The following is a 56,573-nucleotide window of genomic DNA, read 5'->3' on the forward strand; positions in this document are numbered from 1 at the left end:
GGCGTAAAAAGGACCAAACTGGCGCAAGTCATCAACCGTGGTCGACAACCGCACCCCGGCACCGATCTCAACGCCCAGCTGTTGTAAAGCCAGCAGGTTAAACTGGGTTTGCACCACCGTCCCGAGCACCACCCCTGCCACGAAGGCGATCGCAAAGGCGGCCAAACGGCCTTTGAACCCAACTACGTTTGTCACAGCTCTTTCCTTATGTTGCTGACCAGCGTTTACGAAACTATAGCGACCCTGGGGTGCCGAACACCAACGAAAAAACCCCGGGCTTTCGCACCGGGGTTTTGTTCGGGTTTGAGCTAGTGCTTCAAGCGATTACTGCTCAACGAATGCGCGCTCGATCACGTAGTGACCCATCTCGCCACCGCGTGCTTCCTTGAAGCCCATCTTGTTCAGGATGGCGCAAGTGTCTTTAAGCATGCTCGGGCTGCCGCAGATCATGAACCGGTCATGTTCCGGATCAAAATCCGCCAGGTTCAGATCCTTGGTGATCTTGCCGCTTTCCATGGCGTCGGTCAGACGGCCTTGGTTGCGGAACGCTTCCCGAGTGACGGTTGGATAGTATTCCAGCTTACCCTTCACCATCTCGCCAAAGAACTCGTTCTCCGGCAGCTCCTCAATATCCGCTTGGTAGGCCAGCTCAGATACGTAGCGAACACCGTGGGTCAGGATCACCTTGTCATAAGCCTCGTAGACCTCCGGGTCCTTGATGATGCTCATGAATGGTGCGAGCCCTGTACCGGTACTGATCATCCACAGGTTCTTGCCCGGCAGCAGGTTGTCCATCACCAAGGTGCCTGTCGGCTTCCGGCTCACCAGGATTTCATCGCCCACCTCAATCTTCTGCAGACGTGAGGTCAACGGGCCGTCCTGAACCTTAATCGAGAAGAACTCCAGCTCTTCTTCGTAGTTGGCACTGGCAATGCTGTAGGCACGCATTAGCGGCTTGCCATCGGTTTCCAGACCAATCATCACAAAGTGACCGTTCTTGAAGCGGAACCCTGGGTCGCGGCTGGTCTTGAAGCTGAACAGGGTATCGTTCCAGTGGTGTACGCTGGTCACTGTTTCTTTAATCAGGTTGCTCATTTAAACCTCGTCCTGCTCATTCGCCTGTGTGCGAACTATTCGAAATTGGATTGAAATAAGTTTACCCCAGGACTAACCTATCGGGAAAATGGGATATCTTCATAACCTTATTCGAGTGAATCGATTTAGAGCGCGCCAACATGAAATACAGCTTCCGACAGCTTGAAGTTTTCCTCGCCGCGGCCAACTTCCAGAACATCACCCGGGCCGCCGAATCCCTGGCCATGTCCCAGTCCGCTGCCAGCAGCGCCCTGAAAGAACTCGAAAACCAGTTTGATATCCAGCTCTTCGATCGGGTTGGGAAACGCCTGCAACTGAATGAGCTGGGGCGTTTGTATCGCCCGAAAGTAGAAGCCGTGCTCGCTCAGGCCAAGGAGCTGGAACAGGCCTTCAGTAAACATACGGAAGTGGGCGCACTAAAAGTCGGCGCCACGCTCACCATCGGTAACTATCTGGCCGTAGGCGTGATGGCCCAATACATGAATACCCCTACCCATCCCAGAGTCTCACTGGAAGTCGCCAACACCAGCACCATTGCCCGTCGGGTCAAGGATTTTGAACTGGATATCGGCCTGATCGAAGGTGAACTCCATGCCACCGAACTGGAGGTGCTGCCCTGGCGCGGCGATGAGTTGGTCGTGTTCTGCTCGCCCGACCACCCCCTGGCCAACAAAACGTCGCTAACCGATGACGATCTGCGCGAGGCCACCTGGATCATGCGCGAACAGGGCTCCGGCACCCGGCAAAGCTTCGAACGGGGCATGCACGGCCTGTTGTCAGATCTCAACGTGTTGCTGGAACTTGAGCACACCGAAGCCATCAAGCGGGCGGTGGAAACCAATCTCGGCATTGGCTGTTTATCAGAAGTGGTGCTCGAAGACGCCTTCCGCCGAGGCAGCCTGGCGCCCCTGAAAGTGCCGGAGCACCGGCAGTTTGACCGGCAGTTCTATTTCATCCTGCACAAGCAGAAGTATCGCAGTGCCGGCATCGATGCCTGGATGGAGCTGTGCCGTCAGCTCTAGGTTACTGAACCGGGCCGCTGTGGAAGCGGAATTCGGTGTCCGGCTCGGTGATCAGGCCGTGCTCGATGTCGAGAAACGCCTTCACCCGGTCGTCGACCGGACCACCATTGGCCCGCTCCGCCAGTTTCAGATAATCCTGGTAATGCCGGGCTTCAGATTTCAGCAGACTGTTGTAGAAGTCCGCCAGCTTGTCATCCAGATGCGGCGCCAGGGTGGCAAACCGCTCACAGGAGCGGGCTTCAATGATCGCGCCGACAACCAGCACATCCACCAGACGACCGGGATCTTCCGCCCGCACTTCCTGTCGTAACCCCGCGGCATACCGGGCCGGTGTGAGGTGATCGTAGGTCACGCCGCGCTTTTTCATGATCGCCAGCACCTGCTCGAAATGCCGGAGCTCTTCCCGGGCCAGGCGCGACATCTTATTCAGCAGGTCGGTGTTATCGACGTAGCGATACATCAGGCTCAATGCGGTGGAGGCGGCCTTTTTTTCGCAATGAGCATGATCGATCAGCATCAGGTCCTGATTTGCCAGGGCATTGTCGATCCATTGCTGCGGCGTGCGGCATGGCAGGAAGTCGTGAATCTCTTGCAGGGCTTCGTTCATGTCAGCGTTCAGGGTCGTGGAAAATGGGACGCGGGAGTATAGCGCACTTAACAGACTACTCCGACCTCTGTCCATCTTAACTTTATAAGGGGTTTCCTATAGAATGCCGCCCCAGTTTAAGGCCTTTCCGCCATAAAACTCCCGCCAGGCTGAAAAGCGCTGGGCGCGGGACATTCCAACTGATGAGGGTCCATATCGTGTTAGAAGCATACCGTGAACACGTTGCTGAACGTGAAGCTCTGGGTATTCCTCCCAAGCCCCTGAATGCCGAGCAAACAGTCGCTCTGGTTGAGCTGCTGAAAAATCCGCCGGCCGGTGAAGAAGAAACTCTCGTTTATCTTCTGGAAAACCGCATCCCACCGGGCGTAGACGAAGCCGCCTACGTTAAGGCCGCATTCCTGACCGCCATCGTTAAAGATGAAGCTGCCTCCCCGCTGCTGAGCAAGCAAAAAGCAGTTGAGCTGCTGGGCATGATGCAGGGTGGCTACAACATCGCCACTCTGGTTGATCTGCTGGACGATGCCGAGCTGGCCGAACTGGCGGGCGAAAAGCTCAAGCGCACCCTGCTGATGTTCGATGCCTTCAACGACGTGAAGGAAAAGATGGACGCCGGCAACGCCGTCGCCAAGGCTGTAGTTGAATCCTGGGCCAACGCCGAGTGGTTCACCAACAAGAAGAAGGTTCCTGAAAGCACCAAGATGGTGGTTTTCAAGGTTACCGGCGAAACCAACACCGACGACCTGTCACCGGCTCCCGATGCCTGGTCCCGTCCGGACATCCCGCTACACGCCCGCGCTGCCTACAAAATGGAACGTGACGGCCTGAAGCCGGAAGAGCCCGGCGTTACTGGCCCGATGAGCCAGATTGACGAAATCAAAGCCAAGGGCCTGCCCGTTGCCTTCGTTGGCGACGTCGTTGGTACCGGCTCCTCACGTAAGTCTGCCACCAACTCCGTACTGTGGTTCTTCGGCGACGACGTTCCGGGTGTACCGAACAAGCGCGCCGGCGGCGTGTGCATCGGTAACAAGGTTGCTCCGATCTTCTTCAACACCATGGAAGACGCTGGCGCCCTGGTATTTGAAGCACCGGTTGACGATCTGAACATGGGCGACGTCATCGAGATCCGTCCATACGAAGGCAAGATCCTGAACGAAGCGGGTGAAACCATCTCCGAGTTCGGCTTCAAGTCCGACGTAATCCTGGACGAAGTTCAGGCCGGCGGCCGTATTCCGCTGATCATCGGCCGTGGCCTGACCGCCAAAGCCCGCACAGCACTGGGTCTGGGCGCCACTGACATCTTCCGTTTGCCGAGCGATCCGGAAGCTGGCACCAAGGGCTTCACCCTGGGCCAGAAGATGGTCGGTAAGGCCTGCGGCCTGGAAGAAGGCAAAGGCGTTCGTCCTGGCACTTACTGCGAGCCGCACATGACCACCGTGGGTTCACAGGACACCACCGGTCCGATGACCCGTGACGAGCTGAAAGATCTGGCGTGTCTGGGTTTCCAGGCTGACCTGGTTATGCAGTCGTTCTGCCACACCGCGGCCTACCCGAAGCCGGTCGACGTGGAAATGCAGCACACCATGCCGGACTTCATCCAGACCCGTGGCGGTGTTGCCCTGCGTCCGGGTGACGGCATCATCCACTCCTGGCTGAACCGCATGCTGCTGCCGGACACCGTTGGTACCGGTGGTGACTCCCACACCCGTTTCCCGATGGGCATCTCCTTCCCGGCCGGCTCTGGCCTGGTAGCCTTCGCGGCCGCCACCGGCGTTATGCCGCTGGACATGCCGGAATCCGTACTGGTGCGCTTCAAGGGCGAAATGCAGCCGGGCATCACCCTGCGTGACCTGGTTCATGCCATTCCCCTGTACGGCATCAAGCAAGGCATGCTGACCGTTGAGAAGAAAGGCAAGATCAACGAGTTCTCTGGTCGCATCCTGGAGATCGAAGGCCTTGAGCACCTGACCGTTGAGCAGGCGTTCGAGCTGTCTGACGCTTCCGCAGAGCGTTCCGCCGCCGGTTGTACCATCAACCTGTCGGAAGAGTCCGTTGCCGAATACCTGCGCTCCAACATCACCATGCTGCGCTGGATGATTGCTGAAGGTTACGGCGATCCGCGTACCCTGGAGCGTCGCGCCAAGCAGATGGAAGAGTGGATTGCCGATCCGAAACTGATGCGGGCCGACAAAGACGCCGAGTACTCTCACATCGTCGAAATCGATCTGGCCGACATCAAAGAGCCGATCGTGTGCTGCCCGAACGACCCAGACGACGCCAAGTTCCTGTCCGAAGTGGCTGGCGACAAGGTCGACGAAGTCTTCATCGGTTCCTGCATGACCAACATCGGTCACTTCCGTGCCGCTGGTAAACTGCTTGAGCAGCACAAAGGCGCCCTGACCACCCGTTTGTGGATGTCTCCGCCGACCAAGATGGACCAGGCGCAGCTGATGGAAGAAGGCTACTTCAACACCTACGGCACCGCCGGTGTGCGCACCGAGATGCCGGGTTGCTCCCTGTGCATGGGTAACCAGGCCCGTGTAGCAGCCAAGTCTACCGTGCTGTCTACCTCCACCCGTAACTTCCCGAACCGCCTCGGTGATGGTGCCAATGTGTACCTGACCTCCGCGGAACTGGCAGCGGTTGGTGCGGTTCTGGGCAAACTCCCCTCCCCGCAGGAGTACATGGAGTACGCCAAGGATCTGAACAGCATGTCGAAAGAGATCTACAAGTATCTCAACTTCGACCAGATGGAGAACTACACCAAGAAGGCTGCTGAAGCGAACATCGCCTAAGCATTAAGCCTTTACGGTAAGCTCCACGAAAAACGCCAGCCCTCGGGCTGGCGTTTTTTTATGCCTGAAAGCGCTTATCGCTCGAGCAGGATCTTGCCGACAGCTTCGCCAGATTCAATGCGACGGTGCGCGTCGCTGATCTGGGTAAACTTGAATCGCTGGCTATCCAGCAGCGGCTTGACCTTGCCCTGCTCCAACAAGTCGCACAGTGCTTTCAGCAGCCGTGGCTGGTCATCCATGCCAACGCCGTGCAGCAGCGATATGGAACGGAAGATCACGTGCAGCGTCAGGCTCTTGGCGTGCATCTGGCTCAGGTCGTGGGTCGAGCGGGTGTTGATCGAGCACAGACGACCGTTCACCGCCGTGGCCTCAATGGACCGGTCCACGTTGCCACCACCGACGGTATCAAACACCAGGCTGAACCCTTTGCCACCGGTCAGACGCTGCTTGTAGTCCTCTACCGACTCGTCCTTGTAGAAAATAATGTCATCAGCACCCAAAGCACGGGCCTGCTCGGCTTTCGCCTCGGTAGAGACCGTGGTAGCCACCCTTGCGCCCAGGTACTTGGCAATCTGGATCGCCACATGGCCCACGCCACCGGTACCGGCGTGGATCAGCACGTGCTCACCCGACTGCAGTCCGGCCCGCTCTACCAGGGCGCTCCAGGCGGTCAGGAACACCAGCGGCAAGGCCGCACACTCGGCCAGCGGCAGGCTCATGGCAGGCGTGCGCTTACCCAGCAGGCGGACATCGGCAATCATGTAATCTGCCAATGCACCCTGCCAGCCCTTAACACCACCGGCGCAACCGAACACTTCGTCGCCTTCGACAAACCCCGTCACGCCCGGACCAACCTTGTCGACCACACCGGAGACATCACCATTGAGGATTGCGGGCATTGCCGGGCCGGTTTTCACCAGCCCTGAACGGATCTTGGTTTCCAGCGGGTTCACACTGGAGGCCACCACCTTGATGCGAACCTGACCCTCGGCCGGTTCCGGTGTATCCACCTCGCGCTCGACAAACACCTCGGGGCCGCCGAACTCTTCGATTACCATCGCTTTCATCGTCAAAAACCTCTTTATTCGGTTATCAGTACAAAATCAGTCGAACCAGAATGGCCGCCACCATGGCCAGGGTGATCGCCTTCACCCAGCGCGCGCCCTGCTTGCTCATGTTTACATGGGTCGCTATAAAGGCGCCGGTGACATTGCCAAGCGCCAGGGTCAAGCCTACTCCCCAGCGCACTTGATCGTTGATCGCAAAGACTACCAGCGCCGCGAAGGTAAATGGCAGGACAATGGAAACCTTGAGCACGTTCACCTGCCGCAGATCAATCTTGAGCATGTGGTACAGCACCACAATAAACAACACCCCGACACCGACCTGGATAAACCCGCCATACATCCCAACGAAGAACATTGCCAGATAAATGGCCGGGGTCAGTCGGTCCACGGTCAGCGGGCGGGTATCCAGATTGGGTTGCGGCAACAGCATGAACACCGAGGCACCGATCATGGCCGAGACCAGGACCACCTCGAACACGGCATCGGGCACCCAGGTGGCCACCCAGGCCCCTAGCAGCGAACCCAGAACCGCAGGCACGGCCAGGCGCAGGCTCACCATCAGGTTGCCGTGGCCCATGCGGTGGAAACTGCCCACCGCGGTAATACTCTGTAGGGTGATGGCCACCCGGTTGGTACCATTGGCCACCTGGGGTGGCAAGCCAAGGAACATCAACAACGGCAGGGTCAGCATGGAGCCACCTGCCGACAGCACGTTGATGAATCCGGCAATGCCCCCCAGCGCCAACAGCGCCAGGACTTCCAGCAGTGTCATAGGCCGGCTTCCGTCATGCGGTGGCCGGCATGGACATCCGTCGGCTCTGGCGACTGCTCCACACAAAGGCAATGATGAAGATCACCAGCCCGGTCACGTCCAACGCAATCTGGCCATGGGGCCAGAGCATGAGCACGCCAATGGGAAACATCAGCAACCGCACCAGCGGATTGAGCGGATGCTCCAGGTACCCCTCAAGCCCTGCCACGATGGCGTAAATGCCAAACAAGGCAAAGCAAAACACCTGCAACATCTGGTCGAAGTCGCCGGTGATCAACGGCGAGTAGGCAAACAGCAGCGGTACAATGTACAGCCCCTTGGCCAGCTTCCACGCGGTGAAACCGGTGCGCATCTGGGGCGTGCCGGCAATGGCGGCCGCAGCGAACGCCGTCAGGCACACCGGTGGCGTGACGTTGGAATCCTGGGACAGCCAGAAGATCACCATGTGCGCGGCCACCAATGCCATCGACAGGGTTGCCGGCGACAACGCCTGTTCCAGCAACTGCGAACTGAAGGTATCCGGCACCGACGCCAGCAACTGTTGGGCAGTCGCCTGATCCATCGGCGCGCTCAGCAGGTCCATCTTGTCCGGCGCCACCAGCATGAAGATCGACTTGGCCTGCTCCGGCAGGTTACCGCTCATCACCAGATCCAGCAGCTGACTCTGGGCAATCAAGTTGTAGATCGCCGGAGCCGACAGCGTAGCCAGCACAATATAGGCCGCCGTCACCGGCAGCCCCATGCCCAGGATCAGTGACGCCAGCGCCACCAGAACAATGGTAATCAGCAGGCTGCCGCCGGCCCAGTCGGTAATCATAATCGAGAAGGTATTACCGATGCCGGTGGTCGACACCACCATGACAATCAGCCCGACGGTGATCAGCAGAATCGCGGTAGTGGTAATGTTGCGGGCACCCATCACCAGAGCCTCCAGGATGTCCTTGGGGCCCATCGGGTGTTTCGACAGCCAGGACGCAACGATCACCGACAGAATGGCAATACCGGCCGCGTAGGTGGGTGTAAAGCCATAGACCAGCGCCGCCACCAGAACCACCAATGGCAAAAGGAAATGCCAGCCATCCTTGAGCACATCCGTCAGAGTGGGTGCTTCATCATCCTCCAGTTTGACGGCATGGCTGCGCTTGGCCTCGATCCGGACAAACATCGCCACCGACAGGAAATACAGCAGGGCCGGCAGAGCGGCCACGGAGATGATGGTGAGGTAGGACACCTGGGTGTACGAGGCCATGATGAACGCCCCTGCCCCCATCACCGGTGGCATCAGCTGACCACCAGTGGAGGCTGCAGCCTCGACACCCGCTGCAAATCGAGCCGGGAACCCCGCCTTGCGCATCAGGGGAATGGTGATTACGCCGGTGGATACGGTATTGGCAACACTGGAGCCGGAGACAGACCCCATCAGCCCGGAGGAGAACACCGCCACGAAGCCCGGGCCACCGACAAAGCGCCCAGCGGCGCACCGGGCCAGCTCGATGATGAAGTCACCGGCGCCAGATTTCACCAGGAAGGCCCCGAACAGGATGAACATGAACACATAGGTCCAGGAGATCCGGGCAATGGAGCCGAGCATGCCCTGGCCACCCATGTAGGAACGGAACAGGACGGTCTCCCAGGTCAGGCCCGGGAAGTTGAAGATACCGTCCACGTACTGCCCCCACCAAGCGACGTAGGACAACGCGAGAATGCACAGCACCGGGATAAACCAACCCACGCTGCGGCGCGCAAATTCGAGAATCAGCAAGACTGCGGCAATGGAGGCTATCCAGTCGCCGGTGCTGAAATTGACACCCCGATCATAGAGCGCGTTTTCAAACAGCATCAGGTAGACCGCACAGGCCAGTGCGGCCAGGCCGAGAAACACATCAACGCCCAGCACGGCTCGTTGGCCGGCCACGGAGCGCACCCTCAGCATGGGAGTGGTCAGCGCACAAATCAGCCCGAACAGGCCAAAGTGCAAAGCCGACGTCCACAGCTCGGAGAGCGTGGACACGGTATTGAAGTACAGGTGAATCAGCGACGTGACGATGGCCAAACCAAAAATCACCGGTCCGAGGAGCCGGTGATTAAGGCGTTCGCTGGCGTCGCTGGCGCTTTCGTCGCGAACCTCGATGTGAGGTTCGCTGGTTGGTTGCTCTGCCACGTTTACTCCGCGATCAGCCGCTCAGGGATATCCAGCCCCTGTTCGCGGTAGAAACGTGCCGCGCCCGGGTGCAGTGGCATGGGCAGACCGGCAATGGCCTTCTCCAGCGCCATGGCTTTGGTGGCCGGGTGAATGTTGTTCAGGAACGGCAGGTTGGCGTAGATCGTCTTGGTGATCTGATAGACATCCTCTTCCGGGACATCGGCACGGGCCGCCATGATATTGGGCTGGGCAATGGTGTTGATGTCCTTATCCTGATTCGGATAAGTGCCGGCCGGAATGGTGTACGGGGTCCACAGCTCAAAGTCACTGTTTACCTGGGCCAGCTGCTCGGCCGTGAAGTCCAGGGTGGTAATGTCGTCGCCCAGATTGGCGTAGGCACGGGTCACCGCGGAAGCCGGTACGCCGGCGGGAATGTTCATGCCGTCAATGTTGCCGTTCTGCATGGCATCGGCACTGGGGCCATAGCCCAGGTAAGCGATGTCCACCTGTTCCAGATCAATGCCAACCTTACCCAGGATGAAGCGACCGGAGCCCTCGGTACCGGAGTTACGGGCACCAATGGAGAAGCTCTCGTCGTACAGGTTGGTCATGTCGGAAATAGTGCCGGTGTCGACCACACTGTTGCGCACAACAAAGTGCTCAACGTTTTGCCACAGCATGGAGACTGAGCGCAGGTTCTTGTATGGCTTGGGGACCGGACCTGTGCCATTCCAGGCGTAGGCGCCGTAGAGACCCTGAAGAATACCAAACTGAATCTGCCCTTCGTCCATCAGCTTGAGGTTCTCACCGGAGCCGGCGGAACTGATGGCAGAAACCGAGATATTGGTTTGCGGTTCGAGCTTCACCTTAATCAGCGTGGAGATTGCCACGCCGACTGGGTAATAGGTCCCACCGGTGGTGGCTGTACCCATCACGTAGTTGCCTTCGGCATGTACACTGGTTGACAGCGAAACGGCGGCTGCGGCAACCACACCCAGAGCGGATTTACACAGACTATTCCTGTTCATATGTCTTTATCCTCAGATGCTTATAGTTATTTCGGGGCGCTTCCTAACAAACTATCACGGTAGCTCTTTGACGAAACGACTGCCAGCAACACAGCACCTTCCTTCGACTTATGTCTTAGAGAGACTTAGCGCCTTTGGCCGGAAGCAAAAAAAAGCCCCCGTCATTACTGACGAGGGCTTTTTCGATTACCAAGCCAGCCCTTGCTGTTCAGCAGGGCCGGATCCGCCAGTTACGGCAGGTTGTGGTAACGCGCTTTGATGGCCTTATCGAAGCCGGCCAGGATTTCCGCGTGCGGCTTATCACCGAACTTGGAAACCAGAACAATGGCAATGGTCGCCAGGATGAAGCCCGGGATAATCTCGTACAGGTCCAGCAGGCCGCCGGACATGTTGCCCCAGATCACCACGGTGGCACCGCCAACAACGATACCGGCAATCGCACCGTTGCGGGTCATGTTACGCCAGAATAGCGACAGGATCAGAGCCGGACCAAAGGCCGCACCGAAACCAGCCCAGGCGTAGGAGACCAGCTCCAGAACCTTGCTGTCCGGGTTCAGACCCAGGATACAGGCGATGATGGCAATACCGACCACGGCAAAACGACCAACCCAAACCAGCTCTTCCTGGGAGGCTTCCTTGCGGAACAGCGCCTTGTAGAAATCTTCCGCCAGAGCTGATGAAGACACCAGCAGCTGGGAATCAGCCGTACTCATGATCGCCGCCAGGATGGCCGCAAGCAGAACACCGGCAATAACCGGATGGAACAACGCATCTACCAGCAGCATGAAGGCACGCTCGCCGTCGTCCAGCGGAGTCTCGAAGTAGCCAATGGCGGCGAAACCACACAGCAGTGCACCTAGTAGACCCATACCGCTCCAGATCACCGCAATGCGGCGAGCGGCGGGAACGTCATCTTCACTGCGAATAGCCTTGAAGCGCGCCAAGATGTGTGGCTGACCGAAATAGCCCAGCCCCCAGCCCAGCAGGGACAGGATGGACAGCGCACCCAGTGCAGCACCATCGGTACCGGTAAAGGCATCCAGGAACTCGGGGTTCTTGGCCTCCATGGCTGCAGAAGTCGCAGCCCAGCCACCGTCTGCATTGATCGCCATGATTGGGACCAGCAGCAACGCGACAAACATCAACAGGCCCTGGATAACGTCAGTCCAGGTTACCGCCAGGAAGCCGCCGAAGAAGGTGTAGGAAACCACAGCAATGGTGCCAACAATGACTGCCACGGTGTAATCCAGCCCGAAAACCGTCTCAAACAGCTTGCCACCTGCGACCAGGCCAGAGCTGGTGTAGAACAGGAAGAACAGCAGGATGAAGAAGGCACAAATGACCCGAAGGACACGACTGGTGTCGTTGAAGCGGTTCTCAAAGAACGACGGCAGTGTCAGCGAGTCGCCGGCAGACAACGAGTAGGTGCGCAGGCGGCTGGCCACAAACAGCCAGTTCAGCCAGGTACCAGCCAACAGGCCAACAGCAATCCAGATGGCTTCATAGCCAGCTGCGTAGGCGTAACCGGGCAGGCCCAGCAGCAGCCAACCACTCATGTCGGACGCACCGGCACTGATCGCGGAAGGCAGGGGGCCAAGACTCCGGCCGCCCAGGATGTAATCGGAAAGATTTGAGGTTCGTTTCCAGGCTACATAGCCAATGCCGAGCATTAGCAGAATGTAGGCCAGGAACGTAATGCTAATCCCAACACTGTTTCCTATCATTTCGGTTTTCTCCCCGTGCGCTATCTGGGTTAGTTATTATTGGCTTTGGAACGGCTCTCCTTCCGCACCCTGGACACAGGATGGGAAGGGCAGCCCGACGAACTCAAAACCATGACGGAACGGAACTACGCTCCAAGGCAAATTTCAGACCTGCGTACGTTAGTATTACTACGGATCTCAAACTTGCAAAATCCTACGATCTTTTTGATAAATCGTCCAAAAAGCCGGGATTTTTCAAAATCAGGCTATTTTTTCACCGAAACGTAGCTGTGAAGGCGTAGTGTCCCGATGCTTTCGCAGGGCATTGGTCAAGGCACTCTGCGAGGAAAACCCGGTGCGATAACCGACTTCTGAAATCGGCAAAGTCGTCGACACTAACAGCTGTGACGCCCGTTCAAGACGGGTCTGAAGAAGGAACTGGTGCGGGGTCACGCCAGTGGCGTCCCGAAAAATCTCATGAAACCGGCTCGCACTCAGGCAGGCCACGGCCGCGAGATCCCTGACCCGGATCTTCCGGTGCAAGTTATCCAGAATATAACGCTTGATGTGATCCGTGCGAATGGCATGGCGGCTGTACACCACTTTCGAACGCTGGTTCAGGCGCTCCGCCATGCAGTGAAGAATGCTGGCAGCCAGATGGTGCTTCATCACGTCGTTAGCCGGTGCCCGGTCAAATTCGCTCGCTGCGAACTGAATCATGCCCTGGAGTCGATCATCCAGGTGCAGGGTACGCGGTCTCTCAAACAGGGGCGCCAGACGTTCATAGGCGGCATTGGCGGGGGAGTGAATGGCGGGTAACCGGGGATTCAGATCAATCACAAGAACGTGATTGCGGTTGTCACCACAGTAATCATGGCGGGCCTCAGTGGGCACCAGACAGGCGCGAGAGTCGTCCAGATGAGATCCGTTGCCGTCGACACTCAAATTTGCCTCGCCTCGCACACCCACCACGATCTGATGATGCTCATGGCAGTGCTGATGAGAGGCGACGGGCAACTTCAGTAGTCGAGCATCCAACATAGACGCAAGCGCACCTTAATATTTGATAATATTGGTCAATTAAAGCAGATCTGAGTGAAATTTGCACACAAGGTCACGGATGGAGGCAGTTACCTGCTCAAGGGAGGCGGCGGCGTCCACTACGCTGTAGCGATCGGGGGCAGCCTGGGCACGTTCCAGGTAGGTATCACGGATGCGCTGGAAGAACGACACCGCCTCCTGCTCAAACCGATCCAGATCGCCACGACTACGCGCCCGCTTCATGCCGGTTTCAACCGGCGCATCCAGGAGGATGACATGATCAGGCCGTACGTCGCCCTGCACCAGGTTCTCCAGCATCGCAATTCGTTCGGATGAGACACCGCGGCCACCACCCTGATAGGCAAAAGTGGCATCGGTAAAGCGGTCACACAACACCCACTGCCCTCGATCCAGAGCCGGCAGGATACGGTTATTGAGGTGCTGGGCACGAGCCGCAAACATCAGCAGCAATTCGGTGGTCTCGTTCACTGGCTCATCCCGAGGCGCCAGCAAGAGTTCGCGGATGGATTCCGCCATGGGCGTACCGCCCGGCTCCCGGGTAACCACGACATCGACACCGAGCCCCTTCAGGGCGTCTGCCGCGTTGGCCAACTGAGTGGATTTACCCACGCCCTCAGTGCCTTCGAAGGTAATGAACTGACCGCGTCGGGTCATCATGAATCTCCGCTATCGCTGCTCGCATCGTTTTGGGCCGCCGGCGATGACCGGTAATCTTTACGACGATTGAGTTGGAACTCGCGAACGGCCTTCTGGTGCTCCGCGAGTGTTCGGGAAAACTTGTGAGTGCCATCCCCACGGGCAACGAAATACAGTGCATCACCGTCGTCCGGGTGTAGCGCAGCATGAATCGCCTCCCGACCAGGCAGCGCTATTGGGGTCGGCGGCAGGCCGTCAATACGATAGGTGTTGTACGGGGTATGGGTACGCAGGTCACGCTTGCCGATGCGCCCCTTGTAACGGTCACCCATGCCGTAGATAACGGTCGGATCGGTTTGCAAGCGCATACCTTTTTGCAGGCGGCGCACAAACACACCGGCGACCCGGTCGCGCTCATGGGTCGCGCCAGTTTCGCGCTCAACAATAGACGCCATGATCAGCGCTTCGTAAGGCGAACTGTACGGCAGGTCCGGTTCACGCGCGGCCCACTCTTCCGCCAGGACGGTTTCCATGGTGTCGAACGCCCGCTGGAGTAGGTCCAGGTCGGATTCCGTGCTGGTAAACAGATAGGTGTCCGGGAAGAAACGCCCTTCCGGATGCTCGCCCTCGGCGCCGACGGCCTTCATGATTTCGGCATCGCTCCAATCCCTGGTCACTTGCTCCAGGCGTTCAGTGCGCGCCAGCGCCGCCCGCATGTCACTGAAGGTCCAGCCCTCAATGAACTGCACAGACCAGTGTTTGGTGTCACCGGCGACCATGGCAGTGACCATATCAAGCGGGGTCATGCCGTTGGTGAACTCATATTCCCCGGCTTTGATTCTTGCCTGATCCGGGTACAGTCGCCCATGCACCCGCAACCACAGACTCTGTTTAATCAGCCCCTCTCGCTCAAGCATCCGCGCCACCTGACCGAAAGCCGTACCATTGGGCAGGCTGAACAACACCGGCTCGTCCAGAGCCACAGGTTGTTTGAGGGTTTGCAGGCCCTGCCAGGCCCAGAGCCCGGTACCTGCCGCTATCAATACCATCGCGCAAAGCGAGGCAGTCAGTAACTTCTTGAGCAAGGGAATTATTCCAGTAGATCGAGAGGATGCACGATTGTCGCAAGTCCGCTATCGACAGGCAAATCCTGATCGGCAAGACGCCGCACCGGAACCAGTCCGAACAAGCTGTTGAGCAGGAAAAGCCCCTGGCAGTCGGGGCCAGTCACATCGGCAATGGTCAGCGGCTGCTCCAGCACCGGTTCTCCGCGTTCACGCAGACGTTCCAATATCCACTCGCGCATGACACCGGCCACGGCCAGTGTTGAAACCGGCGGTGTGACGCAGCCATACCGGGTTTTGAGTAGCAGATTGGTTCGCGTGCCTTCAATCAGGTAACCGTCGTGATTTGACATAATCACTTCGAAGAGCCCGTCGTGCAGTTCACGGGCCGCCATCACCTGGTCGAGTCGGTTAAGGGATTTGATGCCAGCAAACATCGGATGAACCGACAGCGGTACTCGCGAGAAATCCGCCACCACCCCCCTGGCATCGGGCTCAGGCGGAAGCGAGGCCGCAGATAACAGGAGGTTCGGGCGCATGTTGTCATCCGGGCGATAACCACGCCCACCTGCGCCGCGGGTCAGAATCAGCTTCAATACCCAGCCACTGTCAAAGCTGTCGGCCCAGCGTTGTGCAGCCTGGGCGCACACGCCGTTAAGCTCCTCCCGAGACACCACGATTCCCAGCCGGGCGGCGTCACGGACAAGGCGCACGACATGCCTGGAAAGCAGAACGCCCTGTTGCCCCTGCATCCGGACAGTCTCGAACAGACCATCGCCGTAGGCCAACCCACGATCACTAGCCGGCAACCCGCCTTCATCCGCCCAGAACAGATTGAGCATGAGCTGGTTTAGTCCTCGTAGCGGCGGAAAATCAGTGTGCCGTTGGTACCGCCAAAGCCAAAGGAATTGGAGAGCGCGACGCGAACATCTGATTTGCGGCTCTTGTTAGCGACAAAATCCAGATCACAGCCCTCATCGGGGTTGTCCAGATTGATGGTCGGCGGCAACAGGCCATCGCGGATTGCCAGAACGGAGAAAATGCCTTCAACGGCACCGGCGGCGCCCAGCAAATGCCCGGTCATCGATTTGGTGCTGCTCATGGCCAGCTTTTCAGCGTGATCGCCAAAGACGGATTTCACCGCCGCCACTTCAGCAACATCGCCAACCTGGGTGGAGGTGCCGTGGGCGTTGATATAATCAACCTCATCCGGGCTCATTCCGGCATCGCGCAGGGCATTGTTCATGGAGCGGGCAGCGCCCTCCCCGCTCGCAGGCGGAGCGGTAATGTGGTGGGCATCATCGCTCATGCCAAAGCCGACCACTTCACCGTAGATGGTGGCACCGCGTTTCCTGGCATGTTCAAGGTCTTCCAGAACCACCACACCAGCGCCGTCGCTCAGAACAAAACCATCCCGTTCACGATCCCAGGGCCGGCTTGCCTTCTCCGGCTCGTCGTTGCGCGTGGACAGCGCCCGGGCGGCAGAAAATGCAGCAATCCCGGTTCGGGTCGTTGCCATTTCCGAACCGCCGGCGAGCATCACGTCGGCATCGCCGTAAGCGATGGTTCGGGCCGCATAGCCAATGTTGTGAGTGCCCGTGGTGCAGGCGGTTACGATGGCAATGTTGGGACCGCGATAGCCAAAACGGATCCCGGCATTGCCGGAAATCATGTTGATCACGGAGGCAGGAACGAAGAATGGCGACACCTTTCGGGGCCCGGACTTATCCATGGTCAGCACATTTTTTTCAATGTACTCCAGACCACCAATGCCTGAGCCAATGGCGATACCTACACGGTCTTTGTCCAGCGCGTCGTAATCATCCAGGCCGCTGTCGTCCACGGCCTGTTGGGCGGCAATCAAACCGTAATGGATGAAGGCGTCAAGCTTTCGGGCTTCCTTGGTGGACAGCCAGGGCTCAAGGTCAAGATCCTTTATGGCGCCGCCAATACGGGTGTTGTACCCGGACGCGTCAAAGCGCTCGATATTACCGATGCCACTGCGGCCCGCCCGTACGCCTTCCCAGGAACTTTTTACGTCGTTGCCCAAAGGAGACAACATCCCCATACCTGTGATGACAACCCGTCGTTTACTCATAAACTCTTTCACCCGATCCTTTTACAAGTGCGTCCGATCACCAATTGAACCTGAATTCCAACCAATAAAAAAGCCGCCCTTAGTTTAGAAACAAGGACGGCTTCTTGCCTGGCTTTTACTACTGCAGAGTATCAGGTGTGCGCGACAATGTAGTCAATCGCGTCCTGAACACTGGCCAGCTTCTCGGCTTCTTCGTCGGGAATTTCAGTTTCAAATTCCTCTTCCAGTGCCATTACCAGCTCAACGGTGTCCAGTGAGTCAGCGCCAAGATCCTCTACAAAAGAAGATGAGTTCTGAACTTCGGACTCTTTAACGCCCAACTGTTCACAAACGATCTTCTTCACGCGCTCTTCAACTGTACTCATAATGTCCTCACTTTATGTGTTAACCAAGCAACTTTGTGCTGCAAGTTTAATTTAAACCCCACCCGCAAACAAGCAGGGATTCGGTCAAACATGTTGTGTGACAAGGGCTTGCGTACAAGCAGCCGCCCCAGTCTATCCCATGTACATTCCGCCGTTCACGTGGATGGTCTCGCCACTCACGTATCCGGCTGCATCTGATGCCAGGAAGGCAACCACGGCTGCCACTTCTTCCGGCTCACCCAGACGACCCGCGGGTATGATTTCCAGCATAGTCTCACGCTGCTTGTCGTCCAGTTTTTTTGTCATATCGGTGTCGATAAACCCGGGAGCCACGCAGTTGGCGGTAATACCCCGATTCGACATTTCCTTGGCCAGACTGCGGGTAAAGCCCTCTACGCCTGCCTTGGCGGCGCAGTAGTTACCCTGCCCCGGATTTCCCATACCGGCCACCACGGAGCTGATATTGATAATCCGCCCCCACTTGGCCTTGGCCATGCCACGCAACACCGCCTTGCTGGTGCGGTACACGCTGGACAAGTTGGTTTCCAGAACCGCCGCCCAATCGTCTTCCTTCAGGCGCATCAGCAGGTTATCGCGGGTGATACCGGCGTTGTTGACCAGAATCTGAGGCGCGCCAGAGGTGCTGGCAATTTCCTTCAACCCGGCATCGATGCTTTCGGCCTCGGCAACGTTCATCACGATACCGTAGCCTTTCAGGCCCGCAGATTTGAGATCATTGGAAATGGTTTCGGCGCCTTCGGCACTGGTGGCCGTGCCAATCACTTCAGCACCCTGCTCTGCCAGCGCCCGGGCAATGGCCTTGCCAATGCCGCGAGTTGCACCGGTTACCAGTGCGGTTTTGCCTTCCAAAGACATGAATAACTCCCTTTTTTAGGACTGACTGAATGCGTCCAGCGCTTTCGCCAGTGAATCCGGCTCTTCGATACTGTGAACAGCCAGACCACGATCAATTCGCTTGATCAAACCGGCCAGCACCTTACCAGTGCCACACTCAACTGCAACCGACACACCGCTATCCACCAGGGTGCGCACCGAATCAGTCCACAGCACCGGGGAATATAGTTGCTTTAGCAGATTGGCCTTGAGTGTATCGGAATCCGTCTCAGCGACAGCGTTAACATTTTGTATAACGGGTATGACAGCGTCGTTAAAGCGCACATCTTCCAGTTCACCCGCAAGCTCGTCGGCAGCGCCTTTCATCAGCGCACAATGCGACGGCACACTGACCGGCAGCGGCATAGCCTTGCGGGCACCCTTTTCCTTACAGGCCTCAATAGCGCGCTCAACGGCAGCGGCCGACCCGGCAATAACAACCTGCCCCGGGGCGTTGAAGTTAACCGCTGCGACCACGTCGCCGTTGGCGGCACTGGCACACGCGGCCACCACGTCGTCGTCCTCAAGGCCTAGAATTGCGGCCATCTTGCCTTCACCGGCAGGTACCGCGTCCTGCATCAGCTCGCCACGCAGGCGAACCAGTTTAACCGCGTCGACAAAATCGAGACTCTCTGCCGCAACCAGCGCGCTGTATTCACCCAGGCTGTGGCCCGCCACAAAGTTGGGCCGGCCGCCACCCGCCACTTGCCAGTGACGCCACAGGGCAACACTGGCCGTCAGAAGCGCCGGCTGGGTAACCATGGTCTGGTTCAGTTCTTCGGCCGGGCCTTTCTGGCACAGCTGCCACAGGTCGTAGCCAAGGGCATTGGATGCTTCGGCAAAGGTTTTATTGACGATGGGCCACGCCTCGGCTGCCGCTGACAGCATACCGACTGACTGGGACCCCTGACCGGGGAAAATAAAGGCTGATTTCATAGTGAGGATCTTAACGTCATTGAAGTGTTACGGGTGATTAGCCAATAGTACAAGTTAAGCCAATTATCCGCGAATACACATCAAAAACGGGACCGACTTTAGTCTCAGAGATGTAGAGCCCTTCAGTCGTAAAGGCTTAGAGCATGAGGTCATCGAGGCGATCATTGATTCGTCGAGGGACTTCCAGCTCCACTTCACGAACTGCCTGGCGAATGGCCGCCAACATCGCGCGTTCATTAGCATTGCCATGACTTTTGATGACAACTCCCTGGAGCCCAAGCAGGCTTGCACCATTGTGACGTGACGGATCCATCAGCCGCAGCAGGCGACCGATAATGGGGCGCGCCATCATGCCGACAAAACGGCCGTAGAGCGTCCGGGTGAAAGCCTGTTCCATGAGCTCAATCAACAGACCAGCGACACCCTCCCCGGTTTTCAGCGCGATATTACCGACAAAGCCATCACAAACAACCACATCGGCAACATCCCGGAACAGGTCGCTGCCCTCGACGTAACCGATGTAATTCAATGTATCGCACTGGGCCAGCATGTGAGAGGCAAGACGCACTTGTTCATTGCCCTTGATTTCCTCTTCGCCGACATTCAGCAACGCCACGCGTGGCTCGGACTGACCCGACATGGCAGACGCCATCAGAGAACCCATCAGGGCGTACTGATAGAGATTTTCAGCCGTGGAATCGACGTTAGCGCCGAGATCAAGAACGTGGCAACGACCACGAAGAGAGGGGATAAGCTTGGAAATCGCCGGCCGTTCAATACCCGGGTACATACGGATCAGAGAACGACCGAACGCCATCAGCGCCCCGGTATTACCGGCGCTGACACAACCCTGAGCTTCGCCATCCCGGACCAGGCCGAGGGCGATCGCCATGGAGGAACTTTTTTTGTGGCGAAGGGCATGGGAGGGGCGCTCATTCATGCGCACCACATCCGCAGCCTCAACAATGCGAATTCTCGCATGCTCTTCACGCAACAAAGCCTCAAGCTCGCTCCGTATTCCTACCAGAACGATACTCAAGGCTTCGTTTTCACGCACCGCATCAAGCGCCGCGGAGACCACCACTGCGGCTCCGCGATCACCGCTCATGGCATCAATGGCGATGGTTACCGGCTTCACCGTTGCTCCATCAGTCATCGGGCGGTGCCTGATCGCAACTGAATTACTCGTCAGAAGCTTCGATTACCTGCTTGCCGCGGTAAAAACCGTCCGGAGAGACGTGGTGACGACGATGAACTTCACCGGTTGTTGAATCGGTGGACAGAGCGGCAGTGCTCAGGGCGTCGTGTGAACGACGCATGCCGCGCTTGGAACGAGTCTTGCGGTTTTTCTGTACAGCCATGATTATGCTCCTGACCTGTTTACGTAAATAAAACGTGTGTTCAGTGTAAAGCGCAGACTCTCAATCAGAGTCAGCACCTGCTTAGTGTTTCGTTTTCTTGAGATCCGCCAACACGCTGAAGGGATTCTCTTTTTTCGGCTCATCCGGCTGCGCCGGAGATCCGTCTGGCTCGTAGGCTTCCAGGTCTTCGCGGGCTGGACATTCACTGCGCTCATGGAGCGGAAATGCCGGCAGCACCAACAATAGCTCGTCCTCAACCATTGACCACAGTTCAGCACTGAAGTCATCCGTCAGGAACGGCTCAAGATCTTTCGGCAGCTGTTGCGCCTGCTCATCGCTGGTTACCAGCCCCAGCGTAAACTGGGAGTTCAGCGTTGTGCGCATGTCACCCATGCACCGCTGGCACTCAAGGCTAACCAGAGCCTCCAGCTCACCGGAGACAATACGACGGCGCTGCGCATCCATATAGAAGGACAGCTTAACGTTGCACACAGACCCTTCATCAACGCCCAGAACCGATTCCCGGAAACGAGTCAACGCACTGAGGGGAATGCTTCCCTCCAGCGTGGTGTTATGCTCCGCCAACCGATAAGGATCGACAGATTTAGGTAACTCGGCGTGTGACGCATTTGACATAGGCGCGCAATTTTAGGGGCGCAGCCCTCTGGTGTCAAAGACTTCGTTGTCTTTTGCCCGGAGGTTCCGGTGCAGATAGGTGTATCTTACGATAACCAACTTCGGGCAACTGCCCCGCTCGGCACAACCCTTAGTCATAACTCAGCCATAACTAAGCCATAACCAATCCATAAAAGGAAACGCCCGATGTCATCGCGCCCCTTACTTCTTGCCTCATCATCCCCATACCGCCGGGAACTGCTGGAGCGATTCGGCCTGCCATTCGAGACCGCAAGCCCCGACATCGACGAAAGCCCCAGGCCCGGCGACAGCCCGGAACAACTGGCCACCCGCCTGGCAGAATCCAAGGCTCGCGCCCTGGCAAACCAATACCCACAACACTGGATCATTGGCTCCGACCAGGTGGCCTGCCTGCCCGATGGCACCCTGTTATCAAAACCGGGCAGCCATGAGCAAGCCGTCAGCCAATTGCAACGCAGCAGCGGCCAGACCGTGCAATTCCTGACCGGCCTCACCCTACTCGACCCAAGCGCAGACCGGGCACAAGCCCACTGCGAGCGCTTTTCCGTGCAATTCCGGGAACTGTCCGAGGAAGAAATCGAAGGCTACCTAAACAAGGAGCAGCCCTATGACTGCGCTGGCAGCTTCCGCATGGAAGGCCTGGGAATCACGCTATTCAAAGCCATGGAGGGGCGCGACCCGAACAGTCTGATTGGCCTGCCCCTGATCGCGCTGAATGACATGCTGAGAAACTGGGGACTCAATCCACTGCTGACCCGCTAAGCAGCGAATCAGCAGAGAGTGTTAGCGCAGCTCCAGCCGGGACTCCAGCATCTGGCCGGCAAACCCTTCCCCGAAAGCGACGCCAAGCTGATCAACAATATCCTGCAGCGGTGACTTACGCCGACTGTAATCCACCAGATCCTCCTGGCCTACGAGCTGTCGCGCCACCCAGGAGGAACTGCCAAGCCCGTCAATGAGCCCCAACTCTTTGGCCTGCTCGCCACTCCAGATCAGACCACTGAACAGACGCTCGTCATCGGCCAGCCGATCACCCCGACCCGCTTTCACCGCCTCAATGAACTGCTCATGGGTGTTCTCCAGCACGCCCTGCCAGAACACCACCTCTTCCTCCTGTTCTGGCGAGAACGGATCCAAGAAGGCCTTGTTGTCACCAGCAGTGTACAACCGACGCTCAACTCCCAGCTTCTCCATCACTCCAGTGAAACCAAAACCACCGGCAACAACCCCGATGGACCCCACCAGGCTGGCTCGGTTGGCATAGATTTCATCGGCAGCGGAGGCAATGTAGTAGGCGCCCGAGGCACCAACATCGGAAATGACTGAGTACACCTTCTTGTCCGGATACTCCTCGCGCAGGCGCTTGATCTCATCGTACACGTAGCCAGACTGCACCGGGCTTCCGCCAGGACTGTTGATGCGCAACACCACGGCCACGGCATTCTTTTCCTCGAACGCCGTGCGCAGCGCGCCAACGATGTTGTCGGCGCTGGCCAGCTCATCGGCAGCAATCGGCCCATTGATCTCAACCAGCGCGGTGTGCTTACCGGTCGCCGAGTCGATGGTATCGCCGAGTGGAAATTTGAACATGAAAAGCAGAGCGAACAGATAGCCGAACGTCAGGAACTTGAAGAATATCCCCCAGCGACGACTGCGACGCTGCTCCGATTGCAGCGACATCACCAGCTTTTCGATCAGCTTCCAGTCTCGCCCGGATTCGGGAGGCAGGTTTGGCGTCTTTCGGCCCGCCTTGGGCTTGGCACCACCCTCTTGCTCCACCGGCTTATCGCCCCAATCGGGGTTATTATCGGAATCCCAGTCAGTCATGCATACATCCTGTCAGCAACGTTCAAATAGAACTGGCGTTAAAGCCCCAACACCTTACGAAGATCCGGCACCGTGTCGACAATGGCGTGCGGCGAGTAGTCGCCGAGCACATCGCGCTTGTGCACACCCCACTCCACACCGATGGACGGCATGCCAATCCGCTGGGCCATATCAAGGTCATAGCGGGTATCGCCGATCATCACTGCATCCGCCGGCTCAATACCGTAGAACCGGACAATCTCCTCGAGCATGGCAGGGTCTGGCTTCGACCGGGTTTCATCGGCGCAACGAGTAATATTGAAATGCGGACCAAGACCACTGGAATCCAGCGCCATGTCCAGGCCACGCCTGCTCTTGCCAGTCGCCACCGAACATCCGAGGCCCGCGCCACGAATATCAGTCACCACATCGGCCATGCCGGCAAAGACATTCTGGGGCGTAGTTACCTTGCTGAAGAAGTAGCGGCCATAGCCTTCGCGAATAGCTGTCATCTCCTCCCGACTAATGCCCGGGTAGAGTTTCTCAAGCGCCTCAATCATGCCGAGACCAATAATGTCGCGATACGCCTCCCGCTCCAGTTGCGGGTAACCCAGTTCGGTCGCAGCCTGATGCAGACTTTCGGCAATGTGCTCCACGGAATCCACCAGGGTCCCGTCCCAATCAAATATGACAACCTTGACCTTCATCTATTGGTTCCTGTTGCGCGCTTCCAGAATTTTGAGCACATCCGCAAATGCATCGTCGTAGGGTGCCTCCAACCGCATCGGCTCACCGGTAACCGGTAAACTGAATTCGAGCGCCCGGGCGTGAAGCATAAGCCGCTGACCACCAACAGCACGGAAGGCCTTGAGGCTTACATCATCCATATACTTGTCGTCACCGGCAATCGGATGACCCTCGCAGGTGCAGTGCACGCGTATCTGATGGGTCCGACCGGTAACCGGAGACGCCTCGACCAGACTGTACCCTTCATAGCGCTGTAGGCAGCGAAACAGAGTCAGAGACTCCTTGCCGGCGTCATCAACCTTCACCCGACGCTCGCCATTGGGCATCTCGTAGCGCAGCAAAGGCGCCTCTACCCGCTTTACCGCCTCCGACCAGTGACCACTCACCAGGGCATGGTAGTGCTTGCGGATACGCTTATGGCGCAATTCATCCTGCAGGAAACGCAGGGCCGAACGCTTCTTGGCCACCATTACCAGGCCGGAAGTATCCCGGTCGAGCCGATGCACCAGCTCCAGGAAGCGGGATTCTGGGCGCGCCGAACGCAGCACTTCAATCAAACCGAAGCTGAGCCCGCTACCACCGTGAACGGCAATGCCAGAGGGCTTGTTAACCACCAGCATCTGCTCGTTCTCGAACACCACCGCGGCTTCCATGACACCCTGAACCCGGGCACCCGGCTCCACCTGGGTCGGCTTCTCCTTAATGGTCACCGGCGGGATACGAACCTGGTCGCCGGCTTTCAATCGGGTATCAGGCTTGACCCGGCCCTTGTTGACGCGCACCTCGCCTTTTCGAACCACCCTATAGATAATGCTCTTGGGCACACCGCGAAGCTGAGCCAGCAGAAAATTATCGACCCTTTGCCCCTCGTTATCTTCATCGACAACGACCACCTGAACCCCCTGGCGCACCTCTTTCCGCTCAGTTTGACGCTCAGTGCTCGGGCGACGATCAGTTCCGATGCGCTCGGTGCTCGGCGACTTGCGCGCGGCATCCCGGGCCCGAGGGGCGGCGGCTTTTGCCGGTCGCTTTGCGGCGGATTTTCTGCGCGCGGGCTTGCGGGACATAGAATTCCTTAGGAGCAGGTGATTGCAGCATTGAATGGCCACCCGAATGCTGTTATATTCCGGCGTGCTCTGTCGTTTGTCTACGGCCTGACAGACTCTAGTCAGAAGCCGGAGCGGCAGAAGTATACCGACACTATTCGAGAGTTTGAACGCCGCATGCCCAATCACTATCGGGCAACGGCGGAGAAAATGCTCCCGGGGCCCCAGGACAGACCGATGACGGCTGCACCCTGCTTCCGGGAGAGTATTAAAACCGTACGGAAAACCGACGGGCGACATCGCGAAGAATCATTGCCACCCAGGGCCGGGCCGTCCAGCTTACGAATACGACGTGAGACCCAGGCACCTGAGTGAACCTGAAAACGGATTATATGCGTCAACAGACATCAACTTTATACGACCTCTCGCTGCCCACAGGTGGCCAGACTGTCGGTGGTCTAAGACCAATAGGATCGCACCCCATAAGGGTCTGATTCGTCTGGCCGCCGGTATGCTCTTGATGTAGAAGAGCCCCGCGGCACGCACATCCTGCTTCGCTGATACGACCCCTCATGGTTTTCTGTCAAAATTAAACGACAGGAACTTCTTCTTTCCATGAAAAGAATGCTCATCAATGCAACTCATCCCGAAGAGTTGCGCGTCGCACTGGTCGACGGCCAGCGTCTGTTCGACCTTGATATCGAATCCAGTTCCCGCGAGCAGAAAAAAGCCAACATCTACAAGGGCCGCATTACCCGCGTTGAGCCCAGTCTTGAGGCCGCCTTTGTCGACTTCGGCGCCGAGCGCCACGGCTTTCTGCCCCTGAAGGAAATCTCCAAAGAGTACTTCAAGAAATCACCCGGCCAGATCGAAGGCAAGGTCAACATCAAGGACGTGGTCGCCGAAGGCCAGGAAGTCATCGTCCAGGTTGATAAGGAAGAGCGCGGCAACAAAGGCGCTGCCCTGACCACCTTCATCTCCCTTGCCGGACGCTACCTGGTTTTGATGCCCAACAACGCCCGCGCCGGAGGTATTTCCCGTCGCATCGAAGGCGAAGAGCGGGCTCAGCTCAAGGAAGCCATGAACGACGTTCAGGTGCCCAAGTCCATGGGCATCATCGTGCGTACCGCCGGCATTGGCCGCAACTCCGAAGAACTTCAGTGGGATCTCGACTACCTGGTGCAGTTCTGGGAAGCCATCACCCAAGCCGCCGGCGAACGTAAAGCCCCCTTCCTGATTCACCAGGAAAGCAACGTGATCATCCGCGCCGTGCGCGACTACCTCCGTCAGGACATCGGCGAAGTGCTGATCGACTCCAACAGTGTTTACGAGGACGTTCTGAACTTCGTCCGCGCTGTGATGCCCACGTTCGAGAACAAGATCAAGCTGTACAAGGATGAAATCCCACTGTTCAGCCGCTACCAGATCGAAGGCCAGATCGAGACTGCTTTCCAGCGTGAAGTGAAGCTGCCATCCGGCGGCTCCATCGTCATCGATCCGACCGAAGCCCTGGTGTCCATCGACATCAACTCCTCCCGCGCTACCAAGGGTCACGACATTGAGGAGACCGCACTGCAGACCAACCTGGAAGCGGCGGAAGAAATCGCCCGTCAGTTGCGCCTGCGTGATATGGGAGGCCTGATCGTTATCGACTTCATCGACATGACACCGGCCAAGCACCAGCGTGAAGTTGAACAAAAGATCCGCGAAGCTCTGGAAATTGACCGCGCCCGAGTTCAGGTCGGCAAGATCTCCCGCTTTGGCCTGCTCGAGATGTCCCGCCAGCGCCTGCGCCCCTCTCTGGGCGAGACCCGCAGCGAAGTCTGCCCTCGCTGTGAAGGCCAGGGCACGATTCGTGGCATCGAGTCGCTGGCACTGAGCATCATGCGCCTGATTTACGAAGAGTCCTCCAAGGAGAAGACCGGCGAAGTTCGTGCCGTGGTTCCCGTTTCCGTGGCGACCTTCCTGCTGAACGAAAAGCGCAAGCAGCTGGCCGATATCGAAGCGGACCAGGAAGTGAGCGTGGTTGTGGTACCCGTTCCGCACATGGAAACACCGCATTTTGAAATTCTGAGAATGCGCCAGGACGAGACCACACCTGAGCACGTTTCCAGCCACCAGGTGGCCCAGGAATACAGCGTGCGTGAGGAAGAGGTATTCGAGGCACCGGCTCCTGAGCGCCCGGCTCGCGAACAGGCCGCCGTTAAGGCCATTCGCCCGAGTGCACCGGCCCCCACCTCGGCCGCGAAAGCAGTCGAGGCGCCAGAACAGGAAGAAGGCCTGTTCCGCCGTCTGGGTCGCAAGATCGCCGGCTTCTTCAGCGATGAAGAAGCTCAGACCGAAGAGAGCCGCGACAAGAACAAGGCTGCCCGTGAAGACCGCCGCAACCAGGGTCGCCAGGACCGTCGCAAATCCCGCGTAGCCCGCGATGATCAACGCGCTGGTGGCAACCGCAGCGGCAGTGATCGTCGCCAGGGCGGCCAGCAAGGCCGCGGTGACGACAACCGTGGACGCGGGCGCAACCGCGGCGACGACCAGAACCGCAACGCCCAGAAACGCCCGGCAGCCGACAAGAGCGTCGAGAGCAAAGGTGCTGATAACCGTGGCGGCGACAACAAAGGTGGTGATGGCCGCAGGGACAATCAAAACCGTGGTCGTGGCCAGGGTCGCAACAAGCCCCAGCGCGAGCAGAAGGAAGCGCAGGAGCAGAAGGACCAGACGGACCAGAAGGTCCAACAGGATACTGGCAAGAAACCAGCCAGCGCTGACAAAGGCGGTTCGGCCGACAAAGGTGGTTCAGCCGAAAAAGGCCGTAAGCCCCGTCGTCAACGTGGTCGCGATGGCTCGCCGTCCGACACTCCAACCTCTACTCCGGCCGATCGCAAGACTTCACGCAGCGAAAAGCACCAGAAGGACACCCAGCCTGAGCAAACGGCCGATACTGGCAAGCAGGATGTAAGGGCTGCCGAAGGTCGCCAAAAGCCGCGCGAGAAAGTAGCACCGGAGAAGGCGGCCGACAACAAGCCGGCCCAGGATACCGGCGCACCGACGCAGGCCAAAGCTGAGCCCAAAACAGAAGCCAAGACCGAAGCCAAGCCAGAGACCAAGGGCGAGACAGCGAAGCCCTCAGCGAAAGCGGAGAGCACTCAGCCGGCCAAGGCAAAAAGCACTCCGGAGCCGAAGGCTGCGGATAAGCCCGAGACCAAGGCGGAAGCCAAGGCCGAGTCAGCCCAAGAAGCTCCGGTGAAGCGGGCCAAGCCAGCCAAGGCTGACGAGCAAGCCAACACCGCCGCAGCCGCAGACAGCAAAGAAGCCGACAAGCCGGCGGCGAAGGCCGACACAGCCAAGCCGTCGCCAAGCCCGGAAGCCAAACCTGCCGCAGAAGAAAAGCCGGCAGCAGAGGCCGAGACCATTGAGCAGAAGCCGGCCCCGCAGAAGGCCGCCCAGGAAACTGGCGCGGACCAGAAAGCAACTGAGCAGACAACTCCTGAGCAGAAGACTCCTGAGCAGAAGACTCCGGAGCAGAAGGCTCCGGAGCAGAAAGCGCCCCGGCAAGAAGCGGCTGAAGAGAAGAAGCCTGAGCAGTCAGGGCCAGAGCAAAAGCCAGCCAAGGCAAAAGCGCCTGAGCAAGAGGCCGCTAAGGCAGCCCCGGCAGAGCCGAAGGCGCCCGCTCAGAAGGAAACGGCTGCCAAGGCACCCGAGCAGAAGGTTGCTGAAGCCAAACCCGCAGAGAAGGCTCCGGAGCCGAAGCCTGCGGCAGCAGAATCCAAGCCAGAAACCGCCAAGCCTGCCTCTTCAGTAGCAGCGGCAGATCAGGAAAAGGCCGCAGCCGAGTCCAAGCCGGCCGTTGAAGTTCCGGTGACACCGGGCCGCGCCTACAATGATCCGAGAGAAGTCCGTAAGCGCCAACGCGCTGCGGAAGAGGCCAAGAAAGCCGGGAGTAATTAAAGAATGCTATCCAATTCCGACATTGATGCGCTGGAAGACATCCTGTTTGCCGAGCCCTGGGGCGAAGACGCCCTGGACTTCTTCGGCTTCCATGGCGTTGTCTGCGCCAGCGTGGTCGGCCCGGCAGAACTGAGCGCGGAAGAAATTTTCCGCCTCGCCACTGGCGTCCAGACGGTGCCAGATAGCGGAGTTCCGGAAGTCTTCCGTCGCTGCGTTCAGCAATTGGCTTCGGCCATGGCCCACGCCCTGGATATGGGCCAGGCCCTGGAACTGCCAGAACCGGAAGACGGCGACCCGATGAACGCACTGGAAAACTGGTGCGCCGGGTTTGTCGACACCTTCCTGGAGCGTGAAGAGGAATGGCTGGAAGCAGCCAGCGAGGACGAAACCGCAGATCTGCTGGTGCCGATGCTGACGCTGTCCGGGTTGTTCGAAGACGAGGATTTCCAGAACGTTCGTAACAGCGAGAAGCTGTCACGGCAAATGGCGGATGCTATTCCGGATTCTCTGACCGACCTGTATCTGCTGTTCCACGCACCGGATTAAACCGGTGCGGGCACGCCCACAGGAGTTTTGAAATAATGCCAGACCGGCTCAAGCCCGTCTGGCATTTTCATTATGCGGCCCAGCTCACACCAGGCAGGTCCCGGGAAATGGAAGTCACTACCTTGGGATGCCAGCAATTGCTCACGGCGGCACAACTCCACCAGAAAGCCCAGATCGCCACTGGACTGGCCTGAGGTTGAAACCTCGATAGCTCGTCCACCCGCACGCCGAAAATCGGCGGTAAGGTCCCGCAACTTGGTGGCGGTAAGCTGGTACTTACGCGGGTGCGCTAGCACCGCAATCCCACCGGCATCATTAATCCACTGGACTACTTCGGATAACTCCGGCCAGTAGGCCTTGACGTCACCGGGTTTCCCGCTACCCAAATGGCGCTTGAACGCCTGGGCGGTATTGCTGACCACGCCATCCTGCACCAGAATCTGAGCAAAATGGGGCCGGCCAGGCACATCACCACCTGATGCGGCAGTCGCCCGCTCCAACAGATCGGGTACCTTCAGCTTGCCCAGGCGATCGGCAATCATCCGCGCCCTCGCCCACCGGTTTTCATTCTGTTGCTCGAGCGCTTGCTGGAACGCCGGGTTTTCAGGATCAAAATCCAGACCAACCACATGAATAGTGCGACTCTTCCACAGGCAGGACAGCTCGATACCGGGAATGATCACCAAACCCTGCTCGGCGGCAGCGCTGCGAGCCTCATCCAAGCCTGCAATGGTATCGTGGTCAGTCAGCGCCAGATGGGTCACGCCCCGTTCAGCTGCCCGGCTCACCAAGTCAGTCGGTGTCAGGGCGCCGTCAGAGGCGGTGCTGTGGCAGTGCAGATCGATGCACAAATCAAGGTCTTGCGGTATAGTCACTAAAAATCCTGAATCAGGTGGTTGGCAAAGGCGCCAGTTTGACGACCAGTGTACCAGCCATGCCCTGATCGTGTGACAGATCTTGTTGCCAGACGAACTGGCAACCAACCGGAGAGCGGTATGTATTACGCCATTATCAGCGAAGACGTCGAAAACAGCCTACCCATGCGCCAATCCGCGCGGCCTGCGCACCTTGAGCGCCTGCACGCACTGAAAGCCGAAGGTCGCCTGCTGGTGGCTGGCCCCCATCCGGCCATCGATACCCCGGATCCCGGTGAAGCCGGCTTCACCGGCAGCCTGGTGGTCGCAGAATTTGATTCGCTCGAGGCCGCTCAGGCCTGGGCCGACGCCGACCCCTACATCGAAGCTGGGGTCTATCAGAAGGTCGTGGTCAAACCGTTCAAAGCCGTGCTGCCTTAGGCGCCGGACCCCATTGCATGAGTTTATTGTAATGCGGGCCCGCTTGAACGACCGACTATCTATGACAGAATTGCGGCTTTGAACAATGACAGCAATTTAATCGTCTAACTCAGGGATCGTATCCAGTGACGCCTTTCCGTCTCCTTATCAGTCTACTTTTCGTTGTGTCCTCTGTGGCTGTGGCTCAGGCCAAAACCGTCTGGGTTGACGACCAGCTTTACCTGCCGGTTCGGGCCGGCGCCGGTACCCAGTTTCGAATTATCGAAAATGCGGTTCCCAGCGGCACCCCTTTGGAGGTGCTGGAAACCACCGATTCCGGTTATACCCGGGTTCGCACTCCGAAAGGCACGGAAGGCTGGGTTTCCAGCCAGTACTTGAGCGACTCCCCTATTGCCGCTGATCGCCTGAAGCGAGCCAACCGCGAACTGGAGCAAGCCCGCAGTGAGCTGTCCCAGGTGAAGCAACAGCTGTCCGAGACCACTCAGCAGCGTAATGCTCTGGAAAATGCTGAAGCATCCCTGTCAGAGCGCTCAGAAACACTTCAGGAAGAACTCCAGCGAATCAAGAGCATTGCCGCGGACTCCATCAACCTGGAGCGCCGCAACCGTGAGCTAAGGGAAGAGAACCAGAAAATCCGCAACGATCTCGAAGTACTGACCGCTGAAAACGAGCGACTGGAAGCCAGCAAGGAATCCGATTTCATGCTATTGGGCGCCGGACTGGTGCTTGGTGGCGTGCTGTTGGCGCTGATCATTCCGATGCTGAAACCAACAAGAAAAACCGACAACTGGGCCTGATACCATGAAGGATTATTCGGAAAAGCGCGATTTTCACCGCATGCAGGTGAACTCGGAAATCGAGATTACCGACAGTCAGGGCAACCGCTTTAAAGGCGTCTGCCGTGACCTCAGTGCGGCCGGTATGCAAATCTACGTTGAACAGGAAGTAGCGACCGGCGAAGAGCTGCAGACCGTGCTGCACCCCAGTAGCGACCAGTTTCCGCCACTGGAAACGGTGTGCGAGGTGATTCGATGCGAGCCGAACGGTAACGGGTTCCTGCTGGGAACGAATATCAGCGAAGTCACACGTTAAACGATCACTCGCTGACCAAGTGTCATCTGCAGAACGAAAAACGGCGGCCAGTGGCCGCCGTTTTTGTGTCTCTGGCCCACGAATGGGATGAGGACTAAGGGGTAACGCCTCAGACCAGAGGCTTCTTGGAGACGATAATGCCGTTGTTGTCGGCGTAGACATAGTCGCCCGGACGGAAAGTCACGCCGCCGAAGGTCACCGGCACATTCAGGTCACCCAGACCGCGCTTCTCACTCTTGCGCGGATGCGTGCCCAGCGCCTGAACACCCAGCGCAGTGTTACCAATCTCATCAACATCACGCACACAGCCGTAGATAATCAGACCGGCCCAGCCATTGCTGGCGGCCTTCTCCGCCAGCATGTCACCCAGCAGCGCGTGGCGCTTTGAAGCACCACCGTCCACCACCATAACGCGGCCATTGCCCGGCAGGCCCACCTGTTCCTTGACCACGGAGTTGTCCTCGAAGCACTTCACGGTGACGATTTCGCCACCGAATGCCCTGTTGCCACCGTAGTTGTTGAAACCCGGCTCGACGACTTCAACTTCCGGGAACTCGTCACAGAGGTCCGGGGTAATGATATCTGCCACTGTTTGCTCTCCTTTTCCTGAAATAGATCTCAGTCGATTTTTTCGTCGGCCAGGAAGAACCAGGTATCCAGAACCGAATCCGGGTTCAGGGACACCGTGTCGATGCCCTGGTCCATCAGCCACTTGGCCAGATCCGGATGATCCGACGGTCCCTGGCCACAGATACCGATGTATTTGTCGGCTTTCTTACAGGCCTGGATCGCATTCGAGAGCAGCGCCTTCACCGCATCGTTACGCTCATCAAACAGGTGCGCAATGATGCCGGAATCCCGGTCGAGGCCCAGGGTGAGCTGAGTCAGGTCGTTGGAGCCAATAGAGAAGCCATCAAAGTGCTCAAGGAACTGATCCGCCAGCAGCGCGTTGGCCGGCAGCTCGCACATCATGATGACGCGCAGGCCGTTCTCGCCACGCTTGAGGCCGTTTTCAGCCAGCAGGTTAACCACCTGCTCGGCTTCGCCCACGGTGCGCACGAACGGCACCATGACTTCCACGTTGGTGAGGCCCATTTCGTTACGCACCTTCTTCAGCGCGCGACACTCCAGCTCGAAACAGTCCCGGAAGGTTTCTGAAATGTAGCGGGACGCGCCACGGAAGCCGAGCATCGGGTTTTCTTCATCCGGCTCATAAAGCGTGCCGCCAATCAGGTTGGCGTACTCATTGGATTTGAAGTCCGACAGGCGCACGATCACTTTCTTGGGCGCAAAAGCGGCTGCCAGGGTGGAGATACCCTCAACCAGCTTATCGACGTAAAAATCGACCGGCGAGCTGTAACCGGAAATACGCTTCTCAACGGTCTGCTTGATGTCGCGAGGCAAGCCGTCAAAGTTCAGCAACGCCTTGGGATGCACGCCAATCATGCGGTTGATGATGAACTCAAGCCGGGCCAAGCCCACGCCTTCGTTCGGCAGCGACTGGAAGTCAAAGGCGCGGTCCGGGTTGCCCACGTTCATCATGATCTTGAACGGAATGTTAGGCATGGAGTCTACGGTGTTCTCGCGCAGCTCGAAGTCCAACGCGCCCTCGTAGATCATGCCGGTATCGCCCTCGGCGCAGGAGACGGTCACTTCCTGACCGTCCTTCAGCAGCTCGGTGGCATCGCCACAGCCAACCACGGCCGGAATACCCAGCTCCCGGGCGATAATCGCCGCGTGGCAGGTACGGCCACCGCGATCGGTGACAATCGCTGCCGCGCGCTTCATGACCGGCTCCCAATCCGGGTCGGTCATGTCGGTAACCAGCACGTCACCGGCCTGCACACGATCCATCTCTTTGATGCTGGTAATGATCTTCACCGGGCCGCTGCCGATCTTGTGGCCGATACTGCGGCCTTCCACCAGCACCTTGCCGGTTTCGTTCAGCAAATAGCGCTCCATGACGTTGGCGGAGGCGCGGCTCTTCACCGTTTCCGGGCGGGCCTGCACGATGTAAATCCGGCCGTCGTCGCCGTCTTTGGCCCACTCAATGTCCATCGGGCGCTGATAGTGCTTCTCGATGATCATGGCCTGCTTGGCCAGCTCTTCAACTTCCGCGTCGGTGATGCAGAAGCGGTTGCGGTCTTCCTGCTCTACCTTGACGGTTTCGACGAACTCGCCCGTGTCCGCAGCGGTGTTGTAGACCATCTTGATGGCCTTGCTGCCGAGGTTGCGGCGCAGTACTGCCGGCCGGCCGCCTTCCAGAGTCGGCTTGTGAACGTAGAATTCGTCCGGGTTAACGGCGCCCTGCACCACGGTCTCGCCCAGGCCGTAGGAGGCCGTCACAAAGACCACATCGCGGAAGCCGGATTCGGTGTCCAGGGTAAACATAACGCCACTGGCGGCGGTTTCACTGCGCACCATTTTCTGGATACCGGCGGACAGTGCCACCAGCTTATGATCAAAGCCGTGGTGGACGCGGTAGGAAATGGCGCGGTCGTTAAACAGGGAGGCAAACACTTCCTTCACGGAGGTGCGTACCTGCTGCAGGCCAACCACGTTCAGGAAAGTTTCCTGTTGGCCGGCAAAGGAGGCATCGGGCAGGTCTTCGGCGGTGGCAGAAGAACGCACCGCAACCGCCATGTTGTCATTGCCGGCCTGGAGGCTGGCAAAGGCGTCCGCCAGGGATTTTTCCAGCACATCCGGGAAATCGGTATCGATAATCCACTGACGAATCTGGGCACCCACGCGGGCCAGTTCGTTCACATCGTTCACGTCCAACGCATCCAGGGCGTTGTCGATCTTGTCCTTCAGGCCGTCAGTGGCCAGGAATTCACGGTAGGCGTGTGCGGTTGTGGCGAAACCACCGGGCACGGTCACGCCTGCGTTGGCTAGATTACTGATCATTTCACCGAGAGAGGCGTTTTTGCCACCCACCCGGTCAACATCCGACATTCCCAGGTGATCAAACCAGATAATGTAATCTTCCAAAGCACGTCTCCCTTGAGTCTGTAAAGCAAAGAGCATAACCGGGCCAGCGGTATCTAGCGGTAAAAGCAGGCAATATCCACTGCGGAGTCTCGAACTTGGCGTGTATGATACTGTAACCTGCGGCAATTACCTAGGGAACCCGCCAAATACGGAACCGGACGAGACACCATGAAACGTACTGCTTTCTTTATTTCCGATGGCACCGGCCTCACCGCCGAGGCGCTCGGCCACAGCCTTTTGGCCCAGTTTGAGAAAATCGATTTCGAGCGCGTGACTGTGCCTTACATCGACGATGAGGAAAAGGCCACCGAGATGGTCACCCGCATTAACAGGGCGGCGGAAATCGACGGTGCCCGGCCGCTGGTGTTCGATACCATCGTGAATCGCGACATCCGGGAAATCATCGCCACCGCGGAAGGATTCATGATCGACATCTTCGGCACCTTCCTCAATCCACTGGAGCAGGAACTGCAGTCCTCGTCGTCCTACACCGTGGGCAAGTCGCACTCCATCAACAACGAAGGCAGTTACGAGCGCCGCATCAACGCGGTGAACTTTGCCCTCGACAACGACGATGGCGCGCGCATCCGGCACTACGACGAAGCGGACCTGATCCTGGTGGGTGCCTCCCGAAGCGGCAAAACCCCAACCTGTCTCTATCTGGCACTGCAATACGGGGTCAAGGCGGCGAACTACCCGATCACCGAAGAGGACCTGTCAGACCAGTTGTTGCCTTCGGCCCTGCGACCCCACAAGGAAAAAATCTTCGGCCTGACCATTGAGCCGGAGCGGCTGGCGACGATTCGAAACGAGCGTCGTCCGAACTCCCGGTACTCCTCCATGAAACAGTGCATGCACGAAATCGAGGAAATCGAACTGATGTACCGGCGCGAGCGAATCCCCTACCTCAACACCACCGCCTACTCGGTTGAGGAGATCTCGACCCGGATCATGGTGACCACGGGGCTGAAGCGCAACCGCTGAGGATCGCGCACACAAACCTGCACCATAAAAACTGCACCATAAAAAAAGAGGACCCGAAGGCCCTCTTTTTTCGTTGTGCAAGCTTAACCCACCAGCGGCGATTTACATTTCCTCAATCGCCAGTCCCAGTTGTTCTGCCACGTCGCGGTTGTCCGGGCTGGTCACCACGGCCGTGCTGGCATTCGCCGGCACCAGCCAGGTGGCAGCCACACGCTTGATGTCGTCCAGCGTGACCGCCAGCACCCGCTCACGGAACCGGGCGCGCTGCTCCGGGCTACGACCAAACAGCTTGTTATGGAAGGCATGACGCGCCGCACCCGCCGGAGAGCGTGGGCGATCCAACTGGCCAATAACACCGAGGATGGACTCTTCCAGTTCCTGCGCGTCGTGATCTGCTTCCTGCAGCCACTCGAGGGACTTGTCAAAATCGTCCAGAGTCTCCGCCAGGCGCGGATCCCGGTACGAGAAGAATCGGAAGGTGCCGTTTACGCTGTCCTGACCGGCACCACCGCCATATGCACCGCCTTTCTCACGAACAGCGCGATGCAGGTAGCCATTGCGCAGGAAGCCACCCAGTACCGTCAACGCGGCAGCATCGGGATGGTCCACCGGCACAGTACGATAGGCCTTGGCGCAGAAGTTGACCTGGGTGGAGGTCAGCCACGCCTCACGGGTGGTGTAGTCGACCGGCTCCATCGTCCATTTGGATGACTCGGTGCCCGCCTCGCCCTGCCAGCAGGACTTCAAATCGTCGACCATGGCCGGCAATTGGGCTTCTTCGCCAATCACCAGGAATTCACGGCCCTGATTGCGAATCTTGTCGTGCAGCGCCGCCAGCTTGTCGCAGAACGCGGACAGCTCTTTCGGATCTTTTAAGGCCTGATCCAGCTGTTTGGTACCGCGAATACCGGCAAGACCACCAAGCCGGAACGACAGCCAGGCTCCTGGCCCCATGCCCTGGGATGCCGCGCCCATAGCAAGGGCGTGACCGCTACCAGTCACCGCCTGTTCACGGCGGGCCCGAATCTGGGCGACTATCTCACGAACCCGCTCGGTTTCATCAAAACGGGCACTGGTGTACACATCGCGCAACAGACGAGTGAGTTCGCTACGGTTTCGAGCCAGGGCCTTGCCATTGAACACCAGGTAACCAGACAGGTCCTGAACGTTGTCGATACCGCCCTTGGCATTGAACGAGGCGCCAATACCGCCGGATTCGGCAGAAATACGATCCTGCATCTGCAGATAATCCAGATCACCACACCCTACTTCCGAAATCAGTGACGTGTAATACGGCACCAACAACAGCTCTTCTTCGGTCAGTTCCGGTACCGGCACCACTACCTGCTCATACACCAGGCCATTGGTGCCCCGGGCAAAAATTGTGGCAGCGATCTCGCCGTCGTACTGGGATTCTGGCTCCGGCATCTGCAACGGCACGTCAGTGAGATCCACCTTCGGCAGAATGGAGTCGTCGTCCTTGCGCATCTGGCGCTCTTCCAGCGCCTGGGCACGATCGACAATCTGCTTCACTTCGTCGTCGGTCAGCTCGGCCTTGCGACGGGCCAGGGCCTCACTGATGGCCTGCTGGCGATGCCCTTCGAGCTTCTCGTCCGGGCGCAGGGTCAAGGTGACCCGGTGCGGATTTTCCAGCAGCATCTTGCGGATAAGACTGGGCACATACTGCGGATCGCGAATCTTCTCACGCAGGGTTGCCAACACCGGCTCCAGATCCAGCAGTTCCACCGGATCGCCGCCGTGCACCATCGGTGAGATGGCGGTCATGATCAATTGCAGCCCGTACGGGAACTGGTCGCCGGCAATCTCGCGCTGGTGCAATTCCAACTGATGCAGGATTGCTTCCAGACGCTCTTCGCTAACGCCCTCTTCCACCACTTGCAGCAGCGTGCTTTCAATCAGCGCCTCAAGGTCCTTGTGCTTCTCTGGCTCACTGCCCTCAATGCCACAGACAAAGGTCATTTCGCGGTTGGAATCTTCCAAGCCGCACATGGGCGACGGCGCATGGCCCAGGTCGGTGGTTTCCAGCGCACGCATCAACGGCGAGGCACTGTTCTCCAGCAACACAGCCGACAGCAGTTGGCCTTCCAGGTTTTCCTGCAGATCAAAGCTGTGGCCCAGCAACCAGCCCATCACAATGTGAGTCTTGTGGTCGGTGCCCTCACCTTCATTGACGGCGTAACCCTGCTCCACCCGAACCGGTGAAAACATACGCTTCTCATCCCGCACCGGCAGTTCAATGTCCAACCGGTCGAACCGCTTCAGCGCTAGCTCTTCAAAGCGCTCATGATGCTCATGAGCCGGAATATTGCCGTAGGTGGCAAAGATGGCGTTGCTCGGGTGGTAATGGTGACGGTAGAACTTCACCAGATCGTCATAGCTCAGATCCACAATATGGTCTGGCTCGCCGCCACTGTTGTAGTGGTAGGTGGTGGTCTGAAACAGATGGCTGCTCAGGTTCTGCCACAACTGCGAGGTGGGCGAACTCATGGCGCCTTTCATTTCGTTGTAGACCACGCCGCGGTAGACCAGGTCTGTGCTGGGATCGTTCGGGGTATCAAATTCCAGGCGATGACCTTCCTGGGCAAAGTCCAGCGGATCCAGTGTGGAGAAAAACACGGAATCCAGGTACACCGACAACAGGTTGTCGAAGTCCTTCCGGTTCATGCTGGCAAACGGATAGGCGGTCCAGTCGCTGCTGGTGAACGCGTTCATAAAGGTGTTCAGGGAGCGGCGGATCATCATGAAAAACGGGTCGCGAACAGGATAACGCTCGCTGCCACACAGGGCGGTGTGTTCCAGAACGTGGGCGACACCGGTGGAATCCATCGGAAAAGTTCGCAGCGCGACGAAAAACACGTTTTCGTCATTATCAGCCGCCAGATGCAGATGACGGGCGCCGGTTTTCTTGTGGCGATACTCTTCAATGTCGAGATTGAGGGTGGCAATCCGGTGACTGCGAAGCTTTTCAAAGGCCGGATGGGTTGCGTTGTCGATCACTGCAGCCATTCAAACTATCCTGTCTTTAACGATTAGAGACTTGTAGGGTAACACGTAGTATCGATTATCATGCACAGTCCAGCAGCGACAAGGTAGCCGGCGTTCCATGACAACCTACTCCCCACACACCCGCGCGGTGGACGCGCCTGAAGTCGCCGCCTATTGGGCCGAGCGCCGCAGATACCTCGACCGCGTGCGCAAGGTACCCGAGATCAGACAGCGCTTTTGGCGGGAAGTTGCCATTTACCTGCTGCGCCGGTTGCTGTGGTCGTTCGGATTCTTCCCGATTTTCATCGCCTTCTGGATTCCGTTTGTGCTGTCGAGCTTCAATCCGGTGGTGATGGCAACCGACCTGATCCCGCTGCTGCAGGATTTCGTCGATTCCAACCCCGAAGTCCAGGCCACCACCACCAGCACCCTCGCCATTGCCTGGGGCTCCATTGGCTTCATCTTCCTGGTCTTCGATTTCGTACTCACCCCGTTCCGCTCACCCTATGAATACGAAGCCGATGTCTACATGAGGTCATGGGAACAACTCAATGTTGACCAGCTTCCGGACAAAATGTGATTTGTCCTGCATTCTCAAAAACTCCAAACACTTTGTGTTACATAAGTTTGCACGCACTGGGTAAGATGCAGAGAGGTAATAAGAATTCTAAAACTGCTGGTTCAAGAGGTACCCCATGGTCGATTTCAGACCGCTCCTGTTCATCAATGCCCTGGCCCTGATGCTCCTGGTTACTGCCGGCTTCGCATCCGTACATGATGAGATAAACAGCGGCACCACCCTGACACCGCCGACCGTCTCCCAGACCCTCGCTGCCAACGCACCACCAGCCAAAACCAAGACCGAATCCAGAACTCTGGACAAGACTACCCAAACGGCAAAGACGGCGACAGCACTAACATCAAAGCCAAAGGCCGACCCGGCACCTGTCGAAGCAGAAACCTTCCACGTACCACCCATGCCGGAAGACCCAACCCTGCTTGCCCTAGCCGAATCCCCGGCCGCGCTGGCCACCCGACCTGACTTCAGCCCGGATCAACCAGAGCCAGCCCCGGCAACCGGTTCGCTGGTGTTGCGCTCAAACGTGGTTGGTGACCAGGTCACGATCAATGGCAAGGGCTATGGCGCCACCCGGCTGGACCTCGATCTCGAGCCCGGCACTTACGACGTCACCATCACCAAGCCCGGTTACCAGGCTTGGAGCCAGAAAGTGGCACTGGCGGCCGGCAGTGAAATGACCCTGGTGGGCGAACTGATTGCCAACACCACCGTCAATTTCAACAACGCGACCTGGATTGGCGGCGTTAAAACCGGCGATGGCACCTACCAGAATAAAGACGGCCTGCGCTACGAAGGCCACTTCGTAAATGGCAAGTTTCATGGCCAGGGTACCGCCTGGCACCCGGACGGCAGCCGCTACGACGGCGACTGGAAGAACGGCCAGCACCATGGCCAGGGCACCTGGCGCAGCGCTGAGGGCGCACGCTATGCCGGTGAGTTCCGCGCCAACCAGTTCAGTGGCAAGGGCACCCTCACCATGGCCAACGGCGATATCCTGACCGGGCACTGGACAGATGGCCAGCTGAATGGCCACGGCTCACTGACCACAGCAGACGGCATGCTCTATGTCGGCGCATTCCGGGACGACGAATTTCATGGCCGCGGCTCCCTCACCTACCCCGACGGCCGCCATTACGAAGGCGAATTTTCCAACGGCGCGTTCCACGGTTCCGGCGCCGAAGTGTTTTCGGATGGAAAAAAATACGAAGGCGAATATATTGAAGGTAAGTTTCATGGCCAGGGCCTGCTGCTGAACCCGAACGGCAGCTCTATCGAGGCCACGTTCCGGCACGGCAAGCCCTACGGACAGGTTCGACTGACAACCGCTGCCGGTGAGATTTTCACCGCCCGCACCACAGAGCCCGGCGTCTGTTATCGGGACAAGAGTTACCGGGCCACGCAATGCCCGACACTGGACGGCTGGTAACAAGCCCAAGCCCGACAACACACGCGTTTGCAGTAAATGATTGAGGTAGTGAGATGGCGATCAAAAACGCTCTGCTGGTGGACGACTCCAAGGTAGCCCGATTTGCCTTGAGCAAACTGCTGGAAAGTCGCGACATGGAAGTGAACATGGCAGGCTCGGCCGAAGAAGCACTGGATTTCCTGAACAACGACAATCGGCCTGACGTCATCTTCATGGATCACCTGATGCCGGGCATGAACGGTGTCGAGGCGATCAAGGCCATCAAGGGCAACCCCGACACCGCCGCTATCCCGATCATCATGTGCACCTCGAAAAAGTCTTCCAACTTTATGGAAGAGGCGAAGAACTTCGGGGTCTACAACATCCTGACCAAACCGCCCCACACCGACGGCCTGCACCTGATTCTGGACCAGCTCGACCGCGACGTTGCCGAAGGCACCTTACCCGAGCCGCCGGAACCCGGCAGTGCCGACCTGCTCGACATTAAGGACGACGAACTCCTGAACATTCCAGGCGACGCCTCGGTGGAGATGACGATGAAGGCCGACGATGATGCACCGGCCCCGGCCAGTGGCGCCTCAAGCGTGGTACCGCTGACCAGCGACCTGATTGAGCAGATTGCCCGCTCAGCGGTTAAGACCCACATCAACAACCGCCTGCACGAACTGCTCAGCTCCCTGTTCGATGAGCAGTTTGACCATCTGAAACGTGCGCTGGATGAATCCCGCAGCAAGCAGGAAAAAACCCTGGAAGAACGGCTGGACAGGATGACCAGCCTGATCGAGGACCGCACCAAGCACCTTCGCGACGAAGTGGCAGCGGAAGTGAATCTCAACCTGGCCCGGGAACTGGCGGACCTCAAGAAATCGCTGCAGCGCAATTCCGGGTTCACGTCTGAGCACATGGCAGAGCTGAAGGATCACATCACCAGCGTGCAGACCATCGACACTGAGTTCTGGCAAACCCTGCAGTCCGAGGCCATTCAGCAGGCCCACGAAATCTCCCGGGAAACCGCCGAGGATATCGCCCAGCGCACCATCGATCTGTTCGTGGCCCAACAGCGCTCAGCGTCGTCTCGGGTCTACACCATTGGTCTGGCGGTCAGCCTGAGCATTTTCAGCGTTGGGATTGCCTGGTTGTCCGGCCTGTTTGGCTGAGCCGCTGCCTTACCCGCTGCCAGTCCTCCGGGGTGTCCACATCGTCGTCGACCCCCGGAATATCCACCCGGGTTGCCCGCACGCTGGCCAATAGCTGGCCCGCACCTTTATCACCTTCCAGCGCCATGACCTCCGGCCATAACCACCTCGGTAAATAGGCGGGCACTCCAGGGTGACCTTGATAATCAGCGGCCACCGGCTGGTGCGGCACAAACCGCGCCGCCTTGCCAAAGGCCTGCAGCGACGCCTCATCCAGCAGTGGCTGATCCGCCACCAGCACAAACACTCCTTTCACCTTCGGCGCCATACTGGCCAGCCCGGTAGCCAAAGACGCCGACAGCCCTTCCTGCCAATCAGGCACCTGTAACCACGCCGATGGCTGGGTGGTAGCGCGAAAGCGAATCAGTGGGTACCAGGCGCCGCACAGCACCCGCACATCCCTGCTCAGCACCCGCCCATTGTGAATGGCCTGGTCCAGCAAGGTGTTGCCAGTGCCAGGCATGCGTAGCAGCGCCTTGGCGCGGCCAAGGCGGGACGATGCACCCGCAGCCAAAATAAGTGCCGGAAATTCCTGATCGTTCGGGGAAGCGGAGAAGTTTATGATAAAGACTCCAATAGCAGGACGCATGAAGCCTGGTCCAACGCCAGACTGCCGAATTCGGTGATTTTTGCTAGAATTCGGCCATCAATCAACCATACCCACCCGGACGCTTAATGAACCACCTCTTTGTAGACAACTTGACCGTCATCGATTTCGCTTATCTGGACCCTACAAGGGGCCTGGTGGGTGAGAGCTGGATTGCGGATGTCGTCTTGGGAGGCGAACTCGACGACCAGGGCATGGTGTTCGATTTCAGCAACGTGAAACGGACGATCAAACGCGTTATCGACGAGCGGGTGGACCACCGACTGGTGATTCCACGTGGCTACGAAGGTCTGAGCTGGGATGAGAACCAGCCAGACACCTTTCAGTGGGCACTCACCGACGGCAGTGAAATCATTCACCGCTCACCGGATGAAGCCGTTGTCTGGCTGTCCTCTGAGCGAGTAGTGCCGTCTGCGGTTGCCCGCCTACTGGAGCACGAACTGCTGGCAGTGCTGCCCGCTAACGTGACCTCTATCGAGATCAACCTGCGTGAAGAGGTGATCGAGGGCGCCTACTACCATTACGTCCACGGTCTGAAGAAGCACCTGGGTAACTGCCAGCGCATTGCCCATGGCCACCGCTCGCCCATCCGCATTGATCGCAATGGCTACCGGGATTACGAGCTGGAGCGTAAATGGGCGTCGCGCTGGCGCGACATCTATGTCGGCTCTGAGGAAGACGTGGTGCGTCGTCACGTTGGCGAAGACGGCGTTCGCTACGTCACCTTCGAATACGAGGCCAACCAGGGCGAGTTTGCACTGGTCATGCCGGAAGAGAGGGTCTACATGCTGGATACCGACACCACGGTGGAGCTGATTGCCGCTCACATCGCCGACAAGCTCAAAGTGGAGTTCCCCACGGACACCATTAGAGTGAAGGCGTTTGAAGGGGTTGGCAAGGGCGCCATCGCCTCCCGTTAAGGCAGGGGCAGCACTTTCTTACGGACACAAAAAAACCGCCCGAAGGCGGTTTTTTTGTGGCTTTCCGGTGGACTAAACCGTCAAGCCGTATTGGCGTCCCCTAGGGGGTTCGAACCCCTGTTGCCGCCGTGAAAGGGCGGAGTCCTAGGCCACTAGACGAAGGGGACTAGAAATTGGTGGAGCCAGGCGGGATCGAACCGCCGACCTCAACACTGCCAGTGTTGCGCTCTCCCAGCTGAGCTATGGCCCCTCAACGGATGCGTATATTAAGGATCCGCCCCTGGGCCGTCAACCGCAAAAACCCACTTTTTTTTCAGTTTTCTGAACATCCCTGTTCAGGTCGTTTATTTATTCACCAAAGCGATTATTAAGCACCCAATGCGGCGTACTCTTTCTCCACTTTCTTGGTTTCTTTCTTGGAAAACCCACCCAACACTTCCAGGGCGTGGCGCAAACGCGACCGGGTCATGTCCGGACCAAGCAATGCCATGGAGTCCATTACCGACCAGGAATTAGGTGTACCGGCTACCGCCACGAAGATCGAGAACATGAAATCGCCCATCTTGAGGTCCATGGCCTTGGCCACGGCTTTCACGTCGGCAAAGATATTTTCCTTGCTCCAGTGGCGCTGAGCCTCAAGCTTCCACAAGGTGAACTGCAGTACCCGTTTGATCTGTGCCTCGTCCAGCTTGTTGTGGGCGAAGTCTTCCGGCTTCAGGTTCAACATGCCTGAGAACATAAACTGTGCCATGGGCGCCACATCAGAGAACACCTCTGCCCTGCCCTTGATGTGCGGCACCAGATCGGTCAGCGCATCCTCGTTAAACCACCACTGGCGCATACGCGCCATGAACTGCTCGTCGGTCAGCTCGTCACGCAGCCACTGGCCATTGAGCCAGCGCAGCTTCTCCACATCGAATACCGGGCCACCGAGGGATACACGCTGGATGTCGAAGTTCTCAATCATTTCGTCCAGGGTGAACTTTTCCCGCTCGTCAGGCATCGACCAGCCCATGCGGCCCAGGTAGTTGGTCACCGCTTCCGGCAGGAAACCCATGCGCTCATAGAAGTTGATGCTGGTGGGGTTCTTGCGCTTAGAAAGCTTGCTCTTGTCCGGGTTACGCAGCAGCGGCAGGTGGCACAGCTCCGGCATGTCCCAGCCAAAGTACTGGTACAGCAGCTTGTGCTTCGGTGCCGAGTTAATCCACTCCTCACCGCGCAACACATGGGTGATGCCCATCTTGTAGTCATCGACCACGTTGGCCAGGTGGTAAGTGGGCATACCGTCCGATTTCAGCAGGATCTGGCAATCCACCTGGGCCCAATCGATCTCGATGGTGCCACGGAGCATGTCCTGGATTTCGCAGACGCCTTCATCGGGCACTTTCATACGGATTACATAGGACTCACCCGCATCCAGACGACGCTTCACTTCTTCGTCAGACAGCTCCAGATTGCCCTTGATACCCGGGTTCTCCCCCCTGGCCTTGCGCTCTTCACGGATGGCTTCCAGTTCTTCAGGAGTGCGGAAGCAATAGAAGGCGTGGCCAGCCGTGACCAGATCCTCGGCGTACTGCTTGTACGAATCCTTGCGCTCCGACTGACGGTAAGGGCCATGGGGTCCACCAACATCGGGGCCCTCATCCCAGTTCAGACCAAGCCAGCGCAGCGCCTGCAGAATGTCGCGCTCAGATTCCGCGGTGCTGCGGGCCTGATCGGTATCTTCGATACGCAGAATGAACTGACCGCCGTGCTGGCGGGCAAAGCACAGGTTGAACAGGGCCACGTAGGCGGTACCAACGTGCGGGTCTCCGGTTGGGGATGGAGCAATTCGGGTACGTACTGTCATAAACCTTCCTGAAAAGTCGGTGGCCGTTGAATAAACCCGGCATTATACCGGCCCTCTATCGGTTTCGCATGGGCGTGAAAGCTGATCCGCAGGCGCGGTAGGTACAAAACACCAAGAATTTTTGCGCTGGCCACACTGTTTTCGTTATATTATAACGTTTCATAACTAGCAAATCAGGAACCCACCTTCCATGCCCCTATTCAAACCGGCACGCATTCTGGCCGCTGCCCTCTGCGTTATCGCCGCCCCTGCCCTGGCGGAAATCCGCGTTGTTACCTCGCTCAAGCCCCTGACACTGTTGGCCCAGGGTATCGCGACCACCGACACCACTATCACCACCCTGGTTCCGCCGGGCTCCAGCCCGCACAACTACAACATGAAGCCGTCCCAGCGCCGCGCCCTGGACGATGCCGATGTGATTTTCTGGGTAGGCCCGGACATGGAAACCTTCCTGAGCCGTCTGTTGGCCGGCGCCGATTTCCGGCAGCGCACCATCAGCCTGGCACTGGACGAGCCGGCCATGGCGGAATCAGACCATGCGGACGAACATGACGAATATGGCCATGAAGATGAAGACCACCATGATGAAGGCCACGGTCACCATGATCACGGCGAAGGCGAAGACCCGCATATCTGGCTGGACCCGGCACTGGCCGAGCAAATGGTCGAAAAGATGCATAAGGCGATGGCTCGGCAGCCGGACGCAGACACCGACGCCCTGGGCCGAAACCTGAAGCAATTCAAAACCCGAATGGCGGCAACCGAGGCCGAGATTCGGGCCAAGCTGGAGCCGGCCCGCGACATCAGCCTGTTCGCCTACCACGATGCCTTTGTCCGCTTCGCCGAACATTACGGCCTGAAGCTTGAGGGTGTTCTAACCCTCAACCCGGAACTGACACCCGGTGCCCGCCACATCGCGAGAATTCAGGACCAGCTGGGACAGGGCCATCACCCCTGCCTGCTGACCGAGCCGCAGTTCAATCCGGGTATCTGGGAGGTGATTACGGAAGATCTTGATGTCACCTTCAGCGTCTGGGACCCGCTCGGTACCGATGTGGAAGAAGGCCCGGAAGGCTATTTCGAATTCCAGCACAGCATTGCCGATGCGGTATTGAATTGCCTACCAGAGCAGGCTGAGCATTAACGGAATAGAGGCAATGGCCAGCAACGTCTGGCCACTGATGATGCCCGCCATTAACGGCGCGTCGCCACCGAGCTGACGCGCCAGAATGTACGCAGACGTGGCAGTGGGCAACGCCGCCAGCAATACCACCACCTGCACCAGCAAGCCATCCACACCCAGCAGCAGGGCCAGCCCTGCCGCCATCAGCGGAAATGCCAACAACTTCAGCACCGTCGATACCAGGAACGGCATGGAAGCGCCCCGTAGCGCCTTCAGTTGCAAACCAGCGCCCACACACATCAGACCCATGGGCAACGCCAGCTCACTCAAGGGCTTGAGGATAGCCGCGAACAGCGGGTGAAAGCCGATTTCGAAGAAACTCCAGACCACCCCGATCACCGAACCGACAATCAGTGGATTGGTGGCAATGGCCTTCATCACCGGCTTCAGCCGCACCGACTCCTGACTGGCCACCAAAGAAAACATCAGGATACACAGCAGGTTCAGCAGCGGCACCATGATGGCCACGGCTATGGCCGTGAGCGAAAGCCCCTCATCGCCCAGCAACATGCCCCCGGCCGCCAGCCCGACGTAGGAGTTGAACCGGATCGCCCCCTGAAACACCGACGAAAACACCGGCCCGGACCAGCGCCAGATCCGCTGCGCCAACACCAGCACCAGTGTCATGGCCACCAGCATGGCAACGATCAGCAATGCGATGTCGCCATAGGCCGATGCCGGCAGGCGGGCCTGCCCAAGCTTGAACACCAGCATGGCCGGGAACAGCACGTAATAGGTGAAGCGCTCCGCCTGGGGCCAGAAATCGCCGCCGGGAAAATTCCAGCGCCGGAACACATGCCCCAGCATAATCAACACAAACACCGGAACCAGCGCCTGAACCATCACCGGCATAGACCACACTCCAGTTGCAACGTGAATAGCCAGGCAACGCCCGGCCAAACTAAATAGGAAGCTAGGGAGGATAGCAGACGGGATGAGATTCGTCCTGCCCTGAAACCCTCACGCGGAACCACTACTGAATAGCAAAAACAACAAGGCAGAGACGAACAACACGCGCCCCTTTTCCTTATTCAGTCAGCCAACGATGACCATAGAAAACCCGCAAACACAATACATGAAATCGTATTTGCGGTACGCTTAGAAAAGGAAGTAAAAGGGATACAATGGATTGTTAATTGGCTCTTGAGTTGTGCGTTATGAACAAATCAGAGTTAAGGCTTTGTCGGCTTATTTATTACAGCAGCCCTTCCCCGCATCTCATGGACAGCGATGTGGACGCCATCCTAGAAGAAGCGATAAGGCGGAATGGGAGATGCGGCATCACCGGCTTGCTGGCCTATGATGCGTTCCATTTCATGCAGATCCTGGAAGGCGAAGACGAGGCCGTAAACACCCTCTACCTCAGCATTGCCGCAGACCCCCGCCATTACGACATTCGGCTAATCCTTTACCAGCAGATCGAAGAACGCCGGTTTAGCGAGTGGTCGATGGCCCTGGCCAAGCTACCTGACGTGCCTGGCCGGTATATCGACAAGCTCTACGGGGGATTCAAACCGCAACTTTTCTCGCCTGAAGACGCCCTGAAATACTTCGACATGCTCCGGCACTACCTACAGCGGGCAGCCTGATGCCGCGCAGCTATTGTTTCTGGGAGTTCTGTTGCTGGGACTTCTCGTATTCCCGCTGGTACTCGCTGTACTCCCGCCGGTACTGATCTCTACTGGCAGCATTCTGGCAATGATTGATGCCCTTGGTGCTTCGCGCTGTCTCGTGCTCGCATCGGTGCTCAATGTAGTGCGCCCGCGGAAATCAGCCTCAAAGGCATAACAACAGACATAGCGTTAACTCTTTGGTGCATAAACTTCAAAAAACCTTTTGGCTGGCATTATATGGAAGTCAGCAAACTTTACACTTCCCTTCCCGCCAAATTTACACGACTGGTCTAATCCATTCATTCAGTTGTTGGTTTAATTTTCTGGCCAATTTCTTGCAGTTCCGAAGAACGTCACGCCTACGTGACATCGCTAAAACCACCAATCCAGGTCGAAAGACAAGGAAGAACTGCTTGAAGCTCCAACTAATAAGGGCATCAAGCATCACTCAACACAGGGGTACATTTGTGATGTTTCGATCGTTAAAAGGGGTAATTGCAGCCGCTGCACTGATTTTCAGTGCTGGCAGTTCAGCCGGATTAATGTTTGATCCAACGAATACCGGCTCTTCAGCCACTGCGACAAAAGGTTTGGAAATCTGCTTTGGATGTTCTATTTCAACCACCTTGAAAGACCTGGATTCCCAAACCGCTATGCTTGAGGTGGGACAGACCGCAGTCTTCGATTTTTTTGATATTACTGTCGGAGGTCTTGGAGCGGCATTTTTCGACATCACTGCCACGCTAGCTTTTGCATCCCCCGGCGGCTCCGCATCTGACACAGGTGGAGGCGGCTTCGGAACCGTTATCGGATTTTTAAGTGGTGGATTCCTGCAATGGGACGGCCCGGTCTCCGTAGATCTTGGTGACGGCACCGTTTACACCGTTGCGTTCGAGAACATCCTGACGGGCGGTCTCGGCGACACCACCACGGTTCAGGCCGAAGTCACTCTGGACCGCATCAGCCAAGTACCGGAACCTGGCACCTTGGCCTTACTCGGAATAAGTCTGGTCGGTTTTGGGTTATCTCGTCGCAAAAAAGCGGTCTAGCTCACTATAGCGCACCGGAACGCCCAGCGATCTACTCCGCTTTTTCTCGGCTGGATTACACAATAAATCAAGGGAATTACTTCATTCCAGGGGCCGGCAACCGTTACTCCACCGAAGGCAGGTTGCCGCCCAGCATATTCTCCACCACGGCCGCGTTGTAGAAAGTCTCTACCTTCTGGATCTTGTCGCCCTGAACTACAAACCAGACCGCAAGTCGAACGTCCCCAATGGGCTCGAAGTTGGTCCTGAAATCCAGAATCGCGAACACATGCTCACCGTCGGCACTGAGCTGACGCACGATCAGGTCTTTCTGAATGGCGGCCATACCAAACTGGTAATACAGCATGTCATCGGGGCTGAGGAAGCGCATGTTCGGCCCCACATACTCAAACCCGTCAGAAACCAGCAAGGCCCTGGCCTCGTCAAATCGCTGGGCTCGGGTATCGTCGATAAACTGCTCCACAACATCCCTAGGCTGCATATATCGGCTCCATTTTCACCTGGAGTGGGCCTGGCCGCCCTGGTCCTCTCCATTGCAAAATCAGCTCTACTCCCATTACACCTGTATACCATAAAAGAGCAGCCAACCCTCACCCCACCGGAGCCTGTCCTGACGGGTTAGCTGCACTCCCCTACTTAGCGCTCACCTGAACATCAACCCTTGCACCCTGGGCGAGTGTGTTGAGGACTGGTGAGTAGTTACACAACTGTTTCAGCTTTTCCACATCGTCGACATCGGACTTAACCCTGAAGCCCACGCGGATGTGGGTAAAACCCTTCGGTACATCGTCAGAGAGGCCCAGAAATCCACGCAGGTCAATGTCACCTTCAAGCGATGATTCCAGTTCCTCAATATTAATCCCCCGAACTGCAGCGTGAGCCACCATGCTCGTGGTTACGCACCCCGCAAGGGCGTTCAGGAGATGCTCTACCGGATTGGCGTATTCATCACTGCCCGCCAGAATTGGTGGTTCGTCGGCACGCAGTTCGAACGACTGTTTATGGGCGATTTCCTGCCCGGCGCCGTAGAATCCGGTCACCGTCGTGCAATTTTGACTTCCCCCCACCCAAGTATTGCGCGCGCGGAACTTACATTGCCCAAGGTCAGGCTCCTCTCTGATGGCATTCACCGTTCCAAGCAGTGTTTCCATATGAATGCCATTAATCATCCCATCGCTTGCGCCCATCTCTTTGCCGGCCATTTGATTAGTCATGATCGTTCTCCCATCAGTGTGCTCTGTGAAATTAGTTGCCTGGACTGTATGGCAGCCGTGAAGCAACTTAAGGTATACGATAGGCCCATAGGGCCCACCTAATAAGATGGAGGTTTGCCAGTAACAGGGCATTTGTGCCACTAGTTTGGGTGATCGTCATGACCAACTCAGTGAAAGGCGCTACGGACGTCTTGATCGTCGCTGTGGCGGAAACCGCAGGTTCCTCGCTCTACGGTATGCTGGACGTGCTCCTGGCGGCCGGCAACGTCTGGCAAACGCTGGTTCGTGAGTTATCGGTGCAAACGTTGTTTCGGGTCCGCATCGTTGCGCCGGAAAGGGATGCGTTTACCTGTGGCAACGGAATTCCGGTTATTCCCGATTGCTCGGTGGCAGATGATCCAATAGCCCCCATCATAATATTGCCTGAGATTTGGCTGGCTCCGGATGAGGACATCCATGGCCGCTACCCCGAACTTACGGAATGGATACGCCGCAAGTACCGAGAAGGCTCCTCGCTTTACTCCGCCTGTTCCGGCGCCGTAATGTTGGCCGAAACCGGATTGCTGGACGGTTGCGAAGCCACTTCTCACTGGGGCTATCAGGATTTGTTCCGGAAACAATATCCGAACGTTCGCTTCCACCCTGAACCAAACCTCATCTTTGCAGATGCAGAGGGTCGAATCGTGACCGCAGGTGGAACCACGTCCTGGCATGATCTCGCGATCCACATCATCTCTCGTTACGCCAGCCCTGGAGAGGCATTGCGGATTGCCAAGGTATATCTTCTTAAATGGCACAGTGAAGGTCAGTTACCCTACGCGATGCTGGTGCGCAGAAACCCCCATACAGATGCAGCAGTACGGGCTTGCGAGAAAAGGCTGGGGGAACAATTGCGGGAGCCCGATGCACTCAAACGAGTCGTGGAGTTATCAGGCGTTCCAGAGCGCACCCTGAAGCGACGATTTAAGGCGGCAACCGGCGTCACGCTAATAGAATACGTGCAGAACTTGCGAATTGAGGAAGCCAAAAGACTGCTTGAAACCGGGCAGATGCCCGTCGAGGAAATCAGTGTGGCGGTCAGCTATGACGATACTTCGTTCTTTCGTAGGTTATTCAAGCGCTCAACGGGACTTTCACCCAGCCAATATCGTCGCATGTTCCAGCCGACCAACATTTAGGGTCACTTGGTTCTAGACGCACAGCCTCTGGATGATCGGATACAAGCACGCACCTACAACAGCCCAGCCTGGCGCCGAACCTCATCCATGATGTACTGGGTGGACAACGTCCGCTCATGGGTCATGAGATCGCTTTCCAGCCTGCCCTGCGCCACGCATTGCACAACATGGCGGATCTGGTATTCAAAGCCGTTCACCTCGAACGGACACTCGAACTCTTGCACTTTGTCGTCGTTGCCGATCAGGCTGAGCTTTTCCGATCCCCAGAACATGCTGTGAAACACAACGCGGCCCTTGCTCCCGTATAGGGTTAATTCGTTCTCGTACTTGTTCTCAAAACTGCACAGCAACTGGCTGGCCCGGCCATTCGGGTAATGCAGCTGCAGGGCGCAGGTTTCATCCACCCCGGTCGGCCCTAAATGCACCTGGGCGACGATGTCGTCCGGCTCGGCCTGCATAAACCACTGGGACGTGGCGATGGTGTAAATGCCCATATCCAGTACCACCCCACCGGCCAGCTCAGGGTTCAGCAGGCGGTCCGAATTATCCCTCGGCACCACGAAGCCAAACGACGACCGCACGCTGCCAATCTCACCAATCATGCCCTGCTCCAGCCAGGCATTGGCCTGTTGATACGCTGGCAGGAACAGCGACCACAGGGCCTCCATCACAAACACGCCCTTGGCCTTGGCGGCCTCGAACAGCTGCTCGGATTCGGCAGCAGTGACGGTTAACGGCTTCTCCACCAGCAAGTGCTTACCGCAATCTATAGCGGCCAGCGCCTGCTCAAGATGGAAGTTGTGGGGCGTGGCGATATAGACGGCATCCAGGCTTTCGTCCTGAAAGAGTTCTTCGTAAGTCTGATGCACCGTTTCAATCTGGTATTTGTCGGCAAAGGCGTAGCCACGCTCGGGATTGCGGCTGGCAACGGCCATCAGCCTACCCACACCCTCGGCCTGCATGGCCTCGGCAAACTTCTCCGCAATCCGCCCTGGCCCGATCAGGCCCCAGTTCAGAGTAAAGCTAGCCATACCGTTGTCTGCCCCTTTTGCAAACCATGCCCTGAGCCTATTTATTCAACTGTAATGGTGATCTTTTCCGACATCACCGGATCGCGGTGGGGCACATGGGCATAATTGCCCAGCAACAGCTGCAGGGTGTGCTCGCCCGGTGACAGCATAATCTCGGTTTCAGTCTGACCACCGCCGAAGTGCTTGATCTGATCGGTGGCCGGCAGGGGCTTGCTCAAATCCGACGGCACATCGGTATCGATCAACAGATGGTGATGACCGGTACCTTCTTTATCCGTACCGGCCGGTGCCACGCCCATATTGCGCAGGCCAAACACCACCGTCACGGGGCTTTGAACGGTGTCGCCATCGCCTGGCTGCACGAAGTAGACTTCGGCATTGGCGGGGGCCTCTGACACCATGCTTTCAGCGAGCGTGCTCACAGGTGCGAGCATTACGGCTGATAATAGAGTGGCTGCAATCCTGATCATTTTATGTCCTCCCTTTCATTGGTCTGGTGTCAGTCTAGTAGATGTTCGCAACCTCAACATTCTGTGATACTGACCGCAAGCCCGCCCAGGGAGGTTTCCTTGTACTTGTGGGACATTTCCAGCCCGGTTTGGCGCATCGCCTCGATACAGTTATCCAGCGGCATAAAGTGTTTACCATCACCCCGCAGCGCCAGCGAGGCGGCCGAATAGGCCTTGATGGCGCCAAAGCCGTTACGCTCGATACAGGGCACCTGCACCAGCCCCTTAACCGGATCGCAAGTCATGCCCAGGTGATGCTCCAGCGCGATCTCGGCGGCATTCTCCACCTGCCAAGCGGTGCCGCCCCGCACTTCACACAAACCGGCAGCAGCCATGGCGGCCGCCGAGCCGACTTCGCCCTGGCACCCCACCTCGGCACCGGATATGGAACTGCGTTGTTTGATCAGGCCACCAATGGCACTGGCGGTTAGCAGGAAATCCCTCACCTGCTCCTGCGTGCCGTGTTCATGGGTAATAAAGTAATACAGCACCGCCGGTATCACCCCAGCCGCCCCGTTGGTGGGCGCCGTCACCACCATATTGCCGGCGGCGTTTTCCTCGTTGACCGCCATGGCATAGGCACACAGCCAGTCATTAATATTCGCCGCCTCCGGCTTGTTCTTTATACCCTGGTAAAGGCCTTTAGCCCGCCGGGGAATCTCCAGGCCACCCGGCAATACGCCCTCTGCCGCCAAACCGCTCTCTATGCAGGTCCGCATAGCGCGCCAGATGCTGTCCAGGCCCTCAACGAGCGTATGTTCATCCAGATGCTCAAGCTCGTTAATCCACTTCATGCGAGCGATGGAAAGCTGGTGCTTGTCAGCAAGCGCCAGCATGGCGTTGGCCGAATCAAAGGGATAGGTTGAGGAATCGACTGCGGCGAACTTCAGAGGGGCCTGCAACTGGTCAATTTCAGCCAAGGTATTGATGAAACCGCCACCGATGGAGAAATAGGTTTCGGTGCACAGGAGCTTGCCCTCACCGCCCGTCAGTTCAAACACCATGCCGTTGGTGTGCTGCGGCAGGGGCTTCCCGGTATCAAAAACAATATCGCGGGACGGGCTGAATAAAAGGGAACGATTCTGCTCTAGCTCGACACTCTCGCTTTGCCAGAGCTCAGTAACCAGCGCTTGTACGTCGGTATCGACCAGCCTGGCAGGAAGGTAGCCGTGGAGTCCCAGGGCAACCGCCCGATCGGTCGAATGACCTTTGCCGGTATAAGCCAATGATCCTTTGAGGGTGCAGCGGATAGTGGCACCCTGCACGCTTGCCGCATCGAACGCCTGTTCTTTTATCCGTTCGATAAAATCATGGGCGGCAACCATTGGCCCGACCGTATGGGAACTTGACGGCCCGACACCTATTTTGAACAGGTCCAACACACTGATGAACATGGTGGCCTTGCAGTCGCGGAGTGTTATGAAAAGTCTAGCACGGCCGTGAACGCTCGGCTTGCGACGTACCGAAGCGAAGCGCGGGTGGGTCCATAGCAGCCGCGGGTCGGCTGCATATCTGTCAACTACTGAATTGGTTGTTCACTGTTGTTGACAGTGGCGTGCGCTAACGCCGAGGGCGTCTGGCAGCCTACAATCGCTGGGGCCTGATGGATCAGCTCGTCGTTCTCAAGCGCCTCCACCATGAAAAGAGCAAAGTCCACGCGGCGCGTGAGATTGCTCTCAAGGATTGGGTCACCAACGTGTCGAGCCCACACCGGCAGACCCTGACTTTCCCCTTCTTCGAGGTCGCTCCCACGTACGACTGTCCATTTCGTATCGCTGGCAAAAATTCGCCTACAGGCCTCCACCTGATCGTCCAACTCAACCAGCCGGAAGAGCCTTGCTAACCCGCCAAAGACTGCAATGAGTGCTTTCAGTTTCCAGGAATAGACATCTTTGCCATCAAGGCTTATGTGCCAACCGCACGAAAAGATCAGGCGTGCCCCGGGATCCGCAAAGTCCATCACGGCCTGTGCGGTACCCGAGGAGTATTGCTGAACTCCCCAGGGCACCAGAACGGTCAGCACACCGTCACATCCCGAGACGGCCTTTTTGATGACCTCCCGGTCATTCGTGGCGCCCGGAATAATAGTGATGCGCTCTTTGAAATCATCAAGTTTGCTTACGCTTTTCTCGCGGCAAACGCCGACCACCTCATAGCCACGATTCAGAGCGTGCTGAATCATGTACCGCCCGAGCTTCCCTGATGCGCCCACAATGCAAACCTTATTCATATCACTCCTTGAAAATGACGAGACGGAAAAGATCCTGGCTACACATCTTGCTTGTTGGTCGGTTACGCGTGTCGCAACGCTGCGCGAAACCGACAAACAAAAAGCGGGGTCTCAGGCCCGCTCTTTGTTGGTCGGTGTTGATGCTGTTTGTTAGGCGGAGGCCAACCAAGGGCTTCCGTCACACGCGCGTCGACTCGACTTCGGAGACCCACTCGCACTTGATACCGGCCTTCTCATGATGCTTGTGGATTGCTTCTGCGTTCGGAGCGTCTAACACACAATAGATCTTATCGTCCTTCTCGCTGAACAATATATCGTGGTGTGTAACCCCGAATTCGTCCGGTGGCGCATTCTGTAACTTCTTCAACTCATCAGCCGTGAACGGCTTCATGGAATGCACATCGATAAACTTTGGCATGGCTTTGTCACCTCCTCCCGTCTGAACAGAGGATCCAAGTGTTTATCGAGCGCCTCGCGGCGGGAAAATGAAAGGCGTTCGATACAGCCCCCTTGTAGCGTAAGTCCCTCGCTACAATTTTATTATAGAGCAGATCAGTAGCATACGAGAGCTTTTGTGCTCCTGTGCAGCAGGCCATCGAATTCAATGGGCCTGCGGATGAGAGGCTAATGAAAACGGATCCTGGCCAATCAGGGTGACCGCCGGGTGAGTCCATGTAGCAAAGCTTTGGGGCCATCGTGTAGCTGCAAAGCGACGAAACCAAGGTTCCCGCCGCAACGCGTCAACAACAGCTTTTGTTATAAGCTGTCCTGATGGCAATGCCCAGCTTTATCCACAAGAAGTGGGAGCCCGAAGAAGTGGCTCCACCGTTTTGCATGTTCATTCATATCGCTGGTCCAGTCCGTATGGTCTACAGTCGCAGGTTTGAACCCATAATCGCTGGGTCTATCTACGGACTTGGCAAACAGTGACACGGTCAGCGCGGGATCGTCATGCACAAGCTCCACATCCCAGTACGTGGTACCAGACGTAACTTCATAGTCTTCAACGTATTTATGCTCGGCACGGATACCCCGGTAATAGCGTATCTTGGCTACACGTGTATCCGTTCCCAGAAGTCCACGACGCTGAATCCGTATACTTTCCGACCCAAGCTCAACAGAGTCGATACGGTTCCATGCAGATATACCCGCTACCATCAATGTGCCTGACAGGATCGCAAGGAAAACATCCAGATGGCGCAAATCATCATCAGTAGGCGCGAAG

54 protein-coding genes and 2 tRNA genes (2 of these 56 running past the window's edge) are annotated in these 56,573 nt (G+C 57.7%); 17 read left to right on the forward strand and 39 right to left on the reverse strand.

The genetic code is table 11. The features are described from left to right. Positions 1–195 carry the 5' portion of a PQQ-dependent sugar dehydrogenase gene (locus FCS96_RS18000; RefSeq protein WP_228264159.1) on the reverse strand. 1,386 nt of this gene lie to the left of the window's left edge, so only the first 195 of its 1,581 coding nucleotides appear in the window; it begins with the start codon at positions 193–195; its stop codon lies beyond the left edge, outside the window. Positions 196–324: 129 nt separating this feature from the next. Then, on the reverse strand, positions 325–1,095 hold the full coding sequence (locus FCS96_RS18005; RefSeq protein WP_138441744.1) for a ferredoxin--NADP reductase: 771 nt from the start codon (positions 1,093–1,095) through the stop codon (positions 325–327). Positions 1,096–1,235: 140 nt separating this feature from the next. On the opposite strand from FCS96_RS18005, the gene FCS96_RS18010 reads away from it, so the two are divergent. Next, positions 1,236–2,117 (forward strand): LysR family transcriptional regulator, encoded by an 882-nt coding sequence (locus FCS96_RS18010; protein WP_138441745.1) that lies wholly within the window; start codon positions 1,236–1,238, stop codon positions 2,115–2,117. Between the two features lies 1 nt (position 2,118). On the opposite strand, the gene miaE is transcribed toward FCS96_RS18010, so the two are convergent. Beyond that, positions 2,119–2,724: a tRNA-(ms[2]io[6]A)-hydroxylase gene (gene miaE / locus FCS96_RS18015; RefSeq protein WP_138441746.1), complete on the reverse strand. Its 606-nt coding sequence runs from the start codon at positions 2,722–2,724 to the stop codon at positions 2,119–2,121. Between the two features lie 197 nt (positions 2,725–2,921). Between miaE and acnB the strand changes: the two genes are divergently transcribed. Further along, complete coding sequence (gene acnB, locus FCS96_RS18020) at positions 2,922–5,516, forward strand: bifunctional aconitate hydratase 2/2-methylisocitrate dehydratase (protein WP_138441747.1); 2,595 nt, start codon at positions 2,922–2,924, stop codon at positions 5,514–5,516. Positions 5,517–5,590: 74 nt separating this feature from the next. Here acnB and FCS96_RS18025 read toward each other — a convergent pair whose 3' ends face one another. The 16 genes from FCS96_RS18025 to FCS96_RS18100 form a co-directional block, all read right to left on the reverse strand. Next, on the reverse strand, positions 5,591–6,583 hold the full coding sequence (locus tag FCS96_RS18025) for a zinc-dependent alcohol dehydrogenase family protein (RefSeq protein WP_138441748.1): 993 nt from the start codon (positions 6,581–6,583) through the stop codon (positions 5,591–5,593). A gap of 25 nt (positions 6,584–6,608) precedes the next feature. Next, on the reverse strand, positions 6,609–7,355 hold the full coding sequence (locus FCS96_RS18030; RefSeq protein ID WP_138441749.1) for a sulfite exporter TauE/SafE family protein: 747 nt from the start codon (positions 7,353–7,355) through the stop codon (positions 6,609–6,611). 13 nt (positions 7,356–7,368) lie between these two features. Further along, positions 7,369–9,516: a TRAP transporter permease gene (locus FCS96_RS18035; protein ID WP_138441750.1), complete on the reverse strand. Its 2,148-nt coding sequence runs from the start codon at positions 9,514–9,516 to the stop codon at positions 7,369–7,371. 2 nt (positions 9,517–9,518) lie between these two features. After that, positions 9,519–10,526 (reverse strand): TAXI family TRAP transporter solute-binding subunit, encoded by a 1,008-nt coding sequence (locus FCS96_RS18040; protein WP_138441751.1) that lies wholly within the window; start codon positions 10,524–10,526, stop codon positions 9,519–9,521. 230 nt (positions 10,527–10,756) lie between these two features. Continuing rightward, positions 10,757–12,247: a sodium/proline symporter PutP gene (putP, locus tag FCS96_RS18045; protein ID WP_407658126.1), complete on the reverse strand. Its 1,491-nt coding sequence runs from the start codon at positions 12,245–12,247 to the stop codon at positions 10,757–10,759. A 243-nt stretch (positions 12,248–12,490) separates the two neighbouring features. Continuing rightward, positions 12,491–13,270 carry an AraC family transcriptional regulator gene (locus tag FCS96_RS18050; RefSeq protein ID WP_138441753.1) on the reverse strand — a complete coding sequence of 260 codons (780 nt, stop codon included), beginning with the start codon at positions 13,268–13,270 and terminating at the stop codon, positions 12,491–12,493. 39 nt (positions 13,271–13,309) lie between these two features. Then, entirely contained in the window at positions 13,310–13,945 is a 636-nt protein-coding gene (gene tmk / locus FCS96_RS18055; protein ID WP_138441837.1) for a dTMP kinase, read from the reverse strand. Continuing rightward, a complete protein-coding gene (mltG, locus tag FCS96_RS18060; RefSeq protein WP_348501011.1) occupies positions 13,945–15,012 on the reverse strand; it encodes an endolytic transglycosylase MltG in 1,068 nt (355 codons plus the stop codon). The genes tmk and mltG overlap by 1 nt, the downstream gene beginning before the upstream one ends. Before the next feature lie 5 nt (positions 15,013–15,017). Beyond that, positions 15,018–15,833 carry an aminotransferase class IV gene (locus FCS96_RS18065; RefSeq protein WP_138441754.1) on the reverse strand — a complete coding sequence of 272 codons (816 nt, stop codon included), beginning with the start codon at positions 15,831–15,833 and terminating at the stop codon, positions 15,018–15,020. An 8-nt stretch (positions 15,834–15,841) separates the two neighbouring features. After that, on the reverse strand, positions 15,842–17,089 hold the full coding sequence (fabF, locus tag FCS96_RS18070) for a beta-ketoacyl-ACP synthase II (protein WP_138441755.1): 1,248 nt from the start codon (positions 17,087–17,089) through the stop codon (positions 15,842–15,844). Between the two features lie 131 nt (positions 17,090–17,220). Further along, positions 17,221–17,454: an acyl carrier protein gene (gene acpP, locus FCS96_RS18075; RefSeq protein WP_012136033.1), complete on the reverse strand. Its 234-nt coding sequence runs from the start codon at positions 17,452–17,454 to the stop codon at positions 17,221–17,223. Positions 17,455–17,586: 132 nt separating this feature from the next. After that, positions 17,587–18,330, reverse strand: coding sequence for a 3-oxoacyl-ACP reductase FabG (gene fabG / locus FCS96_RS18080; RefSeq protein WP_138441756.1), 744 nt, complete (start codon positions 18,328–18,330; stop codon positions 17,587–17,589). Between the two features lie 15 nt (positions 18,331–18,345). Beyond that, positions 18,346–19,284, reverse strand: a complete 939-nt coding sequence (gene fabD, locus FCS96_RS18085) for an ACP S-malonyltransferase (RefSeq protein ID WP_138441757.1) — start codon at positions 19,282–19,284, stop codon at positions 18,346–18,348. Positions 19,285–19,420: 136 nt separating this feature from the next. Then, on the reverse strand, positions 19,421–20,440 hold the full coding sequence (gene plsX / locus FCS96_RS18090; protein ID WP_138441758.1) for a phosphate acyltransferase PlsX: 1,020 nt from the start codon (positions 20,438–20,440) through the stop codon (positions 19,421–19,423). 25 nt (positions 20,441–20,465) lie between these two features. Beyond that, positions 20,466–20,645, reverse strand: a complete 180-nt coding sequence (gene rpmF, locus FCS96_RS18095) for a 50S ribosomal protein L32 (protein ID WP_138441759.1) — start codon at positions 20,643–20,645, stop codon at positions 20,466–20,468. 81 nt (positions 20,646–20,726) lie between these two features. Next, a complete protein-coding gene (locus FCS96_RS18100) occupies positions 20,727–21,281 on the reverse strand; it encodes a YceD family protein (RefSeq protein WP_138441760.1) in 555 nt (184 codons plus the stop codon). Between the two features lie 186 nt (positions 21,282–21,467). Here FCS96_RS18100 and FCS96_RS18105 point away from each other — a divergent pair, with 186 nt between their 5' ends. Next, positions 21,468–22,064: a Maf family protein gene (locus FCS96_RS18105; protein ID WP_138441761.1), complete on the forward strand. Its 597-nt coding sequence runs from the start codon at positions 21,468–21,470 to the stop codon at positions 22,062–22,064. 21 nt (positions 22,065–22,085) lie between these two features. Here the strand turns inward: FCS96_RS18105 and FCS96_RS18110 are convergent, their stop codons facing one another. Genes FCS96_RS18110 through rluC form a run of 3 tightly spaced genes read right to left on the reverse strand, consistent with a single transcriptional unit; the run spans position 22,086 to position 24,922 of the window. Continuing rightward, positions 22,086–23,129 (reverse strand): S49 family peptidase, encoded by a 1,044-nt coding sequence (locus FCS96_RS18110; protein WP_138441762.1) that lies wholly within the window; start codon positions 23,127–23,129, stop codon positions 22,086–22,088. Positions 23,130–23,167: 38 nt separating this feature from the next. Next, entirely contained in the window at positions 23,168–23,815 is a 648-nt protein-coding gene (locus FCS96_RS18115; RefSeq protein ID WP_138441763.1) for an HAD family hydrolase, read from the reverse strand. After that, positions 23,816–24,922: a 23S rRNA pseudouridine(955/2504/2580) synthase RluC gene (gene rluC / locus FCS96_RS18120; RefSeq protein ID WP_138441764.1), complete on the reverse strand. Its 1,107-nt coding sequence runs from the start codon at positions 24,920–24,922 to the stop codon at positions 23,816–23,818. A 594-nt stretch (positions 24,923–25,516) separates the two neighbouring features. Between rluC and rne the strand changes: the two genes are divergently transcribed. Next, positions 25,517–28,849: a ribonuclease E gene (rne, locus tag FCS96_RS18125; protein ID WP_138441765.1), complete on the forward strand. Its 3,333-nt coding sequence runs from the start codon at positions 25,517–25,519 to the stop codon at positions 28,847–28,849. Positions 28,850–28,852: 3 nt separating this feature from the next. Then, positions 28,853–29,395: a YecA/YgfB family protein gene (locus tag FCS96_RS18130; protein ID WP_138441766.1), complete on the forward strand. Its 543-nt coding sequence runs from the start codon at positions 28,853–28,855 to the stop codon at positions 29,393–29,395. On the opposite strand, the gene FCS96_RS18135 is transcribed toward FCS96_RS18130, so the two are convergent. Beyond that, the gene (locus tag FCS96_RS18135; protein ID WP_138441767.1) at positions 29,392–30,270 is read right to left on the reverse strand and encodes a PHP domain-containing protein; all 879 of its coding nucleotides are present in this window, start codon (positions 30,268–30,270) and stop codon (positions 29,392–29,394) included. The genes FCS96_RS18130 and FCS96_RS18135 overlap by 4 nt on opposite strands. A gap of 120 nt (positions 30,271–30,390) precedes the next feature. Here FCS96_RS18135 and FCS96_RS18140 point away from each other — a divergent pair, with 120 nt between their 5' ends. The 3 genes from FCS96_RS18140 (at position 30,391) to FCS96_RS18150 (ending at position 31,782) form a co-directional block, all read left to right on the forward strand. Further along, positions 30,391–30,690 (forward strand): YciI family protein, encoded by a 300-nt coding sequence (locus FCS96_RS18140; RefSeq protein ID WP_138441768.1) that lies wholly within the window; start codon positions 30,391–30,393, stop codon positions 30,688–30,690. A 125-nt stretch (positions 30,691–30,815) separates the two neighbouring features. After that, a complete protein-coding gene (locus tag FCS96_RS18145; RefSeq protein ID WP_138441769.1) occupies positions 30,816–31,487 on the forward strand; it encodes a TIGR04211 family SH3 domain-containing protein in 672 nt (223 codons plus the stop codon). Positions 31,488–31,491: 4 nt separating this feature from the next. Then, positions 31,492–31,782 carry a PilZ domain-containing protein gene (locus FCS96_RS18150; RefSeq protein WP_138441770.1) on the forward strand — a complete coding sequence of 97 codons (291 nt, stop codon included), beginning with the start codon at positions 31,492–31,494 and terminating at the stop codon, positions 31,780–31,782. Positions 31,783–31,891: 109 nt separating this feature from the next. Here the strand turns inward: FCS96_RS18150 and rraA are convergent, their stop codons facing one another. Both rraA and ppsA read right to left on the reverse strand, forming a co-directional pair. Then, positions 31,892–32,371: a ribonuclease E activity regulator RraA gene (gene rraA, locus FCS96_RS18155; protein ID WP_138441771.1), complete on the reverse strand. Its 480-nt coding sequence runs from the start codon at positions 32,369–32,371 to the stop codon at positions 31,892–31,894. Between the two features lie 29 nt (positions 32,372–32,400). Continuing rightward, complete coding sequence (ppsA, locus tag FCS96_RS18160; RefSeq protein ID WP_138441772.1) at positions 32,401–34,773, reverse strand: phosphoenolpyruvate synthase; 2,373 nt, start codon at positions 34,771–34,773, stop codon at positions 32,401–32,403. Between the two features lie 168 nt (positions 34,774–34,941). On the opposite strand from ppsA, the gene ppsR reads away from it, so the two are divergent. Then, positions 34,942–35,757 carry a posphoenolpyruvate synthetase regulatory kinase/phosphorylase PpsR gene (ppsR, locus tag FCS96_RS18165; RefSeq protein WP_138441773.1) on the forward strand — a complete coding sequence of 272 codons (816 nt, stop codon included), beginning with the start codon at positions 34,942–34,944 and terminating at the stop codon, positions 35,755–35,757. A 102-nt stretch (positions 35,758–35,859) separates the two neighbouring features. Here ppsR and FCS96_RS18170 read toward each other — a convergent pair whose 3' ends face one another. Next, positions 35,860–38,784, reverse strand: coding sequence for an insulinase family protein (locus tag FCS96_RS18170; protein WP_138441774.1), 2,925 nt, complete (start codon positions 38,782–38,784; stop codon positions 35,860–35,862). Positions 38,785–38,881: 97 nt separating this feature from the next. Between FCS96_RS18170 and FCS96_RS18175 the strand changes: the two genes are divergently transcribed. The 3 genes from FCS96_RS18175 to FCS96_RS18185 all read left to right on the forward strand — a co-directional run bounded on the left by FCS96_RS18175 (position 38,882) and on the right by FCS96_RS18185 (position 41,926). Beyond that, on the forward strand, positions 38,882–39,343 hold the full coding sequence (locus FCS96_RS18175) for a hypothetical protein (protein ID WP_138441775.1): 462 nt from the start codon (positions 38,882–38,884) through the stop codon (positions 39,341–39,343). A 115-nt stretch (positions 39,344–39,458) separates the two neighbouring features. After that, positions 39,459–40,769 carry an MORN repeat-containing protein gene (locus FCS96_RS18180; protein WP_138441776.1) on the forward strand — a complete coding sequence of 437 codons (1,311 nt, stop codon included), beginning with the start codon at positions 39,459–39,461 and terminating at the stop codon, positions 40,767–40,769. A 53-nt stretch (positions 40,770–40,822) separates the two neighbouring features. After that, positions 40,823–41,926, forward strand: a complete 1,104-nt coding sequence (locus tag FCS96_RS18185; RefSeq protein ID WP_138441777.1) for a response regulator — start codon at positions 40,823–40,825, stop codon at positions 41,924–41,926. Here the strand turns inward: FCS96_RS18185 and FCS96_RS18190 are convergent. After that, on the reverse strand, positions 41,886–42,554 hold the full coding sequence (locus tag FCS96_RS18190) for a nucleotidyltransferase family protein (RefSeq protein WP_138441778.1): 669 nt from the start codon (positions 42,552–42,554) through the stop codon (positions 41,886–41,888). The two genes, FCS96_RS18185 and FCS96_RS18190, sit on opposite strands and share 41 nt — an antisense overlap. An 86-nt stretch (positions 42,555–42,640) precedes the next feature. Here FCS96_RS18190 and FCS96_RS18195 point away from each other — a divergent pair, with 86 nt between their 5' ends. Further along, positions 42,641–43,492, forward strand: coding sequence for a 6-carboxytetrahydropterin synthase (locus FCS96_RS18195; protein WP_138441779.1), 852 nt, complete (start codon positions 42,641–42,643; stop codon positions 43,490–43,492). A 91-nt stretch (positions 43,493–43,583) separates the two neighbouring features. On the opposite strand, the gene FCS96_RS18200 is transcribed toward FCS96_RS18195, so the two are convergent. The 3 genes from FCS96_RS18200 to gltX all read right to left on the reverse strand — a co-directional run bounded on the left by FCS96_RS18200 (position 43,584) and on the right by gltX (position 45,341). Further along, positions 43,584–43,659: transfer RNA gene (locus FCS96_RS18200), tRNA-Glu, on the reverse strand. A gap of 7 nt (positions 43,660–43,666) precedes the next feature. After that, positions 43,667–43,742, reverse strand: a tRNA-Ala gene (locus tag FCS96_RS18205). Between the two features lie 117 nt (positions 43,743–43,859). Next, positions 43,860–45,341 carry a glutamate--tRNA ligase gene (gene gltX, locus FCS96_RS18210; protein ID WP_138441780.1) on the reverse strand — a complete coding sequence of 494 codons (1,482 nt, stop codon included), beginning with the start codon at positions 45,339–45,341 and terminating at the stop codon, positions 43,860–43,862. A gap of 190 nt (positions 45,342–45,531) precedes the next feature. Here gltX and FCS96_RS18215 point away from each other — a divergent pair, with 190 nt between their 5' ends. Continuing rightward, positions 45,532–46,485: a zinc ABC transporter substrate-binding protein gene (locus FCS96_RS18215; RefSeq protein WP_138441781.1), complete on the forward strand. Its 954-nt coding sequence runs from the start codon at positions 45,532–45,534 to the stop codon at positions 46,483–46,485. Here the strand turns inward: FCS96_RS18215 and FCS96_RS18220 are convergent. Beyond that, positions 46,462–47,376: an AEC family transporter gene (locus FCS96_RS18220; protein ID WP_138441782.1), complete on the reverse strand. Its 915-nt coding sequence runs from the start codon at positions 47,374–47,376 to the stop codon at positions 46,462–46,464. The two genes, FCS96_RS18215 and FCS96_RS18220, sit on opposite strands and share 24 nt — an antisense overlap. 305 nt (positions 47,377–47,681) lie before the next feature. Here FCS96_RS18220 and FCS96_RS18225 point away from each other — a divergent pair, with 305 nt between their 5' ends. Beyond that, entirely contained in the window at positions 47,682–48,113 is a 432-nt protein-coding gene (locus FCS96_RS18225) for a BLUF domain-containing protein (protein ID WP_138441783.1), read from the forward strand. A 437-nt stretch (positions 48,114–48,550) separates the two neighbouring features. Next, on the forward strand, positions 48,551–49,186 hold the full coding sequence (locus FCS96_RS20155) for a PEP-CTERM sorting domain-containing protein (RefSeq protein WP_228264161.1): 636 nt from the start codon (positions 48,551–48,553) through the stop codon (positions 49,184–49,186). A gap of 103 nt (positions 49,187–49,289) precedes the next feature. Here FCS96_RS20155 and FCS96_RS18235 read toward each other — a convergent pair whose 3' ends face one another. Further along, positions 49,290–49,667 carry a nuclear transport factor 2-like protein gene (locus FCS96_RS18235; RefSeq protein WP_138441784.1) on the reverse strand — a complete coding sequence of 126 codons (378 nt, stop codon included), beginning with the start codon at positions 49,665–49,667 and terminating at the stop codon, positions 49,290–49,292. Between the two features lie 151 nt (positions 49,668–49,818). Beyond that, on the reverse strand, positions 49,819–50,400 hold the full coding sequence (locus tag FCS96_RS18240) for an OsmC family protein (protein WP_212747102.1): 582 nt from the start codon (positions 50,398–50,400) through the stop codon (positions 49,819–49,821). 158 nt (positions 50,401–50,558) lie between these two features. Here FCS96_RS18240 and FCS96_RS18245 point away from each other — a divergent pair, with 158 nt between their 5' ends. After that, on the forward strand, positions 50,559–51,578 hold the full coding sequence (locus FCS96_RS18245; protein ID WP_138441785.1) for a GlxA family transcriptional regulator: 1,020 nt from the start codon (positions 50,559–50,561) through the stop codon (positions 51,576–51,578). A gap of 53 nt (positions 51,579–51,631) precedes the next feature. Here FCS96_RS18245 and FCS96_RS18250 read toward each other — a convergent pair whose 3' ends face one another. From FCS96_RS18250 to FCS96_RS18275, 6 genes are all read right to left on the reverse strand, one after another. Next, positions 51,632–52,609, reverse strand: coding sequence for a Gfo/Idh/MocA family protein (locus FCS96_RS18250; protein WP_138441786.1), 978 nt, complete (start codon positions 52,607–52,609; stop codon positions 51,632–51,634). Between the two features lie 41 nt (positions 52,610–52,650). Further along, positions 52,651–53,079, reverse strand: coding sequence for a DUF4399 domain-containing protein (locus FCS96_RS18255; protein WP_138441787.1), 429 nt, complete (start codon positions 53,077–53,079; stop codon positions 52,651–52,653). A 53-nt stretch (positions 53,080–53,132) separates the two neighbouring features. Further along, positions 53,133–54,512, reverse strand: a complete 1,380-nt coding sequence (locus FCS96_RS18260; RefSeq protein WP_138441788.1) for an L-serine ammonia-lyase — start codon at positions 54,510–54,512, stop codon at positions 53,133–53,135. Positions 54,513–54,637: 125 nt separating this feature from the next. After that, positions 54,638–55,348: an NAD(P)-dependent oxidoreductase gene (locus FCS96_RS18265; protein ID WP_138441789.1), complete on the reverse strand. Its 711-nt coding sequence runs from the start codon at positions 55,346–55,348 to the stop codon at positions 54,638–54,640. Between the two features lie 178 nt (positions 55,349–55,526). Further along, on the reverse strand, positions 55,527–55,766 hold the full coding sequence (locus tag FCS96_RS18270) for a nickel-binding protein (RefSeq protein ID WP_138441790.1): 240 nt from the start codon (positions 55,764–55,766) through the stop codon (positions 55,527–55,529). Positions 55,767–56,104: 338 nt separating this feature from the next. Next, a protein-coding gene (locus FCS96_RS18275; RefSeq protein WP_138441791.1) for a hypothetical protein crosses the window boundary here: on the reverse strand, positions 56,105–56,573 show its 3' portion. It continues 206 nt past the right edge of the window; 469 of the gene's 675 nt are visible here — the last part of the coding sequence; its start codon lies beyond the right edge, outside the window; it ends in the stop codon at positions 56,105–56,107.

It is taken from the genome of Marinobacter alexandrii (assembly GCF_005871205.1).
In the GTDB taxonomy this organism is placed as follows: Bacteria; Pseudomonadota; Gammaproteobacteria; order Pseudomonadales; family Oleiphilaceae; genus Marinobacter; species Marinobacter alexandrii.

What these genes read in the sequence shown, in the direction of transcription:
- ppsR (WP_138441773.1), top strand. Translation starts at nt 34,942, where the DNA reads ATGAAACGTACTGCTTTCTTTATTTCCGATGGCACCGGCCTCACCGCC.
- FCS96_RS18190 (WP_138441778.1), bottom strand. Translation starts at nt 42,554, where the DNA reads ATGCGTCCTGCTATTGGAGTCTTTATCATAAACTTCTCCGCTTCCCCG.
- plsX (WP_138441758.1), bottom strand. Translation starts at nt 20,440, where the DNA reads ATGACTGATGGAGCAACGGTGAAGCCGGTAACCATCGCCATTGATGCC.
- FCS96_RS18195 (WP_138441779.1), top strand. Translation starts at nt 42,641, where the DNA reads ATGAACCACCTCTTTGTAGACAACTTGACCGTCATCGATTTCGCTTAT.
- FCS96_RS18010 (WP_138441745.1), top strand. Translation starts at nt 1,236, where the DNA reads ATGAAATACAGCTTCCGACAGCTTGAAGTTTTCCTCGCCGCGGCCAAC.
- FCS96_RS18185 (WP_138441777.1), top strand. Translation starts at nt 40,823, where the DNA reads ATGGCGATCAAAAACGCTCTGCTGGTGGACGACTCCAAGGTAGCCCGA.
- fabF (WP_138441755.1), bottom strand. Translation starts at nt 17,089, where the DNA reads ATGAGTAAACGACGGGTTGTCATCACAGGTATGGGGATGTTGTCTCCT.
- FCS96_RS18140 (WP_138441768.1), top strand. Translation starts at nt 30,391, where the DNA reads ATGTATTACGCCATTATCAGCGAAGACGTCGAAAACAGCCTACCCATG.
- FCS96_RS18225 (WP_138441783.1), top strand. Translation starts at nt 47,682, where the DNA reads ATGAACAAATCAGAGTTAAGGCTTTGTCGGCTTATTTATTACAGCAGC.
- FCS96_RS18215 (WP_138441781.1), top strand. Translation starts at nt 45,532, where the DNA reads ATGCCCCTATTCAAACCGGCACGCATTCTGGCCGCTGCCCTCTGCGTT.
- FCS96_RS18130 (WP_138441766.1), top strand. Translation starts at nt 28,853, where the DNA reads ATGCTATCCAATTCCGACATTGATGCGCTGGAAGACATCCTGTTTGCC.
- FCS96_RS18255 (WP_138441787.1), bottom strand. Translation starts at nt 53,079, where the DNA reads ATGATCAGGATTGCAGCCACTCTATTATCAGCCGTAATGCTCGCACCT.
- miaE (WP_138441746.1), bottom strand. Translation starts at nt 2,724, where the DNA reads ATGAACGAAGCCCTGCAAGAGATTCACGACTTCCTGCCATGCCGCACG.
- fabG (WP_138441756.1), bottom strand. Translation starts at nt 18,330, where the DNA reads ATGTCTTTGGAAGGCAAAACCGCACTGGTAACCGGTGCAACTCGCGGC.
- FCS96_RS18265 (WP_138441789.1), bottom strand. Translation starts at nt 55,348, where the DNA reads ATGAATAAGGTTTGCATTGTGGGCGCATCAGGGAAGCTCGGGCGGTAC.
- FCS96_RS18235 (WP_138441784.1), bottom strand. Translation starts at nt 49,667, where the DNA reads ATGCAGCCTAGGGATGTTGTGGAGCAGTTTATCGACGATACCCGAGCC.
- FCS96_RS18025 (WP_138441748.1), bottom strand. Translation starts at nt 6,583, where the DNA reads ATGAAAGCGATGGTAATCGAAGAGTTCGGCGGCCCCGAGGTGTTTGTC.
- FCS96_RS18270 (WP_138441790.1), bottom strand. Translation starts at nt 55,766, where the DNA reads ATGCCAAAGTTTATCGATGTGCATTCCATGAAGCCGTTCACGGCTGAT.
- FCS96_RS18050 (WP_138441753.1), bottom strand. Translation starts at nt 13,270, where the DNA reads ATGTTGGATGCTCGACTACTGAAGTTGCCCGTCGCCTCTCATCAGCAC.
- FCS96_RS18260 (WP_138441788.1), bottom strand. Translation starts at nt 54,512, where the DNA reads ATGTTCATCAGTGTGTTGGACCTGTTCAAAATAGGTGTCGGGCCGTCA.
- rpmF (WP_138441759.1), bottom strand. Translation starts at nt 20,645, where the DNA reads ATGGCTGTACAGAAAAACCGCAAGACTCGTTCCAAGCGCGGCATGCGT.
- rne (WP_138441765.1), top strand. Translation starts at nt 25,517, where the DNA reads ATGAAAAGAATGCTCATCAATGCAACTCATCCCGAAGAGTTGCGCGTC.
- FCS96_RS18005 (WP_138441744.1), bottom strand. Translation starts at nt 1,095, where the DNA reads ATGAGCAACCTGATTAAAGAAACAGTGACCAGCGTACACCACTGGAAC.
- tmk (WP_138441837.1), bottom strand. Translation starts at nt 13,945, where the DNA reads ATGACCCGACGCGGTCAGTTCATTACCTTCGAAGGCACTGAGGGCGTG.
- FCS96_RS18115 (WP_138441763.1), bottom strand. Translation starts at nt 23,815, where the DNA reads ATGAAGGTCAAGGTTGTCATATTTGATTGGGACGGGACCCTGGTGGAT.
- FCS96_RS18065 (WP_138441754.1), bottom strand. Translation starts at nt 15,833, where the DNA reads ATGCTCAATCTGTTCTGGGCGGATGAAGGCGGGTTGCCGGCTAGTGAT.
- FCS96_RS18100 (WP_138441760.1), bottom strand. Translation starts at nt 21,281, where the DNA reads ATGTCAAATGCGTCACACGCCGAGTTACCTAAATCTGTCGATCCTTAT.
- FCS96_RS18245 (WP_138441785.1), top strand. Translation starts at nt 50,559, where the DNA reads ATGACCAACTCAGTGAAAGGCGCTACGGACGTCTTGATCGTCGCTGTG.
- gltX (WP_138441780.1), bottom strand. Translation starts at nt 45,341, where the DNA reads ATGACAGTACGTACCCGAATTGCTCCATCCCCAACCGGAGACCCGCAC.
- FCS96_RS18180 (WP_138441776.1), top strand. Translation starts at nt 39,459, where the DNA reads ATGGTCGATTTCAGACCGCTCCTGTTCATCAATGCCCTGGCCCTGATG.
- FCS96_RS18150 (WP_138441770.1), top strand. Translation starts at nt 31,492, where the DNA reads ATGAAGGATTATTCGGAAAAGCGCGATTTTCACCGCATGCAGGTGAAC.
- FCS96_RS18175 (WP_138441775.1), top strand. Translation starts at nt 38,882, where the DNA reads ATGACAACCTACTCCCCACACACCCGCGCGGTGGACGCGCCTGAAGTC.
- rluC (WP_138441764.1), bottom strand. Translation starts at nt 24,922, where the DNA reads ATGTCCCGCAAGCCCGCGCGCAGAAAATCCGCCGCAAAGCGACCGGCA.
- FCS96_RS18030 (WP_138441749.1), bottom strand. Translation starts at nt 7,355, where the DNA reads ATGACACTGCTGGAAGTCCTGGCGCTGTTGGCGCTGGGGGGCATTGCC.
- FCS96_RS18250 (WP_138441786.1), bottom strand. Translation starts at nt 52,609, where the DNA reads ATGGCTAGCTTTACTCTGAACTGGGGCCTGATCGGGCCAGGGCGGATT.
- FCS96_RS18040 (WP_138441751.1), bottom strand. Translation starts at nt 10,526, where the DNA reads ATGAACAGGAATAGTCTGTGTAAATCCGCTCTGGGTGTGGTTGCCGCA.
- fabD (WP_138441757.1), bottom strand. Translation starts at nt 19,284, where the DNA reads ATGAAATCAGCCTTTATTTTCCCCGGTCAGGGGTCCCAGTCAGTCGGT.
- FCS96_RS18240 (WP_212747102.1), bottom strand. Translation starts at nt 50,400, where the DNA reads ATGACTAATCAAATGGCCGGCAAAGAGATGGGCGCAAGCGATGGGATG.
- FCS96_RS18110 (WP_138441762.1), bottom strand. Translation starts at nt 23,129, where the DNA reads ATGACTGACTGGGATTCCGATAATAACCCCGATTGGGGCGATAAGCCG.
- FCS96_RS18220 (WP_138441782.1), bottom strand. Translation starts at nt 47,376, where the DNA reads ATGCCGGTGATGGTTCAGGCGCTGGTTCCGGTGTTTGTGTTGATTATG.
- FCS96_RS18170 (WP_138441774.1), bottom strand. Translation starts at nt 38,784, where the DNA reads ATGGCTGCAGTGATCGACAACGCAACCCATCCGGCCTTTGAAAAGCTT.
- acpP (WP_012136033.1), bottom strand. Translation starts at nt 17,454, where the DNA reads ATGAGTACAGTTGAAGAGCGCGTGAAGAAGATCGTTTGTGAACAGTTG.
- FCS96_RS18105 (WP_138441761.1), top strand. Translation starts at nt 21,468, where the DNA reads ATGTCATCGCGCCCCTTACTTCTTGCCTCATCATCCCCATACCGCCGG.